Source organism: Oerskovia sp. Root22, assembly GCF_001429135.1.
In the GTDB taxonomy this organism is placed as follows: Bacteria; Actinomycetota; Actinomycetes; order Actinomycetales; family Cellulomonadaceae; genus Oerskovia; species Oerskovia enterophila.
Genome location: NZ_LMIL01000003.1, coordinates 1 through 57671 on the forward strand (window position 1 = coordinate 1; position 57671 = coordinate 57671).

The 57671-nt window shown below is 70.6% G+C and carries 49 protein-coding genes and 1 riboswitch (1 of these 50 running past the window's edge); of the genes, 23 read left to right on the forward strand and 26 right to left on the reverse strand.

Annotated features, from left to right (window positions below; all coding sequences use genetic code 11):
* Positions 1-505: 505 nt before the first annotated feature.
* From ASE15_RS03965 to ASE15_RS03990, 6 genes are all read right to left on the reverse strand, one after another.
* Positions 506-1849, reverse strand: a complete 1344-nt coding sequence (locus ASE15_RS03965; protein ID WP_056761706.1) for a hypothetical protein — start codon at positions 1847-1849, stop codon at positions 506-508.
* Between the two features lie 184 nt (positions 1850-2033).
* Positions 2034-3302 (reverse strand): hypothetical protein, encoded by a 1269-nt coding sequence (locus tag ASE15_RS03970; protein ID WP_056647993.1) that lies wholly within the window; start codon positions 3300-3302, stop codon positions 2034-2036.
* A gap of 26 nt (positions 3303-3328) precedes the next feature.
* A complete protein-coding gene (locus ASE15_RS03975; protein WP_068626708.1) occupies positions 3329-4333 on the reverse strand; it encodes a TIM barrel protein in 1005 nt (334 codons plus the stop codon).
* A 59-nt stretch (positions 4334-4392) separates the two neighbouring features.
* Complete coding sequence (locus ASE15_RS03980) at positions 4393-7797, reverse strand: PQQ-dependent sugar dehydrogenase (protein WP_235534151.1); 3405 nt, start codon at positions 7795-7797, stop codon at positions 4393-4395.
* Between the two features lie 458 nt (positions 7798-8255).
* Entirely contained in the window at positions 8256-8921 is a 666-nt protein-coding gene (locus tag ASE15_RS03985; protein ID WP_056761709.1) for a response regulator transcription factor, read from the reverse strand.
* Positions 8918-10243, reverse strand: a complete 1326-nt coding sequence (locus ASE15_RS03990; RefSeq protein ID WP_056761712.1) for a sensor histidine kinase — start codon at positions 10241-10243, stop codon at positions 8918-8920. The genes ASE15_RS03985 and ASE15_RS03990 overlap by 4 nt, the downstream gene beginning before the upstream one ends.
* Before the next feature lie 231 nt (positions 10244-10474).
* On the opposite strand from ASE15_RS03990, the gene ASE15_RS03995 reads away from it, so the two are divergent.
* Both ASE15_RS03995 and ASE15_RS04000 read left to right on the forward strand, forming a co-directional pair.
* On the forward strand, positions 10475-11623 hold the full coding sequence (locus tag ASE15_RS03995) for a PrsW family glutamic-type intramembrane protease (protein WP_231907576.1): 1149 nt from the start codon (positions 10475-10477) through the stop codon (positions 11621-11623).
* 30 nt (positions 11624-11653) lie between these two features.
* Positions 11654-12238, forward strand: coding sequence for an AAA family ATPase (locus tag ASE15_RS04000; RefSeq protein WP_235534152.1), 585 nt, complete (start codon positions 11654-11656; stop codon positions 12236-12238).
* Here ASE15_RS04000 and ASE15_RS04005 read toward each other — a convergent pair.
* The 7 genes from ASE15_RS04005 to ASE15_RS04035 all read right to left on the reverse strand — a co-directional run bounded on the left by ASE15_RS04005 (position 12207) and on the right by ASE15_RS04035 (position 22082).
* Complete coding sequence (locus ASE15_RS04005; RefSeq protein ID WP_056648005.1) at positions 12207-12635, reverse strand: (deoxy)nucleoside triphosphate pyrophosphohydrolase; 429 nt, start codon at positions 12633-12635, stop codon at positions 12207-12209. The genes ASE15_RS04000 and ASE15_RS04005 overlap by 32 nt on opposite strands.
* Positions 12636-12786: 151 nt before the next feature.
* On the reverse strand, positions 12787-13029 hold the full coding sequence (locus ASE15_RS04010) for a helix-turn-helix transcriptional regulator (RefSeq protein ID WP_056648008.1): 243 nt from the start codon (positions 13027-13029) through the stop codon (positions 12787-12789).
* A gap of 456 nt (positions 13030-13485) precedes the next feature.
* On the reverse strand, positions 13486-13857 hold the full coding sequence (gcvH, locus tag ASE15_RS04015) for a glycine cleavage system protein GcvH (protein ID WP_056648015.1): 372 nt from the start codon (positions 13855-13857) through the stop codon (positions 13486-13488).
* Between the two features lie 92 nt (positions 13858-13949).
* Positions 13950-15122, reverse strand: a complete 1173-nt coding sequence (gcvT, locus tag ASE15_RS04020; RefSeq protein WP_056761717.1) for a glycine cleavage system aminomethyltransferase GcvT — start codon at positions 15120-15122, stop codon at positions 13950-13952.
* 132 nt (positions 15123-15254) lie between these two features.
* Complete coding sequence (gene gcvP, locus ASE15_RS04025) at positions 15255-18155, reverse strand: aminomethyl-transferring glycine dehydrogenase (RefSeq protein ID WP_082618202.1); 2901 nt, start codon at positions 18153-18155, stop codon at positions 15255-15257.
* 205 nt (positions 18156-18360) lie between these two features.
* Positions 18361-18461, reverse strand: a riboswitch (glycine riboswitch).
* Positions 18462-18498: 37 nt separating this feature from the next.
* Entirely contained in the window at positions 18499-20001 is a 1503-nt protein-coding gene (locus ASE15_RS04030) for a lactate dehydrogenase (RefSeq protein ID WP_056761720.1), read from the reverse strand.
* 59 nt (positions 20002-20060) lie between these two features.
* Positions 20061-22082: a collagen binding domain-containing protein gene (locus ASE15_RS04035; protein ID WP_056648023.1), complete on the reverse strand. Its 2022-nt coding sequence runs from the start codon at positions 22080-22082 to the stop codon at positions 20061-20063.
* 202 nt (positions 22083-22284) lie between these two features.
* Here ASE15_RS04035 and ASE15_RS04040 point away from each other — a divergent pair, with 202 nt between their 5' ends.
* Positions 22285-22488, forward strand: coding sequence for a hypothetical protein (locus ASE15_RS04040; RefSeq protein WP_157277136.1), 204 nt, complete (start codon positions 22285-22287; stop codon positions 22486-22488).
* 29 nt (positions 22489-22517) lie between these two features.
* Here ASE15_RS04040 and ASE15_RS04045 read toward each other — a convergent pair whose 3' ends face one another.
* A complete protein-coding gene (locus ASE15_RS04045) occupies positions 22518-23423 on the reverse strand; it encodes a LysR family transcriptional regulator (RefSeq protein ID WP_056648030.1) in 906 nt (301 codons plus the stop codon).
* Between the two features lie 195 nt (positions 23424-23618).
* Between ASE15_RS04045 and ASE15_RS04050 the strand changes: the two genes are divergently transcribed.
* Positions 23619-23960: a hypothetical protein gene (locus ASE15_RS04050; protein ID WP_068706873.1), complete on the forward strand. Its 342-nt coding sequence runs from the start codon at positions 23619-23621 to the stop codon at positions 23958-23960.
* 113 nt (positions 23961-24073) lie between these two features.
* Here ASE15_RS04050 and ASE15_RS04055 read toward each other — a convergent pair whose 3' ends face one another.
* Positions 24074-25267 (reverse strand): aminotransferase class I/II-fold pyridoxal phosphate-dependent enzyme, encoded by a 1194-nt coding sequence (locus tag ASE15_RS04055; RefSeq protein ID WP_056761726.1) that lies wholly within the window; start codon positions 25265-25267, stop codon positions 24074-24076.
* 172 nt (positions 25268-25439) lie between these two features.
* Here ASE15_RS04055 and ASE15_RS04060 point away from each other — a divergent pair, with 172 nt between their 5' ends.
* Together ASE15_RS04060 and ASE15_RS04065 are read left to right on the forward strand one after the other, a co-directional pair.
* The gene (locus tag ASE15_RS04060) at positions 25440-25751 is read left to right on the forward strand and encodes an STAS domain-containing protein (RefSeq protein ID WP_231907579.1); all 312 of its coding nucleotides are present in this window, start codon (positions 25440-25442) and stop codon (positions 25749-25751) included.
* A gap of 112 nt (positions 25752-25863) precedes the next feature.
* Positions 25864-26334 carry an ATP-binding protein gene (locus ASE15_RS04065; protein ID WP_082618203.1) on the forward strand — a complete coding sequence of 157 codons (471 nt, stop codon included), beginning with the start codon at positions 25864-25866 and terminating at the stop codon, positions 26332-26334.
* A gap of 78 nt (positions 26335-26412) precedes the next feature.
* On the opposite strand, the gene ASE15_RS04070 is transcribed toward ASE15_RS04065, so the two are convergent.
* The gene (locus ASE15_RS04070; protein ID WP_056761729.1) at positions 26413-28698 is read right to left on the reverse strand and encodes a SpoIIE family protein phosphatase; all 2286 of its coding nucleotides are present in this window, start codon (positions 28696-28698) and stop codon (positions 26413-26415) included.
* A gap of 255 nt (positions 28699-28953) precedes the next feature.
* On the opposite strand from ASE15_RS04070, the gene ASE15_RS04075 reads away from it, so the two are divergent.
* Both ASE15_RS04075 and ASE15_RS04080 read left to right on the forward strand, forming a co-directional pair.
* Complete coding sequence (locus tag ASE15_RS04075) at positions 28954-29607, forward strand: DUF1992 domain-containing protein (RefSeq protein WP_056761734.1); 654 nt, start codon at positions 28954-28956, stop codon at positions 29605-29607.
* 50 nt (positions 29608-29657) lie between these two features.
* A complete protein-coding gene (locus tag ASE15_RS04080) occupies positions 29658-30833 on the forward strand; it encodes an alpha/beta hydrolase (protein ID WP_082618204.1) in 1176 nt (391 codons plus the stop codon).
* On the opposite strand, the gene ASE15_RS04085 is transcribed toward ASE15_RS04080, so the two are convergent.
* A complete protein-coding gene (locus ASE15_RS04085; protein ID WP_056761818.1) occupies positions 30824-31327 on the reverse strand; it encodes a low molecular weight protein-tyrosine-phosphatase in 504 nt (167 codons plus the stop codon). The genes ASE15_RS04080 and ASE15_RS04085 overlap by 10 nt on opposite strands.
* Before the next feature lie 170 nt (positions 31328-31497).
* Here ASE15_RS04085 and ASE15_RS04090 point away from each other — a divergent pair, with 170 nt between their 5' ends.
* Positions 31498-32409, forward strand: a complete 912-nt coding sequence (locus ASE15_RS04090) for an SDR family oxidoreductase (RefSeq protein ID WP_056761737.1) — start codon at positions 31498-31500, stop codon at positions 32407-32409.
* 48 nt (positions 32410-32457) lie between these two features.
* Positions 32458-34197 carry a DHA2 family efflux MFS transporter permease subunit gene (locus ASE15_RS04095; RefSeq protein WP_082618205.1) on the forward strand — a complete coding sequence of 580 codons (1740 nt, stop codon included), beginning with the start codon at positions 32458-32460 and terminating at the stop codon, positions 34195-34197.
* Between the two features lie 380 nt (positions 34198-34577).
* Here ASE15_RS04095 and ASE15_RS04100 read toward each other — a convergent pair whose 3' ends face one another.
* Positions 34578-35399: a methyltransferase domain-containing protein gene (locus ASE15_RS04100; RefSeq protein WP_056648045.1), complete on the reverse strand. Its 822-nt coding sequence runs from the start codon at positions 35397-35399 to the stop codon at positions 34578-34580.
* A gap of 139 nt (positions 35400-35538) precedes the next feature.
* On the opposite strand from ASE15_RS04100, the gene ASE15_RS04105 reads away from it, so the two are divergent.
* Positions 35539-36294, forward strand: coding sequence for a hypothetical protein (locus tag ASE15_RS04105; protein ID WP_056761740.1), 756 nt, complete (start codon positions 35539-35541; stop codon positions 36292-36294).
* A gap of 69 nt (positions 36295-36363) precedes the next feature.
* On the opposite strand, the gene idi is transcribed toward ASE15_RS04105, so the two are convergent.
* From idi to ASE15_RS04125, 4 genes are all read right to left on the reverse strand, one after another.
* Positions 36364-36963, reverse strand: coding sequence for an isopentenyl-diphosphate Delta-isomerase (idi, locus tag ASE15_RS04110; RefSeq protein ID WP_056761743.1), 600 nt, complete (start codon positions 36961-36963; stop codon positions 36364-36366).
* 161 nt (positions 36964-37124) lie between these two features.
* The gene (locus tag ASE15_RS04115) at positions 37125-38099 is read right to left on the reverse strand and encodes a hypothetical protein (RefSeq protein WP_056761746.1); all 975 of its coding nucleotides are present in this window, start codon (positions 38097-38099) and stop codon (positions 37125-37127) included.
* 103 nt (positions 38100-38202) lie between these two features.
* Positions 38203-39555, reverse strand: a complete 1353-nt coding sequence (locus tag ASE15_RS04120; protein ID WP_056761824.1) for a permease prefix domain 1-containing protein — start codon at positions 39553-39555, stop codon at positions 38203-38205.
* Positions 39555-39926, reverse strand: coding sequence for a PadR family transcriptional regulator (locus tag ASE15_RS04125; RefSeq protein WP_056761750.1), 372 nt, complete (start codon positions 39924-39926; stop codon positions 39555-39557). The genes ASE15_RS04120 and ASE15_RS04125 overlap by 1 nt, the downstream gene beginning before the upstream one ends.
* Before the next feature lie 91 nt (positions 39927-40017).
* Here ASE15_RS04125 and ASE15_RS04130 point away from each other — a divergent pair, with 91 nt between their 5' ends.
* The gene (locus ASE15_RS04130) at positions 40018-40656 is read left to right on the forward strand and encodes a hypothetical protein (RefSeq protein ID WP_157277137.1); all 639 of its coding nucleotides are present in this window, start codon (positions 40018-40020) and stop codon (positions 40654-40656) included.
* 543 nt (positions 40657-41199) lie between these two features.
* Here ASE15_RS04130 and ASE15_RS20740 read toward each other — a convergent pair.
* The 3 genes from ASE15_RS20740 to ASE15_RS20235 are packed head-to-tail and all read right to left on the reverse strand — an operon-like array spanning position 41200 to position 44274.
* On the reverse strand, positions 41200-42912 hold the full coding sequence (locus tag ASE15_RS20740; RefSeq protein ID WP_157277138.1) for a hypothetical protein: 1713 nt from the start codon (positions 42910-42912) through the stop codon (positions 41200-41202).
* Entirely contained in the window at positions 42909-44000 is a 1092-nt protein-coding gene (locus tag ASE15_RS04135) for a protein kinase family protein (protein WP_056761756.1), read from the reverse strand. The genes ASE15_RS20740 and ASE15_RS04135 overlap by 4 nt, the downstream gene beginning before the upstream one ends.
* On the reverse strand, positions 43987-44274 hold the full coding sequence (locus tag ASE15_RS20235) for a helix-turn-helix domain-containing protein (RefSeq protein ID WP_082618206.1): 288 nt from the start codon (positions 44272-44274) through the stop codon (positions 43987-43989). The genes ASE15_RS04135 and ASE15_RS20235 overlap by 14 nt, the downstream gene beginning before the upstream one ends.
* A 601-nt stretch (positions 44275-44875) precedes the next feature.
* Here ASE15_RS20235 and ASE15_RS04140 point away from each other — a divergent pair.
* From ASE15_RS04140 to ASE15_RS04165, 8 genes are all read left to right on the forward strand, one after another.
* Positions 44876-45445, forward strand: coding sequence for a recombinase family protein (locus tag ASE15_RS04140; protein ID WP_056761758.1), 570 nt, complete (start codon positions 44876-44878; stop codon positions 45443-45445).
* Positions 45446-45559: 114 nt separating this feature from the next.
* A complete protein-coding gene (locus ASE15_RS04145) occupies positions 45560-46384 on the forward strand; it encodes a nucleotide-binding protein (protein ID WP_162259118.1) in 825 nt (274 codons plus the stop codon).
* 624 nt (positions 46385-47008) lie between these two features.
* Positions 47009-47320, forward strand: a complete 312-nt coding sequence (locus tag ASE15_RS04150; protein WP_056761763.1) for a hypothetical protein — start codon at positions 47009-47011, stop codon at positions 47318-47320.
* Between the two features lie 386 nt (positions 47321-47706).
* Positions 47707-48060, forward strand: a complete 354-nt coding sequence (locus ASE15_RS20745) for a hypothetical protein (RefSeq protein WP_157277139.1) — start codon at positions 47707-47709, stop codon at positions 48058-48060.
* Positions 48061-48082: 22 nt separating this feature from the next.
* Complete coding sequence (locus ASE15_RS04155) at positions 48083-48955, forward strand: hypothetical protein (protein ID WP_056761766.1); 873 nt, start codon at positions 48083-48085, stop codon at positions 48953-48955.
* Positions 48956-48972: 17 nt separating this feature from the next.
* Entirely contained in the window at positions 48973-49998 is a 1026-nt protein-coding gene (locus ASE15_RS20240; RefSeq protein ID WP_162259119.1) for an ImmA/IrrE family metallo-endopeptidase, read from the forward strand.
* A gap of 679 nt (positions 49999-50677) precedes the next feature.
* Entirely contained in the window at positions 50678-52711 is a 2034-nt protein-coding gene (locus ASE15_RS04160; RefSeq protein WP_157277140.1) for a hypothetical protein, read from the forward strand.
* 32 nt (positions 52712-52743) lie between these two features.
* Complete coding sequence (locus ASE15_RS04165; RefSeq protein WP_157277141.1) at positions 52744-53106, forward strand: hypothetical protein; 363 nt, start codon at positions 52744-52746, stop codon at positions 53104-53106.
* A gap of 182 nt (positions 53107-53288) precedes the next feature.
* On the opposite strand, the gene ASE15_RS04170 is transcribed toward ASE15_RS04165, so the two are convergent.
* Complete coding sequence (locus ASE15_RS04170; RefSeq protein ID WP_157277142.1) at positions 53289-54671, reverse strand: hypothetical protein; 1383 nt, start codon at positions 54669-54671, stop codon at positions 53289-53291.
* A 355-nt stretch (positions 54672-55026) separates the two neighbouring features.
* Here ASE15_RS04170 and ASE15_RS20750 point away from each other — a divergent pair, with 355 nt between their 5' ends.
* From ASE15_RS20750 to ASE15_RS04185, 3 genes are all read left to right on the forward strand, one after another.
* Positions 55027-55263, forward strand: a complete 237-nt coding sequence (locus ASE15_RS20750; protein WP_157277143.1) for a mechanosensitive ion channel protein MscS — start codon at positions 55027-55029, stop codon at positions 55261-55263.
* 132 nt (positions 55264-55395) lie between these two features.
* Positions 55396-56370 carry a hypothetical protein gene (locus tag ASE15_RS04175; RefSeq protein WP_056761777.1) on the forward strand — a complete coding sequence of 325 codons (975 nt, stop codon included), beginning with the start codon at positions 55396-55398 and terminating at the stop codon, positions 56368-56370.
* A protein-coding gene (locus ASE15_RS04185) for a hypothetical protein (RefSeq protein WP_157277144.1) crosses the window boundary here: on the forward strand, positions 56367-57671 show its 5' portion. Its footprint extends 390 nt past the window's final position; 1305 of the gene's 1695 nt are visible here — the first part of the coding sequence; it begins with the start codon at positions 56367-56369; its stop codon lies off the right edge, out of view. The genes ASE15_RS04175 and ASE15_RS04185 overlap by 4 nt, the downstream gene beginning before the upstream one ends.

Below are 57671 nucleotides of genomic sequence, written 5' to 3' on the forward strand. Positions count from 1 at the left end.
ACCGTCACACCATTGCTCAACACGAAGAACACCACGAACTGAGCCAACCCCGGCCGACGCTCCGCGAACGACGACCACCCCACCCGCAACCGACCGAACGGGGACCGAGGGCTCGTCGTCGGCGATGGTGCCGTGGGGGGAGTGCTCACTGCGTTGTGCTCCTTGCTGACAGGACGCCGAGGACGACTCGTCCGTGCGCCTGATCCGGACACGAGGGCCGCGACTGCTGCGGTCGACCCCTCGTCGTGGGGACTGCGGCGACACCCGTCCGCGGGGACAGGGCGTCGTCGGCAGTCAAGCACCGGATCACCAAGCGCTCACGGCCCTGTGCACAACCTGTCGCTCGGGGCGCATGATCTGTCGTCGGACGCCCCCGTCCGGCACGCGTGACGACCCCACGTGCTCGGAGCGAGGCACGACTGTCGACACGAAGGGGCCGACCGGTCGGCTCCCCGAGGGGGGCCGACGGGCCGGCCCGTCGTCGTCCTGACCGCTACCGTTCGTCTCAGACGACGGGCTGCTCGTCGCGTTCCTTGAGCGCCTGGGCCACGGCCTCGGCGACCTTGCGCTCGTCGCTCGCGCGCCGCCGTCGGGCACCCCGCCGCTGCAGGACGACGCCCCCGACCACCAGGACGAGCAGCGCGAGCGCGGACCACGGCACGGCGAAGGTGGACGCCGAGCCCGTGGCGGGCGCGACCGGCAGGGGCGCGGCGTCGGCCGCGCCGATCGCTGTCACGACCTCCGCGGAGACCGTGACCGAGCCCTTGACCCGGCCCAGGGGCCAGACGCCGTCGACCGTCACGGTCCGCGTCAGCGACGTGCCGGGGAGCATCTCGGGGAGGTCGACGCGCGGTGCGCTCTGCGCGCCCGCACCCCACGGCCCGGCGACGCGCACGGACTGGCCGGGGGCCAGACGCGTGTTGCCGTCGTTCGTGACCGTGAACGTGACGACCGCGCTGCCCGCGGCGAAGGGGTTGAGGGTGCCGTCGTAGGTGACCGACACGTCGTCGACCACGACGGCCGGGACCAGGTCGCCCGCGACGCGCAGGTGCATGCGCGAGCCGAGGCGGCGGTCGACGCTCACGCCCTCGGCGTTCTCGACGAGCAGCGAGGACACGACGCCCGCCGCGTAGTCGCCCGGCGTCGCGTCGGCGGGGACGGTCACGGTGAAGGGCACGACCGCGGTGCCACCGCCCTCGATCGTGACGTCCTCGGCCTCGAACGTGACCCACGAGCCGAGCGCCTGCGACTCCTCGCCCGCGGGCAGCAGGTCGAGCTCGCCGGCCTCGGTCATGTACCCGTCGGCCGCGTAGACGCGGAACGTCAACGGCCCCTCGGTGTAGTTGGAGACGATGATCGCGTCGTCGAGGCTCGTCCCGGGGTCGAGGCCGTAGGCGTAGTTGGGGCGGTCGGTGCCGTGCACGGTGTCGGCGGGGCGCACGCCCCAGGTGACCGGGGTGGTCACCGCGGGAGCCTCGGGCTCGGCGGGGGCGTCCGGCGCGGGCGCGGCGGGATCCACCTGCCCGACGGCGGCGCTCACCGCGTGCGGGAGCGCGGCGGTCCGCGCGGGGGCGGACGAGGCGACGGCCGAGGCGGTCGGGGCGACCAGCGAGACGAGCAGGCCCACGACCAGGGTCACGGCCAGCACGGCGAGGAGCCACAGCGCGTGGCTGGAGGCAACTTCCCGCTGCGCGTGGCTGGAGGCAACTTCCCGCTGCGCGTGGCTGTGGCCGTTCTCCCGCTGATGCGCACGCACGTTGCGCTGCGCCGAGCGCGGGTCCTGCGTCGCCTGCGCGGCCGGGCTCGCGCCGTCGCGCGCGGCCGGGAGGGAGAGGTGCTGGGTCGCCATGGTCGTGCCTGCTTTCGTGGGTTCCGACCGAGAGTAGCCGGGCGGTCCGTCGCGTCGGGACGGCCGTCCGTGGCCCCTCAGGAGAGCTGCCCGTCAGGAGGGCGGCCGGTCAGGAGAGCTGTCGAACGGTGGTGCCGGCCGGCCCGCGGAGAAACGGGCCGGCCGGCACCACGATCACTCGCGACTAGCTGAGCGCCGTGAGCGTCAGCGTCGCGTTGTACGTCCCCTCGTTCACCGTGAGCGGGAGCTTCAGGTCGAGCTCCGCCCCGATGACCGCGGAGCCGCGGGCGTGCCCGGCCTCCGCGCTGCCCAGGGTGCGGGCGACGGACAGGCCGTCACCCTCGACGAAGCCCGAGGCGACGGCCGCACCCGCGACCGCTCCGCCGTCGTTCTCCTGGAGCGCGGGCGTCCAGCCGAGGTACTTGCCGGACACCGTCTCGCCGCCCGCGACGAAGTCGCCGACCTGTGCGGACACCGACCACGCCGGGGCGTTGATGCGGGTGTCCGTGACGCGGACCGGGACGAGGTCGCCCGAGGCCGCGAAGTGGTCGCCCTGCTCCTCGGCCACGCCCAGGTCGACGAGGCCCGAGGAACCCTCGAGGCTCCACGTGAGCTCGCCCGGACGGGGCTCGGGGATCACGACGGCGACCGACTGGTCGCTCGCCGCGAGCGCGCCGGGGGCCGTGCCGGTGAGGTCGCCCTCGACCGAGCCCGCGGTGTTGCCCGGACCGAAGTTCGCGGCAGGTGCGTTGTCCGCGAGGCGCACGGCCCCGTGGACCGTGGTGCCCGCGACCTGGAGGTTCGCGGTGTTGCCGGTCAGGACGAGGTCCCCACCCACCGTGTTGCCCCACTGGTCCGCCGACCCGTCGCTCGTCGCGCCGATCAGCGCGTCGCGCGACGTACCCGTCACGGACAGGCTGCCGCCGACGACCGCGCCGCCGACGCTCACGCCGAAGTCGCTGTCCCCGAGCGTCACGTCGCCGCCCACGCTCGTGCGCAGCAGGTCGACGTACGTCGCGGCCTGCGTCGAGAGGTTGCCCGAGATCTTCGAGTCCGAGATCTCGACGTCGACCCCGCCCGCCGCGACGCTGCCGGCCACGCGCAGGTCGTACAGGTAGAGGAACCCGACGCGCGAACCGGCGGTGTACGAGCTGATGTCGCCACCCACGCTCGCCCCGTCGATCAGGACGCCGTACGCGTCGGTCGCGACGACGTCACCCTCGATGACGGCCTCGGTCGCGTCGAGCCACGCGTCGTCGCCGACCGTGATCGAGCCCTGGACCGTGGTCCCTCCGAGGACGCAGGTCGCTCCCGCGGGGACGACCAGGTCGCCCGCGACGACCTGGTCGTCGAGCTCGGTCGTGCAGCTCGTGACGGCGGCGTGCGCCGCTGGTGCACCGACCGCGATCAGCGCGAACGCTGCGGCAGCGGCTGCTGAAACCTTCCACTTCATGGCGAATCTCCTGTTTTCTCGGTGGTTCAGCCGCGAAGGCCGTAGATGGAGGTGTAGCTGCGCCGTGCGTTGCCCAGGGAGTTCAGGGGGTTCGGCGGCGCGGCGACCGAGCTGGCGTTGTCCTGCTCGAACAGGCCGAAGTGCTGGCCACGCGTGCGCAGCTGCGACAGGAAGGCCTGGTAGTCGATGTTGCCCTCGCCGAACTCGATGATGTCGTAGCCGTTGGCGCTGCCCGTGTTGGTCTTGCCGTCCTTGAGGTGGAGCATCGGGAAGCGGCGCGGGTCGCGCTTGATGTAGTCGATGGGCTCGAACCCGGGGTACTTGTGCTTGCCGACGTGCGCCCAGAAGACGTCCATCTCGAAGAAGACGAGCTCGGGGTCGAACTCGTCCCACAGCAGGTCGTACACGCGGCGCGTCGGGTCGTCCGTGGTGAAGCGGAACTCGCCGTCGTGGTTGTGCGCGTAGAGCTTGAGGCCTGCGGCCTTGGTCTTGACGCCCATCTGGTTCCACGTGTTCGCCGCGGCGGTCCACGCAGCCACGGTCGGGGTGTTGTTGATGGGGCCGCCCTGACCGATGTGCGGCATCCCGAGGATGAGCGCCTTCTCGATCTCGGCGTCGATGTTGCCCGGGTTGAGGGTCGCGTGCGTCCCGACGGCCCGCAGGCCGTTGTCGTCGAGCAGCTGGCGGATCTCCGGGATGGTGATCGGGCCGACGTTGCCCTGCGTGTAGCCCGCGAACTCGACCTCGGAGTAGCCGATGTCGGCGAGCTCCTCGAACACGGCCCGGAAGCCGAGCGAGCTGACCTTGTCGCGCACCGTGTAGAGCTGGATGCCGATGCGGTTGACGGGGACGAGGCGGTTGCGGCCGCTGCTCGGTGCTGCGGCGACGCCGCCCAGGGCGGACGCCGCGGTCGGGCCGATCGCCGCGCCCACACCGACGGCGACCGTCGAGGCCGCGAGGGCCTTGAGCAGGTTCCGCCGGCTCATCGGGCGAGCCGGGATGGACTCGTGGTGGTGCTCGTGTGAACTCATGTCTCTCCTTCGAGGTGAGGTTCGGTGGCCCGGGGCGCGAGCCCCGGGCCACCACGTGCCTAGTTGCGGACGGTGAGGTTGAGCGACGTCGCGCTCTTGGTGACGCCGGTCGAGCCCTGGTAGGCGATCTCGACCTTGTAGGTGCCGACCTCGGGGAGCTTCGGGAGCGTCACGACGACGTTGCCCTCGGCGTCGAGCGTCCCGGTGCGGGTAGCGACCGTGGCGTTGTTGCGCTTGACCGTGACCGTGACGTCGCCCGTGGCGACGACACCGGTCGAGCTCTCGACCGAGATGGTCGCCTTGGCGGCGATCGACGGCTTGACCGGGTTGGGCGAGACCGAGCCCGAGACGGTCGAGGACGCCGCGGCGACCGTGAGGCGCACGGTCGACGAGGACTTCTTGAAGACCTGGTCGGCCTGGTAGCTCGCCTTGAGGGTGTGCGTCCCGACGGCGAGCGACGGGTCGAGCGCGACCGCGGCCACGCCGTCGACGAGGGTCCCGCGACCGACCTCGGTGTCGCCCGAGGTGAGGACGACGTCGCCGGACGGCGTGCCACCCTCGCCCGTGACGGTGACCGTGGCCTCGCCCGGTGCCCCGTACGAGACGCGGGCTGCCGGCACGGCGACCTTGGTGACCGACGAGACCGTGGGCTCGTTCGGCGCCGCGAGGTCGATCGTGAAGGAGACCGACCCGACCGTGGAGACGTTGCCGCCCGTGTCGGTCGCGCGGTACTGCAGGTTCCGCACGCCGTTGGTCGTGAAGTTGACGCTGTACGCACCGCTGGCCGCGGCCACGTTCGTCCAGGACTGGCCGTTGTTGGTCGAGTACTGGACGCTCGCGAGAGCGCCGTCGTCCTTGACGTCGAGGTTCATGCGCACGGCCTTGTTGTAGACGCCGCCGACGCCCGTGGGCGCTGCCGGGTCGAGCGTGTGCTTGATCGTCGGCGCCTTGACGTCACCGACGCCCACGCCCTGGAAGTCGAACGAGTCGACGGCCAGCTCGTTGGCCGAGGTCACGAACAGCGTGCCCGAACCCTGCGGGGCGTTCGTGAACGGCACCGTGACCTCCTTCCAGCCTGCGCCGGCGGGGATCTGGGCCGTGGCGAACGGCGCGGCGTCGGCCGCACCCCAGCGGAGCTGGAGCTGTCCGCCACCGTTGGCGACGACCTTGACGCCCGTGATCCCGGCGAAGTTCACCGGGCTGTAGGACAGGTGGTCGCCGTTGCCGAGGCCGCGGATCGCCTGACCGGCACCCGCCGTCTCGTCCTCGTACGCCACGACGCCCTTGCTCTTGGCGTGCTCGGCCTGCTGGACGAACGGGTTCAGCTGGACGGTCGCCTCGCCGGGAGCGGCGGGCAGGCCGTTGTGGCCGTTGTCGGTGTAGGAGACGACGACCGCGCCGTAGATGTGCGCGCCCTCACCGTGCTGCGGCGAGTCGGGCGACGTCTTCCAGGCGCCCGTGCAGCCCGTGCCCGAGACCTCGGGGTGGGCGTGCTCGTCGTGGCCCAGACCGTAGGTCCACGCCACGCGGTTGCAGGCCGTCGCGGTGCCGTCCTCGGCGTCCTGCGTGGAGACCTTGAAGGGAACTGCCTGGCCCCAGCTGAAGAACGAGCCGTCACCGGGGTAGTCGACCGTGACCACGGGGGCCTGGTTGCCGACCGAGATGACCTTGGAGGTCAGCGTGAACTTGCCCTTGGCGTCGGTGACGCGCAGGCGGGCGTTGTACTGACCGAGGGTCGTGTAGGTGTGGCTCGCGGTGATCCCCGTGGCGTCGAACGTGCCGTTGCCGTCGAAGTCCCACTGGTAGGTGAGGGCGTCGCCGTCGGGGTCGCTCGAGCTGCTCGCGTCGAAGGCCGCGGTGAGCGGGGCCTCGGACGACGAGGTGGGGGTCGCGGTGAAGCGGGCCTGGGGCGCCTTGTTGCCCTCGGCGTAGGACACCTTGTAGAGGCCGGCGTCCGGGTTGGCGCGGAAGAAGCCGTCGCCGTAGTCGAGCACGTAGAGCGAGCCGTCGGGCCCGAACTCCATGTCGATCATGTTGTCGTTGAGCGGCTGCGCGTTCTTGGCGAGCTCGGCGTTGGGCGTGAAGTCCTCGATGTGCGTGACCTCGTAGGTCTCCCAGTCGACCGTGAAGGCCGCGAGGTAGTCCTGCGAGAACTCGCCGAAGAACGCCTTGTTGTCCCAGTACTCGGGGAGCTTGGACGTCGAGGGGTTCTCGGCGTCGTAGTGGTAGACGGGGGCTCCCATGGGGGCCTGGCCGCTGCCGGTGCCGAAGTTCACGAGCTCGTCCCACGGCTGGTCGCCGGGGCGGTCACCGTAGTAGAGCGTCGCGGCGCGGGCCGGGGGCAGGTCGACGAGGCCCGTGTTCCAGCGCGAGTTGTTCTTGAGCGCGGCCGGGTCGAAGAACGCCCCGGGGGTGCTCGTCGCGAAGTTCCACTCGTTGTAGGGCGCGTTGGGGCCGTGCACGTAGGGCCAGCCGGCGTTGTGCGGGTCGTCGAGGCTCACGGTGTTCCACTCGACGTAGCCCATGGGGCCACGGTTCGGGTCGGCGTTGGCCGCGTCGGGGCCGTAGTCGCCCCACGAGAGGCTGTTCGTCTCGGGGTCCACGTCGATGCGGAAGGGGTTGCGGACGCCCATCACGAAGATCTCGGGGCGGGTCTTCTCGGTACCGACCGGGAAGAGGTTGCCCTCGGGGATCGTGTACGTGCCGTCGTCCTGGACCTTGATCCGGAGGATCTTGCCGCGCAGGTCGTTGGTGTTGCCCGCACCGCGACGCGAGTCCAGGCCGGGGTTCATCCCGGGGGCGTCGTTGTTGGGCGCGAAGCCGTTGGCCCCGGGCGCGCTCGCGGGGGTGTTGTCACCGCTCGACAGGTAGAGGTTGCCGTCGGCGTCCCAGTCCATGTCCGCGCCGACGTGGCAGCACTGACCGCGCTGGACCTCGATGTCGATGATCTTCTGCTCGGAGGCCAGGTCGAGACCCGTGCCCGTCCACTTGAACCGGGAGAGCCGGTTGACGCCCTTCCACTGGTCCCAGTAGCTCTCGTCGGCGCCTGCCGGGAGGGTGTTGGGGGCCGAGCCGGTCGGGGTCCCGCTGAGCGGTGCGTAGGAGAGGTAGACCCAGCCGTTCTCCGCGAAGTTCGGGTCGATCCCGATGCCCTGGAGACCGTCCTCCGAGTTCGCGTACACGGGGATCTTGTTGGTGATGGAGGTGATGCCGGTCTCGGGGTCGGTGAGCCGGACGTCGCCGTTGCGGGCGGTGTGCAGGATCTTGCCGTCGGGCAGGATCGCCAGGTCGATGGGCTCGCCGACGTCCTTGGTCAGCAGGATCTTCTCGTAGTTGGACCAGTCGAGCGCGGCCTCCGCGCCGGGCTCTGCGCCGTGGTCGACGCCGTCGTGGGCCGTCGCCGGGCCGGTTGCGGCCGCGAGCCCCGTCAGGGCCAGGACGCCCGCGAGAGACGCGGCGACCACCCTTGATCTCGCGGTCCTTCGTGCAGGAATAGACTTCACAGTGATGCAGCTCCTCATGGGGGTTCATCGCCGGACCGGGCCACCGCTCGCTGCTGAGACAGCGGGATCACGGGTGGTCCGGTCTTTTTGTGTCTCGTGGCGGTGGCTCCCTGGGCACTCCCGCCCTCGCCACCGTCGTCGTCCTCCCCTCGCCGTCGAGTGGTGGTGTTCTCCGTCATCGCTGACAGGTGGCACCGACTGGTCACCGGTCGCCCGGCAGGATGAGCGCTCACACTGCTCGAGCGATCCGGAAGATCCTGGAATGCGATGTATCTACCTGCTACTACGGCGGTCTTCCTCGACCACCTGGTAGGAATCTAGGCCGACTTCTATCGCCTGTCAATCAAAAGTTGAAACCTACCGCTCAGTAGTAGTGCACAGTTCCCCCCGGCATGCACGCCGAGAAGGCCCGTTCGCGCTCAGGCCTCGCCCGTGACGAGCCCCGACCGGTACGCGAGGACCACGAGCTGGGCCCGGTCACGGGCCCCGAGCTTCGACATCGCACGGTTCACGTGCGTCTTGGCCGTGAGCGGCGTGACGTGCAGCCTCACCGAGATGTCGTCGTTGCTCATCCCCTCCGCGACCAGCAGGACGACCTCGCGCTCACGGTCGGTGAGCGACCGGAACACCTCACCGTCGACGCTGGGACGCGGCTCGGTCGTGACCGCCCGCGCGATCAGGCTCCGGGTGGCCTGCGGGGACAGGAGCGAGTCACCCGCCGCGACGGTGCGCACCGCGTCCACGAGGGCCTGCGGGCGCACGCCCTTGCCCAGGAACCCGGCAGCCCCGGCACGCAGGGCACCGATCACGTGCTCGTCGTCCTCGAACGTCGTCAGGACGAGCACGTGCACGTCGGCGAGCGCGGGGTCGCCGACGATCTGCGCGGTCGCGGAGATCCCGTCCGTCCCCGGCATCCGGAGGTCCATCACGACGACGTCCGGTCGCAGGTCTCGCGCCAGCTCGACCGCCCGGGCCCCGTCGGCCGCCTCCCCCACGACCTCGATACCCTCGCTCACCCCGAGCAGCGCGGCGAAGCCCGCCCGGATGAGCTCCTGGTCATCGACGACGAGCACACGGACGGTCACGGGGCCTCCTGGGTGGCGGGTCGCACGGCATCGGTGGTGCCTGCCCGGGCGGACCGGTCGGCGGTCGCCGCGGGCACAGGCACGGGCAGCGAGACCCGGACGATCCAGGAACCCTCGCGCGAGCCCGTCTCGACCGTGCCGCCGACCGCGGCGACCCGCTCGCGGAGCCCCACGAGCCCCAACCCGCTCCCGTGCGCGGCGAAAGGACCGGACACGCCGACCGCACGCTTCTGGCCGGCCGCGCCGTCGGAGCCGACCGCCGTCCGCGACGGCAGGGGGTTGACCACCTCGACGACGACCGAGTCCGCACCGTGCACCACGCTCAGCTCCGCCCGCCCGGTGCCGTACCGGTGCGCGTTGGTCAACGCCTCCTGGACCACCCGGAAGACCGTGAGGTCCAGCACCGGTGACAGACTGCGCGGGACACCGACGGTCCGCTCGACGACCTCGAGGCCCGTGGACCGCGCCTCGTCGAGGAGGCCCGGAAGGTCGGCCAGCCCGGGCGCGGAGGCGGAGGCACCTGGTTCGTCGGCGTCGCGCAGGAGGTGCAGGAGCGACGACATCTCGGACAGGACCCGCTCCCCCGCGTCGCGCGCGTGCCCGATCGCCTCCCGGGCCAGGTCGGGACGCTTGTCGAAGAGCGCCTCGGCCGCACCCGCCTGCACGCTGATGACGGCCGCGTGGTGCGCGACGACGTCGTGCAGCTCGCGGGCGATGCGCAGCCGTTCCTGGGTGACCCGCCGAGCGGCCTCGGCCTCCCGGGACTCCTCGGCGCGCACGGCACGGTCGCGCGCCGCCGCGACGACGGCGCGCTGCGCGCCGACCGCCGCGCCCAGCGCCGCCGCGAGGACGATCAGGACCACGACGAGCACGACGTAGGACCCGAACGGGTCCTTGCCGCCCACGAGGACGAGCACGGCCGGGTAGGCCACGATCATGGCCAGCGTCGCGCAGGCCGCCTCGCGCCGCCCTGCGTACGCGGCGACCGAGTAGGTCGCGACGAGCCCGGGGGCGAACGCGAGCGACGAGTCGGCGTCGATCGCCGCCGATCCGACCATCGCGGCCAGGGCCACGCCGACCGCGAGCGACGGGTGCGCCCGACGCCACACGAGCCCCGTGCACGCGACCACGAGCGCGACGGCCGAGGCCACGGTGCTCGCGTACCTCTCGGGGGCGACGACCTGGGGCACCGCGAGCACCAGGAGCAGGACCAGTGCCCCGACGGCGTCGCGCGCCGTCACGGGTAGGCCGCCCCAGCGCGCGGCCGGGCGGGCGAGCCGCGCACGGCGCGTGCCGGTCGGTCGCGCGCGGTCGGGTTCCACCGTCCGACGATACCTGCGGACCTGATCCGCACGGCGCATCGACGCAGGTCGGGGCGGCTGCTGCGGACGCAGTACGTGCCTCCCCAGGGATCGTCAGTGCGACCGACGTCCGACGCGCTCGTCCGGGAGAGACTCGGTTCATGGGGACGCGCGAACCGTCTCGGCCACCGGTCGACGGCGTGTCGCGCCCCACCAGCTCTTCTCGACGATTCCCAGTGATTGGCTGAAGCCATGATGGTGCTTCTTCTCAACGTTCTCGGCGCGGTCCTGCTCGCCGCAGGCTTCTACGCCGCCTGGCGGCTGGCTCCGCGGCGCCCCGACGCTCCCCCGGCCCGGTGGTACCCCGACCCGGCCTCGAAGGCCGCGCGCCGTCGCTTCTGGGACGGCCAGGCCTGGACGGCCCGCGTCACCGCGGGCACCGAGGCGGCGAACCGCGGCCACCACTTCCGCGGCCGCTTCTGGGGACAGTGGGTCTGGCCGCTCGTCGGCGCGGGCGTCGTGCTCCTCGCGGGAACCACGCTCTACCGGTCCACCGAGAACGTGCACGTCATCGCCGTCACGAGCTTCCTGGCCATGGCCCTGGTCTGCTGGGCCTTCTACGGGTTCGTGGCCCGACAGCTCGCGCTGCCCGAGGTGATCGGGCTCGGGCAGATCGTGGCGGTCGCGGTCGCCTCGGCCGGGGCGACGTTCCTCGTCGGCCTGAACCTCAACGACCTGACCGGCTCGATCGGTGGGATCTCGCTCGCGACGGCCCTGGTCGGCCTGACCGAGGAGACCTCCAAGCTCCTCGTCCCGATCGCCCTGTTCCTGCTCGGTACCTACCGCAACCCGCGGGCGGGCGTCGCGATCGGCCTGGCCTCCGGGTTCGGGTTCGCGATCGCCGAGACCACGCTCTACGCCTACCAGACCGCTGCGGCGTCCGGGCCGGCCTTCTGCGGAGGAGAGACTCCTGCCGCGACCACCGCGTCGGTCATCGCGGCACAGGTCGCTCGGATCTTCGGGGTCTCGCCGTTCCACTGGCTCTTCACGGGCATCGCGGTCGCCATCGCGTGGCGGGCCTGGCACCTGTACGGCCGCAAGGGGACACCCGCCGCGCTCGGCGGGATCCTGCTGGTCATGGTGGTCCACTCGCTCAACGACACCTCGGCCACGCTCGGGTGCGGCGAGCCCACGGTCCAGTCGCTGCTCGCCATGCTGCGCTACGTCCTGGTGATCGTCATGTACCTCGTGTTCAAGGCGTGGGCCCGCAAGCACACTCCTCCGCAGATGATCGGGGCCGTCAGCACGGGATGGACCCCCCAGCACCTGGGCGAGCAGAGCGTCCCGGCCGACGAGGCGCCGGCCGAGGACTCCCCCGCCCGCGAGCCGGCCGACGGCTGAGCCGCACGCGACGTCCGGTAGTGTCCCGGGGTGCACACGACCCTCGGACCCCTGGACGACGTCGTCGCGCACCTCGGGCACGTCCCTCGCCGCGTCCTCGTGGCCGGCGTGTCCGGCTCGGGCAAGACGACGCTCGCGCGACGGCTCGCCGCGCGCCTCGACCTGCCGTGCACCGAGATCGACGCGCTCTTCCACGGCCCCGCCTGGACTCCCCGGGCGACGTTCGTCGAGGACGTGCGTGCCGTCGTCGGGCAGGAGGCGTTCGTCACGGAGTGGCAGTACCGCGCCGTGCGCCCGCTCCTGCTGGACGAGGCCGAGCTCGTCGTGTGGCTCGACCTGCCCACCGCGACCACCCTGCGTCAGGTCGTGGCACGCACCGTGCGCCGGGCCGTGCACCGGGAGGTGCTGTGGAACGGGAATGTCGAACCGCCGCTCTGGACGATCTTCACGGACCGTGACCACATCGTCCGGTGGGCGTGGTCGACGCGCCGCTCGTTGCGCGACCTCCCGGCGGTCGTGGCCCAGCAGGACCCGCCCGTCGCGCTCGTGCGGCTGCGGAGCCGGCAGCAGGTCGAGACCTGGGTCAGACGGCTTCCTGCTCCACCCAGTCGCTGAGCGCCTCGACGATCCGGACGTCCCCGTCCAACCAGTCGACGCTCCCCCACTCGCCCGCGGGAAGCCAGCGCAGGGCGTCGTGCTCGACCAGGGGCTCGGGCTCTCCGTCGACGATGCGCGCGAGCCACAGGCGCATCACGTGGCGGTCCGTGATGTTCCAGCCGCCGTCGTCGGGGCCGAGGAGCTCTGCACCCAGCTCGACCTGCACGCCCAGCTCCTCACGGAGCTCACGGTGCAGCCCGTCGACGGGGGTCTCCCCCGGGTCCACCTTGCCGCCGGGGAACTCCCAGCGACCGGCCAGCTCCACAGGCCGCGAACGGCGTGCGGCGAGCAGGAGGCGGGGCGTGGCGAGGTCGTCGACGACGGCCGCAGCGACCACGAGTCGGCGGAGAGTCATACGCGGAGTGTTTCACGCCCGGTGTGACGGCACGTGACCCTGCACGTGTCCGGCTGGTCACACGGCGCGACGACGCGCCTCACGACCCTGCTGGACCCCGCTGCCCCGCCGACACGTGTCGGCGGGCTTCGATGCTGATCCTCGTCGAGGCTCAGCGGATCCCGGCGGCCTTGGCCCACTCGACCGCTTCGGCCCGGGTCGAGACGCCGAGCTTGCGGTAGAGGCTGCGCACCTGCGACTTGACGGTGTTGCGCGTGACGAAGAGCTTGGTGGCGATCTGCTCCAGGGTGATGTCCTCGGAGAGGTTCGACAGCACCACGTGCTCACGACGGGTGAGCGTGGCGGGGAGCTGGGGTGCGGGCGACTCGGTCCGGGCCAGTTCGATGATGCTCATGCTTCCTCCAGATGCTGACCAGTCTCTCCATCGCGTCATGGATCGATCCGGTGCCTTGCTGCTACTGGGAGAGATGGCCCAGCGGGCGATTCATGACGCGGTTTTTCACCCTCAATCTCGGACGCCTTGCTGAGCGGCACCTTCTCACTCTCGCTAGGGTGCATTCCCGCAGGTCAGCGCGATATCTTCCCGAGACTGCCCGTCGCAGGTGATATCTCCTATGTGCCCTAGATCACCCTCCCCGTGTTGCGACAAGAAATGTGACCCGTCTCACAGTGTGTGCCGACCAGGGCCGCCTCACAAGCCGAGCGAGCCCAGGACAGCACGGAGGGCCGGTCCCGCGACGAGGTCGCAGACCGGCCCTCCGGGGCGCGTCCGAGGATGCGAGGAACGAGCACGGCGACACGTCGGGCGGGGAGTCGCCCGCCGGTCACCGCGTCGTCCGACGGCGGTGAGTCAGCCGCCGACGAGCGCGCTGTACTCCTCGGCGGTGAGCACGGGGCCCGTCTCGGTCACGTCGACCTTGATGAGCCAGCCCCCCGCGAAGGGCTCCGCGTTGACGAGCGACGGGTCGTCGATCGCTGCCTGGTTGACCTCGGCCACGGTGCCGGTGACCGGGGAGTAGAGCTCGGAGACCGACTTGGTCGACTCGACCTCGCCGATCACCGAACCGGCCGTGACGGTCGCCCCGACCTCGGGGAGCTCGAGGTAGACGATGTCGCCGAGGGCCTCGGCCGCGGTGCTCGTGATGCCGATGACGGCCGGGGTCGAGGCGTCGAGCCACTCGTGCTCGGCGGTGTACTGCAGGTTGCCGGGGAAGTCGGCCATGGGAGCTCCTGGTGTGCTGGTGCTGGTGCGGGTGCGGAAGAGGCGGGCCCGGGGGCCCGTCGAACGAGGTCGGTGCGCTGCGCGGGATCCGGTCAGGACGCCTGGGGACGACGGTAGAACGGCATGGGCACGATCACCACCGGCTCCTCGCGCCCACGGACGTCGACCGCGAGCTCGGTGCCCTCGGCACTGAACTCGGGGGTCACGTAGGCCATCGCGATCGGGTACCCGAGCGTGGGCGAGGGGGCCCCGGAGGTCACGAACCCGATCTGCACGTCGGGGTCCTTGCCCGGGATCACGACGGCGTACCCCGCGCGGGCGGGGCGCTTGCTGAGCCCGCGCAGGCCCACGAGCACGCGCGCGGGCTGAGCGCCCTTGCGCGACGCGAGAGCGGCGCGGCCGACGAAGTCGAGCGGGTTGCCCTCGGCGTCGACCTTGTCGAGCTTGACGACGCGCCCGAGCCCCGCCTCGTAGGGCGTGGTCGTGGTGTCGAGCTCGTGGCCGTAGAGGGGCATGCCTGCCTCGAGCCGCAGCGAGTCGCGGGCCGAGAGGCCTGCCGGGACCAGCCCCAGGGGCGCCCCCGCCGCGAGAACTGCCCGCCACAGCTCACGCGCGCGCTCGGCCGGGACGAACAGCTCGAAGCCGTCCTCCCCCGTGTAGCCGGTGCGTGCCACGAGCGCGTCGATCCCGGCGACCTGGGCGGTGAGCGACGCGTAGTACTTCAGGTCCTTGACCACCTGTACATCCTCCGCCCCCACGAGCGAGGTCACGATCTCCTCGGCGCGCGGGCCCTGTACCGCGATGAGCGCGGTCTCGGCGGCCTGGTCGGTGACGGTCGCGTCGAGGCCCGCGCAGCGACGGACCAGCTCCTGGGTCACCAACGGCGCGTTCCCGGCGTTGGCGACGACGAGGAACGTCTCCTCGGCCAGGCGGTAGACGACCAGGTCGTCCAGGACCGAGCCGTCCTCGGCGCAGATCATGGTGTAGCGCGCACGGCCCACGGCCACGGCCGAGAGGTTGCCGACGAGCGCCCGGTCCAGGGCTGCAGCAGCCTGCGGCCCGCTGACCTCGATCTCCCCCATGTGGGACAGGTCGAACAGCCCGGCGGCCTCGCGCACCGCGCGGTGCTCGGCCAGGTCGCTCGTGTAGCGCAGCGGCATCTGCCAGCCGCCGAAGCTCGTGAGCGAGGCGCCCAGGGCGACGTGCTCGTCGTGGAGCGGGCTGAGGCGGTCAGCGACCGGGGTGTGCTGCTCGGACTCCGTCATGGTGATCCTCTCGGGGGAGCCGGAGCCTGCGTGACCTCTGCGTCACGCTCTCCGACGGGGCGGGGAAGGGCGGGGTGGGCCCGGGGTCGTCCGGAGCGGCGCGACCCTGGGGTCGCGCCGGTCCGGTCGGCCTCAGGAGTACGACTCGATCGGGGGGCAGGAGCACACGAGGTTGCGGTCACCCCGGGCACCGTCGATACGGCGCACGGGGGGCCAGTACTTGCCGGTGCGCAGCGAGGCCAGCGGGTAGGCGGCGACCTCACGCGAGTACGGCTTGTCCCACGCGTCCGAGACGACCGCGGCGGCCGTGTGGGGCGCCCCGCGCAGCGGGGACTCCTCGATGCCCCAGGCGCCCGCGGCGACCTGGTCGATCTCGGCCTTGATCGCGACCATCGCGTCGACGAACCGGTCGAGCTCGGCGAGGTCCTCGCTCTCGGTCGGCTCGACCATGAGAGTGCCCGCGACGGGGAATGACAACGTCGGGGCGTGGAAGCCGTAGTCCATGAGGCGCTTGGCCACGTCCTCGGCCGTGACTCCGGTCTGCGCCGTGATGCCGCGCAGGTCGAGGATGCACTCGTGCGCGACCAGGCCCGTCTCGCCCGTGTAGAGCACGGGGAAGTGCTCGGTCAGGCGGCTGGCCAGGTAGTTCGCGGCGAGCACGGCCGTCTTGGTCGCGGCCTCGAGCCCGTCGGGGCCCATGAGGGCGACGTACGCGTAGGAGATCGGCAGGATGCCCGCCGAGCCGAACGGAGCGGCCGAGACGGGCGAGGCCCCCTCGCCCGTGAGCGGGTCCCCCGGCAGGAACGGCACCAGGTGCTCGGCCACCGCGACGGGCCCGACGCCGGGGCCGCCTCCGCCGTGCGGGATGCAGAAGGTCTTGTGCAGGTTCAGGTGCGAGACGTCGCCGCCGAACTCGCCCGGGCGGGCGAGCCCGACGAGCGCGTTGAGGTTCGCCCCGTCGATGTACACCTGTCCACCGGCAGAATGTACGAGGTCGCAGACCTCGCGCACGTGCTCCTCGTAGACGCCGTGCGTCGAGGGGTAGGTGATCATGATCGCCGCGACCTGGGGGCCGTGCTGATCGAGCTTCGCGCGCAGGTCGTCGAGCTGGACCTCGCCCTTCTCGGACGTCGCCACGACCACGACGCGCATGCCCGCAAGGGCCGCCGAGGCCGCGTTCGTGCCGTGCGCCGACGCGGGGATGAGGCACACGTCGCGCCCGTCCTCGCCGCGCGAGCGGTGGTAGTCGCGGATCGCGAGAAGGCCCGCGAACTCGCCCTGCGACCCGGCGTTGGGCTGGACCGAGACGCCGGCGTAGCCCGTGATCTCCGCGAGCTGCGCCTGGAGCCCGTCGATCAGCTCGGCGTACCCGAGAGCCTGCTCAGCCGGGACGAACGGGTGCATGTCCGCGAACTCGGGCCACGAGATGGCCTCCATCTCGGCGGTCGCGTTGAGCTTCATGGTGCACGAGCCGAGCGGGATCATGGTCCGGTCGAGCGCGAGGTCCTTGTCCGAGAGCGAGCGCAGGTAGCGCAGCATCGCGGTCTCGGAGCGGTGCCGGTGGAAGACCGGGTGCGTCAGGTAGCCGGTCGTGCGCAGCACGTCGGCCGGCAGCACGCTGCCGCCGCCCTCGAACTCGAGGTCCTGACCCGTGGCGAACACCTCGACCAGCGCGAGGACGTCGTCGGGCGTCGTCGTCTCGTCGCACGCGATCTGTACATGATCTGCGTCCGGGTTGTACACGTTGATGCCGGCGTCGGCGGCAGCGGCGACGAGAGCCGCCGCGCGGCCCGGGACCACGGCCGAGACCGTGTCGAAGAAGACGTCGTGCCGGACCTCGACGTCCGCGGCGCGCAGGCCGTTGGCGAGCGCCACGGCGCGCGAGTGGACGCGCTCCGCGATCTCCCGGAGCCCCGCGGGCCCGTGGTACACCGCGTACATCGACGCGACGATCGCGAGCAGAGCCTGCGCGGTGCAGATGTTGCTCGTGGCCTTCTCGCGGCGGATGTGCTGCTCACGGGTCTGCAGCGCGAGCCGGTAGGCCTGGTCGCCGTCGGCGTCGACCGAGACGCCGACCAGACGACCCGGGAGCGAGCGCTCGAGCCCCTTGCGGACCGCCATGAACGCCGCGTGCGGGCCGCCGTAGAAGAGCGGGACGCCGAAGCGCTGGGCCGAGCCCACCGAGACGTCGGCGCCGAGCTCGCCCGGCGAGACGAGCAGCGTGAGGGCGAGCAGGTCGGCGGCGATCGTCACCAGACCGCCCCGGTCCTTGGTCTCGGCGACGAGCGGCCGCAGGTCCCGGACCACGCCCGAGGCCCCGCTCTGCTGGAGCACCACGCCGATGAGCTTTTCGTCCGCGGCACCGGCCGCCGCGAGGCCGGCCGCGAGCCCCTGGGACAGGTCCACGACGACCACGGGCAGACCGACCGACTCGGCCCGTGCACGCGTCACCGCGACGGTCTGGGGGAACAGCTCGGCGTCGAGCGCCACGACGCCGGCCCCGCCCTTGGCCGCGCGCCACATGAGCGCGACGGCCTCGGCGACCGCGGTGGCCTCGTCGAGCAGCGACGCGTTCGCGACCTCGAGGCCCGTGAGGTCCAGGACCACGGTCTGGAAGTTGAGGAGGGCTTCGAGGCGCCCCTGCGAGATCTCGGGCTGGTACGGCGTGTAGGCCGTGTACCAGGCGGGGGACTCGAGCACGTTGCGGCGGATCACCGGGGGAGTGATGGTCCCGTAGTAGCCGAGCCCGATCATCTGCGTCTTGACGACGTTCTTCGCGGCGATGGCCCGCAGGTCCGCGAGGACCTCGGACTCGGTGCGCGCGGCCGGCAGGTCGAGCGGGCGGTCGGTGCGGATGGAGTCCGGGACCGCGGCGTCGACCAGCGCGTCGAGCGAGTCGTAGCCGAGCTCTGCGAGCATCACCGCGACCTCGCCCGTGGGGACGTCGCTCGAGCCAGCAGCGACCGGTCGGGGGCCGATGTGGCGGAACGGGAAGTGCGCGCGGTCGAACGCGTCGCTGGACTGCTGGGTCACGGAGGTCTCCGGGGGTCGGCGAGGAAGACGGCGGCGGGCTCGGGAGCCCACCCGTTCCTCCCCGCTCTGTCATCGGACGCGCAGCGTCGACCTGAGAGTTTTGCCGGTCCGCCATGGTCCTCGCGGACCCGGGGCGCGCCGGCTTGCACCGTCGGTAGGGGACTCTCCCACCCGAGAGGGGGGAGTCACCGCTTTCCAGAGTTGCCTCGCCACCGCGGTACGTCGGCCTGAGAGTTTCTCGGGGAGGAGTTGCTCCTTCGGCGCCGACCTCACCCTGAGGTGGCCGGGCTCTCCCGCAGTGGTTCGAGCAGCAGTATGTGGTTGTGGTCGTACGGGTCCCAGCCTAGCGGTCGGCGTGGGCGTGCGGCGAGGCCGGTCGGTCGGTGGTCTCCTGCACGACGACGGAGCGCACCGTCGCGAGCCGGGTCACCGCGCGCTCGAGCGCCCTCGCCCGTCGCGGGGTCGCCCGGAAGGTCACGTGGATGGTCCCGGCGTCACCGTCGCCGTCGACGGCTCCCGTCGTGAGCGAGTCGAAGCTCACGCCACGCGTCGAGAACACGCCGGCGAGAGCCGTGAGCGTCCCCGGCCGGTGCAGTCCTCGGACCTGGGCGGCCCACGAGGGCTCGGTCGCGGGGGAGCCGTCCAGGGTGCCGGTGTCCTCCCGGTCGCCTCCGACACCCGCAGCGTCCTCCGTGTTCCCGGCACCCTCAGGGTCCGCGGCGCCGCCCGCGCGACCAGCGCGCCCGGCCTCCCCGGGCTCCCCGCCCCGTGACGCGTCCTCGATCCCCGCCGACCGCAAGGACGCCCCCACGGCCGCCGCCGCTCCCTGCAGGCGGCGCGACTCGTCGTCGGGCAGGGGGTCCAGGAGGACGCGCGTCCAGCCCTCGGGGCCCAGCACGAGCGGTACCCCCAGGACGCCCCGCACGGGCTCGCCCGCGAGCGACACCTCGCCGTCGAGGGCGACCTGGCCCGCGACGACGGTCTCGCGCCCGTCGAGCACGACCTCGACCAGGTCGGCCGTCGCGGCAGCCGTCGCGGTCGCGGTCTTGGCACCGCTCTGGTGCGTCATCCACGGGCGGGCGACGAGCCGCAGGTCCGCGGGCCAGGTGTCGACGAGCCGGTAGGCCGCCCCGACGTCGACCGCCGCGACCTCGACGAGCTCGGCCTGGGCCGCGGCGACCTCGCGCGGGAAGCCGTCGAGCGTCCGGCCGCGGCGCAGGTGGCGCAGGGTGCGTTCGCGCTCGGCCGGGTCCTGCCCGCTGATGCGGACGGTCGACCACAGCGGGACGGCGTCCTCGCCGTGCTGCCCCGCGACGAAGCCGCCCACGCGGTGCCGCCGCACGCCCAGCTCGGCGGCGATCTCGCGCCGGAAGCGCAGCGTGTCGAGCCACGCGCCCATCCCGACCACACGGTGCGCGCCGAGGGTCCGGGCCATGACCGCGACGCCCACCTCGACGGGGTTCGACACGACGATCACGACCTCGTGCCCCGAGCCGTGCCGGGCGATCGCGTCGGCGTACCCGGCGAAGACCTCGCGGTTGCCGAGCGCGAGGCGGGTCCGGTCGAGCGAGGCTCCCGCCCGTGCGGGGGACGTGGCGCCCGCGGCGACGACGATCACGTCGGCCACGACGTCGTCGGGGGAGTGGGCCACGTCGATCAGGGGTGCGTGCTCGTCGTAGGCGTCCACGAGGTCCGCCCGCAGGCCGTGGACAGCGCGGCCCGACGCCCCGTCGGGGCGTCCGACGAGCTGGAGGCGGGAGGTCGTGGGCAGGATGCGCCGCTCGACGAGCTGCGTGCACACCTGCCGCCCGACGTCCCCGGTCGCGCCGAGCACTGCAACGTCCATCCGAGCAGGCTACGTCGCAGGCGTTTTGTCCGCAGTGCGGCACCGGGAGGGCGCGGCCCTCACGCCCGACGGCGCAGCGTCCGCCCGCCCGCCGCCACCAGGACTCCGGTGGCCGTCAGGGCGAGCCCGACCGCGAGCAGGGCGCCCACGTCGAGGCCCGTGGCCGCGAGGTGCGCAGGTGCCGGACGCGGGGTGGAGGGTCCGTCGTCGGGCACGGTGCCCCCGCCGGGCGGACCGCCCGGGTCGACGGGCGGTGTGACGGGCGGGTCGACGGGTGCGTCGACCGGGGTGACCGCGAAGTCCTGGTCGAGCCGGGACTCGCCCGCGCTCGTGAGCGTCACGGCGCTCTCGACCGGCCCGCCGGCCGTGTAGCCCTCGGGCACGGTCAGCGCGATCGTGTAGTCCCCCGGCGGCAGGCCGTCGACGAAGTAGGTCCCGGCGTCGTCGGTCGTCAGCGGGACGTCGCCGTCGGGACCGCTCACGAGCACCTCGGCACCGGGGACGGGCGCCCCCTGGTCGTCGGTGACCGTGCCACCGATCGCACCGGGGCGCGCGAGCGCGAAGTCGACGCCGGTCACGTCGTCGGACCCGACGGTCACGGCGCGAGCGCCCGTCCCGTCGACCGTGAACCCCGCCGGGGGAGCGACCGAGACCGTGTAGGGGCCCGTGGGGAGCTGATCGAACCGGTAGGTGCCGTCCGCGCCCGTGACGGCGCTGCCCGTCGCGCCGCCCGGACCCGTGAAGGTCACGACGGCCCCCGGCACACCGGTGCCGCCCGCTGTCACGGTCCCGGTGAGGGACGGGAAGGTGGGAACGACGAAGTCCTGGTCCGTGATCGGCACCTCCGAGCCCGGGGGGACGTCGATCGTGAGGGGCGGGGGAGTCACGGGGAAACCCTCGGGGAGCGCGAGCGTGATCGTGTGCGGCCCGGCGGGCACGTCGTCGATCAGGTAGGCGCCCTGCGAGTCCGTCGTGGTCGTGAGCGGCGAACCGCCCGGGACGTCGATCGTGACGGTCGCGCCAGGCACCGGGATCCCCTCCTCGGTGCGGACCGTGCCGCTCACGGGGACGGGCACGATCTCTCGGACGAGGAAGTCCACGCCCGTCGCGTCCGTGTCGGCGAGGTCCGCGGGGAGCCGGAAGGGTCCCTCGACGATCAGCCCCGGCCCGTCCGGGTCAGGCGGCGGGGTCGCCTCGACGGTGTAGCCGTCGGCCGCGGTGAAGCCGAGGAACGAATAGGTCCCGTCGTCGCCCGAGGTCGTCGTCGCGAGCCGGGCACCGTCGGGGGAGAGGAGCGTGAGCGTGGCACCGGTCAGCGGGCCGACGCCCTCCAGGGTGACCGTCCCCGACACGTCGCGAGCCAGCGACGCGAACCAGGTCTGGTAGACCGGGAAGCCGGACCTCCGCAGGAACTCGAACGTGAGCGACGTGACGGGCACGGTCGGCTCGAACCAGGCCGACGCGCCGGACGTGTCGCTCGCCGTCGCGTTCCCGACGAGCACCCCTGTGGCGGGGTCCCACGTGGGCACGTCGGTGCCCGTGCACGACGGGCTCGGCGTCACGGCGCAGTAGTTGAAGCTGCTCCGGAAGCCCAGCTCGGCACCCGTGAGGAGCCGGCCCCCCGTGCCTCGAGCCGTGATCGTGACCTGGTCGGCGTCGATGTCGCCCAGCACGAACGTCCACCCGCTCGCCGGGGTCGGGCGCTCGAACGTGTACGTCGTGGTCGACGGCGCGGTCGGCGAGTCGGCACGCGGCCGGAGGTTCAGGTACGGCTGACCCTGGCTCGAGCCGTACTTCGCCCCCACGGGCGTCGTCGCGCTGAGCCACGAGCTCGCACCCGACTGGACACCCACCTGACCGGCCCGCGAGTCGCTCGTGACGGCTGCGGCGGGGAACCCTCCGGCAGGCAGGCGCATCGTGCTCGTGAAGCTCCCCCCGCTGCCCGTGAGCGGGTCCCAGGCGGCCCAGCCGGCCGTGGTCGCGGCTCCCGCCGGGGCAGCAGCGAGCAGAGCGAGGGGGAGCCCGAGCAGCACGGCCAGAGCCGCAGCGAGGAGGGCGGACGTGCTTCGCGAGAGGCGCACAGGAGAACGGTAGGAGACGAAGCCCGACCGCGCGCGCCGACCGTTTCCCACACGATCTCCACGACTCTCCCCACTGACCCGCGCACGGCCACGGGGCGCGCCTCCTCGGCCGCGCAGGTCCGCCGGGAAGGATGAGGTGCTCACCTCGTCGTGCGCGTGCGACGGGGATCGTCGCGAGCGCCCCGAGGGGGAATCACCCGGTATGGACAGCAGTACTCAGGCCCAGCAGTCGACCAGAACCTACGTCCCGCGGCACCTCGCCGAGCCCGACGCCGTCCCGGCCGGGGCGGACACCCCCGTCGACCCGCGGTCGAGCAGGTGGGACCGGTCGGTCAGCACCCTCACGCGCCTGCTCGACGAGCTCACAGTCCTGGACGACGGAGAGCTCGCGGTGGCTGTGCGGTGAGGTGATGTGCGGTGCGGTAGCGCCGTGCCTCAGCCCAGCTCGATCGCCGAGGCGCACGCGACCATCTCGTCGATGACCGCGTTCACGACGGGGCGCGGCTCGTGCCGGGTCGCCCGGTGGCGCGCGACGAGCCGCCGCGAACCCAGCCCCGGCAGCGGGACGACCGTGACGCCGTCGGGCATCTCTCCCTGGACCGCGAGCGCCGGGAGCATCGCGACGCCCTGCCCGGCCGCGACGAGCGCGAGAGCCACGTCGAAGTCGTAGTACGAGTGGCGCGTGCGCAGCGTCGTGCCGAGCGTGCGCGACAGGCGCCGCAGGGCGCGGGCCGCGGCCGTCGTGGGCTCAGGCCCCAGCCAGACGGCGTCGCGCACGTCGTCGAGCCGCGCGGGCGTGGGGAACGTCGCGGGGACCACGACGCGCCACGGCTCGTCGAGCAGCGGGACCTCGCGCATACCGCGCGGCGCAGGGGAATCGGCATCCTCGTCACGTTCGAGCAGGACCACGTCCAGGTCGCCCGTGCGCAGCAGCCGGAGCGCGTCGGCGGGCTCGACCTCCTGGACGTCGAGCTCGACTCCCGGGTAGCGCGACTCGAGCGACGCGAAGGTCGGGCCGACGACCGCGCGGATGGCCGTCTGGAACGAGCCGACCGTCACCGTGCCCGTCATCTCCTCGCTCATCGCGACGATGGCCTTGCGGGCTTCGACCATCTCCGCCTCGATGCGCTCGGCCGCGTCCGCGAGGATGCGACCCGCGGGCGTGAGGGTTACGCCGCGGGGCCCGCGGTCGAGGACCTGGATGCCTTCCTCGGCCTCCAGACGTGCTATTTGCTGAGACACGGCAGAGGGCGTCACGTGGAGCAGGTCGGCCGCCGCCAGGACGCCTCCGGCCCGGTGCACGGCAAGCAGGAAACCAAGTCTTCGTGGGTCCGTGGCCATGTAGAGATACTAAACGGCCACGTCAGAGTTCTTCAATTGTGCTGAATGATTTTGGGGGTCACACTTGTGACGTGGCGCCGGCCGGTCCTCCTCAAAAGGGGCTGGCGCCCACGATCCCCCTGGTCGCTGCAGCGTCGCAGCTCCCACCAGGTCCCCCCTCACCGATCCCTTCGTGACCCCTGCCCGGAGACCGCCATGTCCGCTTCCCCCTCCCTCGTCGACATGGTCGTGACCCCGCTCGGATGGGTCGGTGCGATCGCCGCGGTCACCGCGTACGCGATGGTCACGCGTGGCCGCTGGTCGGGGGACTCGCTGAGGTTCCAGCTCACGAACTTCGTCGGTGCCGGGCTCATGTGCCTGGTCGCCGCGGTCAACGGCGTGTGGCCGTCGGCGGTCGCGAACGTGGTGTGGATCGTGATCGGCGGCCAGGCCATCGTGGTGCTCGTCAAGGCCCGACGGCGTCGCGCGGCCCAGGCGGTCGTCGTGCCTCTCGAGGTGCCCGCGACCCAGGTGCGCGCGGTCGACCTGGCGGCCTGAGGGTTCCTCGGTTCCTCCCACGGCCTGGTTGTCAGAACGTGGCCGGTCCATACCCCGGGCCACCTCTGACAGCTCGGCGGTGACGGCTCAGACCGCTCTGCGGCGCACGGGAGTCACACCCGCCGGTACCCCGCCGCGCGCCACGCCACGATCCGGTCGACCGCCTCGGCCACGACCTCGGGCGCGGCCGCGAACGACAGCCGCACCCACTCGCCCCCGCGCACGCCGTCGAAGTCCGTGCCGGGCGTGAGCGCGACCCCCGTGTCGGCGAGCAGCCGCTCGCACCACGTGACCGAGTCGAGCCCCGACGCCGCGACGTTCGCGTACACGTAGAACGCACCGTCGGCAGGGGCGACCGGGTCCCAGCCCAGGTCGTCGAGCCGGTCCAGCACGAGCGCACGCGAGTCCGCGTACCGGGCGACGTTCTCCGCCGCGGCCGCGTAGCCCTCGGGCGAGAACGCCGCGACGCCCGCGTGCTGGGCGAGCGCGGGCGGGCTGAGCGCGATGTTGCCCGCGAGCGCGTCGACCGCGCCCACGAGGTCCTCCGGCAGCAGCAGCCACCCGAGCCGCCAGCCCGTCATGGCCCAGTACTTCGAGAAGGAGTTGACGACGACCGCACCGTCGTCGAGGTACTGCGCCGCGGTCGCGGTCTCCCCGGCCGGTGAGGCCGGGTCGGCGTAGACGATGCCGTGGTAGATCTCGTCGCTGACGAGACGGACGTCGTGGTCGGTGCACCACGCCGAGAGCGCCGCCAGCTCGGTCGGCGGGATCATGGTCCCCGTCGGGTTGGCCGGGCTCGCGATCACGAGCCCGTCGAGCCCGCCCTCGTAGTAGGCCTCCATGAGCTGGGAGACCGTGGGCTGGTAGCGGGTCTCGGGGCCGCAGTCGAGCTCGACGACCTCGCACCCGAGGGCCGCGAGGATGTTCCGGTAGGCGGGGTACCCCGGCCGGGCGAGCGCGACGCGGTCCCCGGCGTCGAACGCCGCGAGGAACGCGAGCATGAAACCGCCCGACGACCCGGTCGTCACCGCGACCCGCGCCGGGTCGACGACCACGCCGTACGTCCGCTCGTAGTGGTCGGCGATGGCCTGGCGCAGCGCGGGCACGCCCATGGCCTCGGTGTAGCCCAGGTCTCCCGACTCGAGGAGGTCGATCGCGCGGCGTCGCACCACGTCCGAGGCCCCCGTCGCGGGCTCCCCGGCGCACAGGTTGAGGACGGACTCGCCCGCGTCGCGGCGCGCGTTGGCCGCGGCGAGCACCTCCATGACGGCGAACGGTGGGACGTGCGACCTGCGCGAGACCTTCATGAGGCCATCATGCCCGGGATCACGCGCCTGACGGCGCCTCCCGCGGTGTGCAGGTCCCGTGACGAGACGTGTCCCGGGAGGAACCTCGGCCCGGAGTTCCGTAACCTGGCACGGGTCCCCGTCCGTCGCGCGGCGGGTGACACGGCCGCACGAGACGAGCGAGAGGCGATCAGTGCCCGATCAGACGATGCAAGGCGGTGTCCGTATCGACGACTCCGGTCCTCGGTGGACCATGTGGGGAGAGGTCGACGCCGCGGTCCAGGACCGCTCCGAGGGCGACCTCGCCCGCTCGGTCCAGCGCGCGGAGGGTCCCGTCACGATCGACCTGACCGAGGTCACCTTCATGGACTCGGGGGGTCTGCGCCTGCTGTACCTCTCAGTGCTCGGAGGTGGCGAACCTCCCGTCCTGGTCGGCGTACCGGATCGCATCCGGGACCTGCTGGAGATCAGCGGCGTCATCTCGCAGTTCACTCTCGTCGACTGACCGTCCCGACGCCACGGGCCACCACCCCCGGCCACGGCGTCGCACCCGCACACCACGCACCACGCACGAACGCACGCACGCACGCACGCTGTGAACCCACGGAGGAACGCCCATGGACATCACGATCCCCTCGTCCCGTCCGCCCGAGACCTTCCACGTGGTCCGCGTCTGGCAGCTCGACTCGCTCGACGAGCTCTCGATCCTGCGCACGTCGCTGCACCAGGAGCTGACAGGGCGTCCGCTGGCCCCCGACGGTGCGATGGCCGAGGTCTCGGAGAAGATCGTCCTGGTCGCGAGCGAGCTCGCCACGAACGCGCTGCGCCACGGACGTCCGCCGACGACCGTCCAGCTCCTCACCGACGGCGAGGAGTACATCGTCGACGTGATCGACCAGGACACGAGCCGGGCCCCCATGGTGGCCGCCCCGCGGCTCCCGGGCGACGGCGGATTCGGGCTCGTCCTGGCGCAGCGGCTCGCGCTCGACGTGGGCTGGTTCGTCGCCGAGGGCAAGCACGTCTGGGCGCGCCTCGGCGCAGCACGGGACGCCGCGTCGCCGGCCGTGCCGGCAGGGGCGGCGCCCTGACCGGCGGAGCGACCGTGCCCTCGGGGGCACGGTCGGCGCAGCCGGCACGCTAGGCGCAGCCGGCGCGCGAGGCGTGCGTCAGCCGCGCGCGTCCCCGGCCCGACGGCGGAGCACCAGCAGGGTCGCGTCGTCCTCGGACTCGGGGTCCCGGGTCGAGCGCAGCACCGCGTCGACGTCGCCCACGTGCTCGGCGAACGTCCCCGCGAGCCGCCGCAGCCCGGCCTTGAGGGACTCGTCGCGACGTTCGAAGAGCCCGTCGCTGTAGAGCACGAGCGCACCTCCGGGTCCGATCGTGGTGGTCCCGGCGACGACGCCCTGGCTCGGCAGCCCGAGCGGCGGGCTGCCCAGCAGCCGCCCCCAGACGACGCCCTCGCCCGGGACCAGGAAGAAGGGCGGCGGGTGCCCGGCCGTGACGTACTCGACCGTGCCGGTCTCGAGGTCCACGACCGCGACCACGAGCGTCGCGATCTGCCCGGGCATGGTCCACTGCACCGTCTCGGCGAGCTGCTCGACGGCCCCTTGCGCGGTCCCTGCGCGCACGAGCGCTGCGCGCAGCGTGTTGCGGATCTGCCCCATCGAGGCGGCGGCCTGGAGCCCGTGGCCCGTGACGTCGCCGACGACGAGCGCGAGCGCCCCCGAGGGCAGCAGCAACGCGTCGTACCAGTCCCCGCCGACGAACCCGCCGCCGGCCGGCTCGTAGCGCGCGGTCACGTCCCAGCCCGGCACGTCGGGCAGCGTCGCGGGGAGCAGGCTGCGCTGGAGCGCCTCCGCGGCCCGCACGTCCCGTCGTCCACGGAGGTAGAGCGCCTCGACCAGGTGGCTGCGCAGGGCGCCCGCCCTCTCGACGGCGTCCTCGGCCCACGGTTCGCTGTGGCCGCTGACGACCTCGCGCCACCGGTCGAACGACCTGCGGGGGCTGAGGCGGACCGTGTCGCCCTCGCTCAGCGCGATGGCCTTGTTGTGGGGGTCGCCGCCCCAGTCGACGCTGCGCAGCACCTCGTCCCGGAGCCAGACCACGGCCTGCCCGTCGCTCAGGAGCACGCCCAGGACGCCCGCGACGTCGGGCAGCAGGTCGGCGATCTCGGGGGCCGCGACGCGCAGCGAGTCGACCGCCACCACCTCGTCGGCGATCTCGGCGAGCCGGCCCGTGAGCCACCCGACGAGCAGCGCGACGCCCTCCTCGTCGGGTACCCGTCCGAGCGACGCCGAACGCCCCTCGGCGAGCACGACGACGCCGTCGGCGTCCACGAGGTCGAGGAGACGCCCGTCGGCCGTCATGGCCTCGACGAGCGAGGTGTCCTCGTCGCGGCTGTCGGCGACGAGCCCGGCGAGCAACCGTGACGAGGCCCGCGACGCGACGAGCCGGTCCTCCTCGCTCTGCGCCACGAGCAGCACCGAGAGCGCCGACCCCAGGAACTCCGCCGCGGCCCGCACGGCGTAGGACGGATGGTGCGGGCCGGAGTAGTGGTGGCACGCGATGAGGCCCCACAGCCTCCCGTCGCGCAGCAGCGAGATCGACATCGAGGCGCCCACGCCCATGTTCCGCAGGTACTCGAGATGGATGGGCGAGACGCTGCGCAGGGTCGAGTACGTGAGGTCGAGCGGCTCGCCCGTCGTCGGGAGGTCCGTGGGGACGACGTCGCTCGGGACGTAGTCCACGTCGTCGATCAGCCGGATCCAGTTCTTCTCGTACAGCGCCCGGGCCTGGCGGGGGATGTCGGTCGCGGGGTAGTGCAGCCCGTAGAACGAGTTGAGGTCCTCGCGCTTGGCCTCGGCGACGACCTCGCCGTTGTGGTCGGCGTCGAACCGGTAGATCATCACGCGGTCGAAGCCCGTCAGGCGGCGCACGTGCTCGGCCGCCGTCGTGAACAGCGCGTCGAGCGTCGACGCCCGGTCGAGGTCCGCGAGCGCCGTGCGCACGGCCTGGTAGGTGTTGGGGAAGCTCAGTGGCCGCACGACGGCCTGCTCGAGCTCGATCACGACGACGGGCTCGGCGCCGTCCGGGAGCGGCGGGCGGTGCAGGATCGCGTCGGTCTCGACCGTGCGCCCGTGCCCCGTGCGGATCTCGACCGGGTTGTGGGGGGCCAGGTCCTGGTGCCGCGCGGCATGGTCGAGCAGCCTGGTGCCGTCCTGGGGGCCGAGGACCTCGCCCAGCCCGGCACCGATCACGTCCAGCGGCGCGAGCCCGACGACGTCGCTCACGTTCGTGGAGCACTGCACCACCCGGCCGTCGCTCTCGCGGACCACCAGCAGGACCCCGCGCGGTTGGATCCGGCCCGGGATGTGGATGGGTTCCCGGGCGCAGTTCTCGAGGTCGATCGCCTCGGCCGGTCCGAGCAGTCCTTCGTCAGTGCTCTGTGTCATTGCAGCTCCACCTCCCGCAGATGCGGGCCGTTCACGGCAGCACGCTGCCGGGCCTGTCCCGGCGGCTTCATCACCGGGCACGAGCACACCGCCTGTCCGAGCGCGGCGGCCCAGCGTACAACCTCGATCGCACGGGGCGCCCCCGTGCCGGTCTCGTCGGGTGCCAGTCTCCGTGGTCGAGCCTCTTCTCCGCGAGCGGGAGGACCAGGAAGGATGGGACCAGCACGCTCGCGAGACGGCCGCAGGGAGGCACCCATGAGCGAGGACGACCCGGTGCGCCGGGCAGCGCAGTACCGCGTCGACCGCGAGGCGGCGCGCGAGGCGGCGGAGGTCACCCAGGAGGACGGTTCCGAGGACGAGGCGACGGAGCCCCCGCGGACCGCGGGACCCCGGCTGCCGCTCGAGAACCGCGGCCAGTGGGTCGACGAGCTCGTGCGCCAGGCCATGGCCCGCGGCGAGTTCGACGACCTGCCGCTCGCGGGCAAGCCCATCCCCGGGCTGGGTTCGCACCACGACCCCGACTGGTGGCTCAAGAACCTCGTCGAGCGCGAGCAGATCACGGGCGTCCTGCCGCCGGCCCAGCTCCGGGCCGACGACGCCCGCCTGCGGGACCAGCTCGACCGCCAGTTCTCCGAGGACTCGGTGCGCGAGGTCGTCGAGGAGTTCAACGCCCGCGTCGTCGACGCACGACGCCAGCTCCTGGGCGGGCCTCCGGTGGTCACTCCGCTGCGCGACGTCGAGGAGGAGGTGGAGCTGTGGCGCGAGCGTCGCGCGCCCGGCGTCGCGCCCGGCCCGACGGCGTCCCGCACCACCAGGGACCGCTCGCCCCGCGCGAGCCGCCCCCAGGGCGCGACGGGGACCCGACGGTGGTGGCGCCGTCGGGCACGGCGGGACGACGACGGGGCCTGACTCACCCCTCCCACCGCGCGCCCCCGCACCCCGGCTCCTACTCTCGGGACATGCCCGAACCCACCGCCCGACCCGCCGAGACCCCGAGGTGGCAGCCGGACGTGCTCGACGGGTTCGAGCAGCTGACCCTGCCCCTCACGCCCGACGACGAGGGCGAGGTGGTCGCGACGCTCGTGCGACGCCGTCGGGCGGGCGGCGGCTCCGCGGCCGACGCCCGGGAGTCCCGCGACCCGCTGGTCGCCGACCGCGGGATCGACGTCCTGTACGTGCACGGGTGGTCCGACTACTTCTTCCAGACCGAGCTCGCGGACTTCTGGGAGGCGCGCGGCGCACGCTTCTTCGCGCTCGACCTGCGCAAGTACGGGCGGAGCCTCCGCCCGGGGCAGACCCCCGGCTTCGTGACCGACCTCGCGACGTACGACGAGGACATCGAGGCCGCGCTCACCACCATGGGCCACGGCATCCTGACCGCGGACCGCCCCAAGCACGAGCGCAGCCTGGTCCTCATGGCGCACTCGACGGGAGGCCTGACCATGAGCCTGTGGACCGCGCGCCACCAGGACCGCGTCGCCGCGCTCGTGCTCAACAGCCCGTGGCTCGAGTTCCAGGCCCGGGGGATCGGGCGCAAGGTCCTCGCGCCCGCGCTCGAGCTCCAGGCGCGCCTCGACCCGCGAGCGCCGCTGCCCCAGGTCGACCTCGGCTTCTACACGCGCTCGGTGTCCCGCACGCTCGACGGCGAGTGGGACTACGACCTCGCGTGGCGCCCCGTGCGCGGGTTCCCGACGCACCCGGCCTGGCTGACCGCGATCCTGCGCGGGCAGGGGACGGTCGAGCGCGGCCTCGGGATCACGGTCCCCGTGCTCGTGCTGCTCTCGGCGCGCAGCACCCTGCTGCCCACGTGGTCGCCCGAGATGATGCGCAGCGACACCGCGCTCGACGTCGTCGGGATCGCGCGCCGCTCGACCGACCTGGGCAGCCAGGTCACGCTCGTGCGGATCGACGGGGCGCTGCACGACGTCGTCCTCTCGGCCCCGCCGGTGCGGGCCGTGGCGTACGACGACATCGCGACGTGGGTGCGGGGCTACGTGCCCGAGCGTCCCCCCACGCCCGAGGAGGACCCGACGGCGGACGGCCGGACGGGCGGGTGGGTCGGACGCACCGCCGGGGCGGTGCGCGACACCGTGCGCGGGTGGTTCGGCAGGTCGGGCGCGCGCGCTCAGGCCTGACGCCTGGCCAGCTCATGACGCACGTGCTCGACGATCCCGTCGGCCGCGGCCTCGACCTGCGCCAGGCAGTCCTCGAAGTCCTGCATGCCGCCGTACCAGGGGTCGTCGATGTCGAGCAGGTGCTCGTCGCGCTCGACCCGCTCGGGTGCGACGACGGGCGCCGTCGGGTCGAACGACCGGTACATGCGCACGTTCCCGTCGCCGTGCAGGCGCCGCAGCGCGCGGGCGTGCTGCGACGTCATGGGGAGCACGAGGTCGCGCGAGACCACGTCGCTCGGGCGGACCTGCCGGGCGTGGTGGCCCTCGCCCGTGTCGTACCCGTGCTCGGCCAGGACGCGCCGGGCGCGACGGTCCACGGGGTTGCCGTGCTCCTCCGAGCTGATGCCCGTCGAGTCCACCACGACCCTCCCGCCGAGGCCCGCAGCCTCGAAGCGGTCGCGCAGCACGATCTCGGCCATGGGGGAGCGACAGATGTTGCCCGTGCAGACCGTCATCACGCGGTAGGGCCGCTGCGAGGGGTCGGGGGTCGCGGTGCGGGGGGCGTCGTCGGGGGTCGGTGTCGTCACGCCTCCAGTGTGCCGGAGCAGCCGTTCCCGCAGGCCGCGGCCGGGCGGACACGGACCGCCCCCAGGCGGTTCCCCTCCGCCCGGCCTACCGTGGACGCATGACCATCAGGACCGACTCGGGGCTCGTCGCCGTGACCGGGGCGAGCGGACGGCTGGGCTCCAAGCTCGCGCTGCGGCTGGCCGCCGAGGGCGCGCGGCAGCGCCTCGTCGTGCGCGACACGACGCGCGCACCCCGCCTGCTCGACGGCGAGCCGCTGCCCGAGTCCGAGGTCGCCGTCGCGGCCGGCTACACCGACACCCCGAACATGGTCCGTGCCTTCCAGGGCGCGAGCTCGGTCTTCCTGGTCTCGGCCCGTGAGGCCCCGAACCGGGTCGAGGAGCACCGGGCGGCCGTCGACGCGGCCGTGGCCGCCGGGGTCGAGCGCATCGTCTACGTGTCGTTCCTCGGCGCGGCCCCGGAGGCCACGTTCACGTTCGCGCGCGACCACTGGCACACCGAGGAGTACATCAAGGGCACGGGCCTCAAGCACACGTTCCTGCGCGACAACCTGTACCACCAGGGTCTGGTCCACATGGTCGGGGACGACGGCGTGATCCGCGGCCCCGGGGGCGACGGGCGCCTGTCCTCGGTCTCGCACGACGACATCGCCGACGTCGCGACCGCGATCCTCCTCGACGAGCGCCCCGCGCAGCACGACGGCAAGGCCTTCGACCTCACGGGTCCCGAGGCGCTGACGCTCACCGAGGTCGCCGCGCTGCTGTCCCAGGTCACGGGCCGGAGCATCACCTACCACCCGGAGACCGTCGAGGAGGCGTACGCGTCCCGGGCCGTCTACGCCGCGCCGCCGTTCGCGGTCGACGGCTGGGTCTCGTCCTACACCGCGATCGCCGCGGGCGACCTGGCCGTGGTGAGCGACGTCGTCGAGCGCTTCGCCGGGCGGCCCGCCCAGTCCCTCGCGTCGTGGCTCGACGACTACCCCGAGGAGTGGGACCACCTCCTCCCGGCCTGACCCCACCCCCCAGGGGCACCGCATCGCCCCCTACTCGAAGGAGCGTCCATGAGCGCGCAGTCGGACGAGTCGGGCACGGCGCCCGCCGCACCGGGAGGGCCGCCGGCAACGGCGGCGAAGAGCGACCACCGCTGGGCGGGGCTGTTCGTCCTGGCGACCGCGCTGTCGATGATCGTGCTCGACGGGACGATCGTGGGCGTCGCGCTCCCGACGATCATCGAGGACCTGCACCTCGACCTCAACGACGCGCAGTGGGTCAACGCGTCCTACTCGGTCGTGTTCGCGGCGCTGCTGCTGACCGCGGGCCGCCTGGGCGACCGGCTCGGGCGACGCAACCTGCTCCTCGTGGGCGTCGTGGTCTTCCTCGGCGGCAGCATCCTGGCCTCCCAGGCCGACGACGCCGGGACCCTCATCGTCGCGCGCCTGATCCAGGGGGTCGGCGGCGCGTTCGTCCTCCCCGCGACCCTGTCGACCGTCAACGCGACGTTCCGCGGCAAGGACCGGGCGGTCGCGTTCGGCATCTGGGGTGCGGTGATCTCGGGCATGGCCGCGGTCGGGCCGCTCCTCGGTGGTTGGCTCACGACGTCGTTCACGTGGCCGTGGATCTTCCTCGTCAACATCCCGATCGGGATCGCGGTCATCATCGGGGCGATCCTCGTGGTCCCCGAGACCCGGGCGCACATCACGGTGCCGGGGCTCGACGTCGTCGGCCTGCTGACGAGCGCGCTCGGGTTCGGTGCGGTCGTGTTCGCGCTCATCGAGGGGCAGTCCCTCGGCTGGTGGACGCCCAAGGCGGAGCTCAAGCTCTTCGGGGCGGTCTGGGGGACCGACGCCCCCGTCTCGCCCGTGCCCGTGATCGGGGCGATCGGCGTGCTCTTCCTCGTCCTGTTCGCGTTCTGGGAGCGGCACCGCGCGCGGATCGCGCGCTCGGCCCTGCTCGACCTCACGCTCTTCCGCGTCGCGACGTTCCGCTGGGGCAACCTCACCGCGATGCTCGTCGCGATCGGCGAGTTCGGCCTGATCTTCGTGCTGCCGCTCTACCTCGTGAACATCCTGGGGCTGACGAGCCTGGGCGCGGGCGTGGTCCTCGCGACCATGGCCGCCGGGGCGTTCGTCTCGGGGGCCATGGCGCGGCACCTCGCGGCCGCGATCGGGTCGCCGCGCACGATCGTCCTGGGCCTCGTGCTCGAGGTCGTCGGGGTGCTCGCGGTCGCGCTCGTCGTGACGCCGACCGTGTCGTCGTGGCTCATCGCGGCCCTGCTCGTGATCTACGGCCTGGGCCTGGGGCTCGCGTCCGCGCAGCTCACGGGCACGACGCTCGTCGACGTCCCCGAGGAGGAGTCCGGCCAGGCGTCCGCGACGCAGTCCACGGCACGCCAGCTCGGCTCGGCGCTGGGCACGGCGTTCATCGGTGCCGCGCTCGCGATCGGCCTCTCGACCGCGGTCCCGCCCGCGCTCGAGAAGGTCGACGGCGTCCCGCCGACGGTCGCGACGCAGGTCGCCGACGCGACCCAGCAGTCCGCGGGCGGGACCATCCCGCAGCTGCGCGCCGAGGGCACCACGAGCCAGTTCGGCGAGAAGACGCCCGAGGTCGTCGACGCGCTGTCCGACGGTTTCAGCGACGGCACCCGCATCTCGCTGTACGTCGCGGGGGGCTTCCTGCTCCTGGGCCTGCTGTGCTCGTTGCGGGTCGTCGCGGCCTCCCGGCGCGAGGGCGTCGACCAGGGTGGACCGAGGCCGGGCACGTCCGCGGCGCCGGCTCCCGAGCCCGACGCGACGGCCCGCTGAGCCCTGGGAGAAATACCCTTGGCAGCCGTCGTGGGCCAGGCGTAGCGTCGTCGGCACATGGGAAAGGAGGTGGTCCACGAAGTGAAGAATCTTCGGACACATGAGGTGGTTGCACGCTAGTCGTGCCATCGAGCGACGGACCTTGCGAGGAACCCGCGGCCGACCGGTGACCGTCAGGTCACCCACGACCAGCGAGAACCGAGCAACCACCGGAGCCCGCGGGTGTCGCGCCCTCGTCCAGCGCGACGGGTGGAGAGATCCACCAGCCCGCGGGCCTCTTCATGCCCAGCGAGCCCGACGGCGGAGCCCGGGTCGAGCGCGTCCGTCACCGCGGGCGCCGCGCGCCTCCACCGCCGGCGCGGCGCGCCGTCGCCCCCGGCTCAGAACGGCTTGCGCGCCACCACGAGAAAGCGGGGAGCCTCGTCGACGAACTCGTTGCCCGCCGCGAAGTGCATGTGCAGCGCCCTCAGCGGCGCCTCGAACCTCGCGACCGCCTCGGGGGACAGGCTCGCGATCTCCGGGACCTGCCACGCGATGACCTTGAGGTACCAGAGCAGCGAGCTCAGGTCGTGGAAGTGCCGCGTCCCCACGTGCTCGCGCGCCACGTCGATCACGAACCCGGCCTCGGCCAGCTCGGCCGTCACGCCCTCGATCGTCACGTCGTCCGGGTCCCACGGCAGGTCCGCACCGAGCGCGGTGTTGACCCGGATCCCGTCGCGGCTGTCGACCTGCTGCGTGATGAACACGCCCCCGGGTTCGAGGACGCGCAGCACCTCCGTGGCCTCGAACTCCTCGTGCCGGTCCAGGACGACCGCGAACCGGCCGTCGAGGAACGGGAGCATGAGGCCCTCGCCCTTGCTGCTCCCCACCTGCCGGACGTCCACGCCCAGGGGTTCGAGGCGCCGTCGGGCCACGGGGACGTTCGGGGGCCAGCCCTCCGTCGCGGCCGACCCCTCGGGCAGGGGCGCGAGCGACGAGAACGCCTCCCCGCCGCCCGTGCCCAGGTCCAGGACCGGTCCCCGGCCGCTCCCGACGAGCTCGCGCGCGAGCACCAGGTAGTCCCAGGGCAACGGGTCCTCGACGCAGCGGTCGTCGATCGGCGTCAGGTCGAACCCCTCGACCGGCGTCGCCCGCGCCCACTCGACGTGCGCCTCGAACGACGCTGCGGGGTCGGGGACGGGAAGGGATCCGGCTGCTGACATGCGTCGATTGTCACCCGCTGGCGCGGGCACAGTCGAAACGGCACGCCCGGTAGGGAATCCTCCCTCTCGGATAGCATCGGCGCGGCTGCGGGACCGCAGCACGACCCCGCCCCGCACGAGCCCTCGGAGAGCCCCGCCGATGCCCCACCTCTCGCCGTCGAGCCACCGCGCGACCCGCAAGGTCCGCGACGTCGCCGAACGGCACCACGCCACTCTCGGCGAGCTGCGCCACGTCGAGTCGTGCACCCTGTCGGCACGCGCGATCGGGATCGTGGCCGGGGTCTTCGCCCTCGTCGTCGCCGTCATGGCGTTCAACGGGAGCGTCCTGCAGGTCGCGATCTTCGCGCTGGGCATGGGGCTCGTCCTGGCCGTGATCCTGCGGTTCGTCGCGAGCGAGAAGCTCCTCGTGCTCGAGCGAGGGCTCGTGGTCGGCGCGTTCGGTCCGTTCCTGAGCCCGTACGCCGTGCCCTACGCGGACGTCGTGGCGCCGAGCGTGGCCGCGATCGTCGGGACCCAGCGACCCGTGTCGCTGCTCAAGGCCGACCAGGGGGCGTCCGCGACCAACCGCACGGCGCTGTGGTCGCTGCGCTCGGTCACGTTCGTCGGGCCCACGGCCGAGGTCTCGCGCACCTTCACGCGGACCGGGACCTGGCAGCCGCAGCCCGACCGGCAGGACCTGTGGGTGTTCTCGGTGCGCGACGCCCACCGTCAGGAGGTCCTGGTGCACGAGCTCGCCGCCGCGCTGCGCCTGTCGGGCCAGCCAGGAGCCGACCTCGTCCTGCCGCACGCGCTGCCCGCCCGGCGGTTGCGCGTGAGCGTCACGGACGCCGACCACCTGCACCTGCCCGAGCGCCTGCGCTCCACGAGCCTGCAGGTCCGGGCTGGAGCGCGCTGAGCTCCCTCGCACGGCGGGCCGGACTGCCGGGCGGGCCGGGCGCCCGACGCGCCCGGCCCTTCAGTCTGCTCAGCCCAGGGCCGAGGCGACCTCTGCCAGCAGGGGTGAGACGGCGCCGTCGGGCCCGCTCGCCGCGTCGCGCAGCGCCGCGACCTGCAGGACCATCCACGGGCTGAACGCCCACGGCGTGGCGTCGACCGCGCGCCCCAGCGCGCCGGGCTCGGCCCACGCGAGCTCGGCGACCTCGTCCGGGTTGGCCGTGAGGTCGCTCGCGGCGCGCGCGACGTACACGGGGCAGATCTCGTTCTCGACGACGCCCGACGCGTCCACGGCCCGGTAGCGGAAGCCGGGCACGGCGACCTCGAGCCCCGTGATCTCGAGGCCCAGCTCGTGCGCGGCGTGGCGCACGATCGACTGCTCGGTCGTCTCGGTCCAGCGCGGGTGCCCGCAGAACGAGTTGGTCCACACCCCGGGCCACGTGCGCTTGGACAGCGCCCGGCGGGACACCAGGAGGCGACCGGCGCCGTCGACCACGTAGCAGGAGAAAGCGAGGTGCAGCGGCGTCTCGGTGGTGTGGACGGCGCTGCGCGCGAAGGTCCCGGTGCGGGTCCCCTCGTCGTCGACGGTCACGACATGGTCGGCGGCGACGGGCACGTGCACGTCGGTCATGGTTCCTCCAGGGGTCCTGCGGTGCGATCGGGGGGTGTGCACCGGAGCATCCGGCCCACTGTCACACACCGGGGGAGAGGAAGGAAGTCCGTCCGTGGGACGAGCGGCCGGGCGTCTCGGCTGCCCGGCGGGCACGGCGGGCCCGACGACGGAGCGCGGCGCTAGCGTCCGTCCCACCAGGCGAGCACGAGGGTCGCGTCGAGGGTCAGCCACCGCGAGGCCTCACCTGCCGGCGCGTCGACCTCGAACCACACCGTGCCCGGGTGCCGCGGCGACTGGAGCCAGGTCCCGTCCGGCTGCCGAGCTGCCCGGATCATCCCGATCGCCTCGGCCATGCGAGGGTCCGGGGGCGTACCGTCGAGCAGCGACGCCTCGCGGAAGTGGACGGCCGCGTTGAGCACGCTGTAGAACGCGCGGTACGGGTAGGTGAAGTACCGCACCCAGGGCGCGACGGGCTCTCCCGTCGACTCGCGGCGGAACAGGTCCCGACGCAGGAGGTACTCCTCGGCCGAGCGCCGTGCCTCGCGCGTCTCGTCGGTACCGCCCGTCGCGGCCTGGTGCGCCAGGAGTCCCTTGACGACGTTGAGGGTCGAGTGGAACGAGGACCGGACCGAGCCCTCGACCCACTCGCAGTTCCAGCCGCCGTCGGCCATGCGCACCGCGAGCATCGCGTCGAGGAGGGGCGCGACGTCGGCACCGAGCCACGCGCCGTTCGCCAGGGTCCACGCGTTGATGCAGCAGTCGACCTCCCCGCCCCAGTAGGGCAGGTCGTCGTACTCCCAGCGGCTGTTCTGCGCCAGGAGCTCGGCGGTCCGGCGCTCGCGCAGGACCGCCGGGTCGAGCCCCCACTCCCGCAGCGCGTTCAACGACCAGGTCGTCGCAGTCCACGGCTGACCGGCGCCGGACCGGGCTTCGGGGCCGTCCATGTCGAAGTCGGCGGGGAAGAACGCACCACCCGCCCACTGCCCGTCCGGGTCCTGCAGCGAGAGCAGACGAGCACCGAAGCCCTCGGTCGCGACGCGGGACCGTGTCTGCTGCCAGACCTCGTCGGGGGCTCGGACGAGGTCGCGCTCGACCCGCCACCGCAGTGCGGGGTCCGCGTCGAGGAGCCAGTCGACCAGAGCGTCGTCGGTCATCCTCCGAGACTACGACGGCGGGCCGGAGGGGGCCGGAGCGGGGCCGCCGCCGGGCCGCTGCCGAGGCGACGGCGACGGCGACGGCGACGGCGACGGCGACGGGTCAGACGAACCCGAACACGGGCGGGAAGACCACGACGACGACCGCTGCCCACACCGCGTAGACCGGCAGGAACTGCGTCTGCCACCGGCCGAGGGCCGCGAACGGGCGCCGCCCCCGCAGGAACCCGGTCAGCAGGAGGGCCGAGCCCACGAGGTGCACGAGCAGCAGCACGTTGAGGCCCAGGGCCACGACCTTGTTGGGGCTGAACCCGAACTCGGCGATGCGGGTCAGCATCGCGGTGAGCGCGACGGCGTCGACCGCGAGCGCCGCGACGACCAGGACGAGCAGCAGCCCGTCGAACAGGTGCGGCGGGTCGAGGGGGTCGCGGGCCGAGACCGAGTAGAGCAGCAGGCACAGGACGAGGACCAGGATCGCGTCCATGAGGATGAGGAGGCCGCGGTCGGTGTCGAGCAGGGAGCCGGCGGTCGCGAGCACGACGAAGAGCACGAGCAGCATGACGACGGTCAGCGGGGTGAAGACGCGCGTGAGGACGGGGGCGATGTTCTCGACGACGTTCTGCTTGGCCTCGACGAGCCAGGCAGCGACGACGAGCGCGCCCGGGACGGCGAACGGCAGGACCCACCCCTCGAAGAACGGCTCGGGGTCGATCCCCACCAGGTTCAGCGTCCCGAACGTGAGGCCGAGCAGCACGCCGCCGCCCAGGGCGAGGAGCGTGAAGTAGATCGCGAGCTCGCCCGTGAACCGGGCGAAGTCCATGCGACCACTGTCCGAGCGCCAGCGCCCGCCGACGTACGCGACCCCGACGAGGGCCCACAGGACGACCGGCGCGTGCAGGGCCGCGAGCAGCAGGGTCGAGCCCTCGGGCGCGAACGGGTAGACGTTGAGGACGACCGCGAGCACCGCGAACGGGATCGCGAGCATGGCGCCCACACCCCAGGTGAGGCGGCGCTTCCACGCGAAGTACCCGGCGAGGAAGGGGAAGACGAGCAGGCTGACGTTGCGCAGCAGGACCGTCTCGTCGCTGACGGTCTCCGCGGCGACCTTGACCGCGAGCCCCGCGCCGACGGCGAGCGCGAGCACGACCGCGAGCTCGCGCCACCGCGGTGAGCCGCCACCGGCCGCGGCCGCGTCGGGGACCAGGACGAGCTGCTTCCACAGGCGGTCGGAGTGCTCGCGGGCGAACTCGCGCGAGACCTCGTCGAGGTTGCCCATGCGCTTGACCGCGACGAGGAACGCCTCGTCGTCGTCGAGGCCGGTCGCGGCCAGGTCGGCGACCTGCTCGCGCAGGTGGTCCTCCATCTCGTCGACGTCAGCCGTGGAGATCGCCTGGCGGCGCTGGACGTAGCCGCGCCACTGGTCGATCTGCGCCTCGAGCTCGGGGTGCGTGCTCATCAGGCCCACCCCTCGGCGACAGTCCGCGGGGCCCGTGTGTCGCGGGCGTCGCTCCACACCTTCTGGAGCGCGTCGGCGACGACGCTCCACTGCGCCTGCCGCTCGGCGAGGGCCTCGCGCCCGGCGGGGGTGATCGCGTAGTGCTTCCTCCTGCGCCCGACGTCGGACACTCCCCACGACGCCTCGACGTGCCCGAGGCGCTCGAGCCGGTGGAGCAGGGGGTAGAGCATCCCGTCGGTCCACTGCATGCGGCCGTCCGAGATCTCGTTGACGCGCTTGACGATCGCGTAGCCGTACGACTCGCCGTCGGCGAGGATGCCGAGGACGAGCGGTGTGGCCGAGGCCGCGACCAGGTCCTTGTCGATGTGCATGACACTCCTATGCCTAGTGCTGCTAGGTGTTCTAACCTAGCAGGTCTAGGTATGGTCGCCGAGCGGAGCCTTGCTTTGGCAGACTCCCCGGATGAGACCAGGCCGAACCCGTACCGAGCGGCAGGACCTCGAGGTGAACGCCTGGCACGTCGTCCACGGCATCGCGACCCTCGAGACGACCGCACTCCGGATGCGCCACGCGACCCTCGTCACCCTTCTCCTCGCACTCGGCGTCGTCGTGACCGGGGCGACCTTCGCCGTGCTGGCCGGCCTGGGGATCGACCTGGACGACGTCATGGCCTCGATCAACGGGCGCGGCGCGCCCTGGTGGCTGCTCGCCCCGCTCGCGATCGTGTCGGTGACCGTGGCGCTGGGCGTGGGGTCACGGTCTCGCCCCTACCGGATCGGCATCACCGCACAGCACCTCTCGATCACCGACGGCAGATCGTTCGTGCACGAGCAGCCGCTCGCCACCCTCCGGAGCGTCGTCTACCGGCCCGGACCCGCGAGCGCCACGTTCGTCGTCACGGGCGACGCGGGCACCGTGAGCCTGCTGCCGCGCACGGCGGGCTCGCCGCGACCGACCGTGCTCGCAGACCTGCCGCCCCAGGTCGTGGAGCACCTGCGCAACGCGGGGCTCGTCCAGCGTCTGCGCGGGAAGCGCGCACGGTGGACCCGTCGGGCGACACCTCGAGCCGACCCCGGGAACGACGAAAGGCCCCGGATCTGAGATCCGGGGCCTTCGTACATCACGTGAGTGGTTTCGGGAAGTGGCTGACCTGCACGTATGCACGGAGGAGCGGGAGCTCAGGCACACCCGATCTGGTCTCCAGGCACACCCGTTCGCGCTCGCTCATCGTTGGGCGCCGGTGGTCGACTTCGGTCCCGGCGAGACTAGCTGCAGGGCCGCTCCTCGTCGGCCAGGTCTACTTCAGCGCAGATGGGCGATGAGCTTCTTGCCATGCGTCTTGAGCTCCTCCTGTTCTACGCGGCGGATCGTGGCACCGGCGAGCCGTCCCAAGATCTCATGGTGCGCTTAGCCGTCGGGGAACTTCGAGGCTCACCGTCCGCCTGTCGCTGCCTTGGAGTGCCCGTCTCCCATCGAGAGTAGAAGTTGCTTGAGGTCGCCGAGGTCAAGCACCTTGCCCGCCTGTGCAGCGAGGTTGAAGATCTCGCTCTCGTCGCCGCCAGCAGCCCGGAGCGCCTCGAGGATGGTGTACTCAAGCTCCCATCGTTCCTGATGGGAACTACAGTGTCCCGTGGGCTCGAACTATCACGAGAAGTTACTGAGCCCCGTCCGCTCTGCCACACAGAGTAGGACTGAGACGCGTGGGTCACCGATATCCCTAGGCCACACCTTTGCCAACTCTTCCACGCTCGCGCGTGGGTGGTCTACACCTAGCTCGCGTAGTGCCAGACCAGCGCGTGTTGCCACACAGTCCGCCGTAACCGTGTCCCCGCTATCCCTCAACTTCCGCTCCGCCTCGGAGTAAATCTGAAGTCCGTGGTCAGTTTCCCCTGCACAGAGCAAACTCAATCCGAGCGTTGCACCGTGGAACGGCAGATCCTCAAATGGGTATTCACGTAGCAGGGCCAACGCCTTCTCGTGAGCCCCGGACAGTGCGAGATTGAACGCCAGGTTGTTAACTAGGTCTACGCCGGGGTTCTCTTCGTAGGCCGGTCCGGTGATTTGGGCTGCGCGTTCGTATTCCCCGTGGACTTCACCGACAAGGTAGGCCGCAATCACGGCCGTTCCGTGCTCGTTTTCAGGGTCGTCGCCGGCGGCCCGTCCTGCGAGTTCCGTGGCGACACTTGGGTCCCCCTTTAGATATGCAATCTTCGACTGGACCAGCAACCAGAGAGGGCCCGGAACGATATTCTTGGTCTCATCTGCCAAACGCTCAGCATCGGCGATCTGTCGACGGTGATTTAACGACCCGAGCAACATGCGAATGATCTCTTCCGACTTATAGCCCGAGTCGCGCAGAGCCGCCCACAGTTCATCAAGCATTCGGGCTGGACTAAGTTGCCCCGTTGAGTGTTTGAGGTAGGCGAGTGACGCGCTTATATCGGGCAGGAACGAAGAGCCCGATCTTGCTGCCAGGATCTTTGCATCCTGGAGGATCTTCACCGCCCGCTTGTTCCCGGACGCACTGCCGGCGTAGACCCAGGCGCGCGCCAAGGCAACCTGCGGGTCCCAGGGCCGTTCGTGGGCGATCCGATCGAACTCGGTGAGCATGAGACCGTGCTCCCGCTCGTGGGACAAGTACCGAATCAGATTGAACGAGGCAACCTTGTTCTTCGGCGCAACATGTGTCGCAAGCGATGTTGCAGTGATTGCTTTGCGAAAGGCTCCGAGGCTTGCGAGAGCGTAGCCGAGGTTGATCAGTACCTCGACGGACTCTACACCGCTTTTCCGTGCAGCCCTGTACGACGCAACCGCGTTAGCGTGCTTGTCGGACTTCACATAGCAGTAGCCGCGGAGCGCATAGGCGGCAGGAGAGGCCAACGCTCCCAGTCGTTTGAGGGCTACATCGAACTGTCCTGATCGTGCCGCGTCACTGGCCCAACCGATGCGCGCGACTGGGTCCTCGATCGCGTTCCATGTTTCTTCGTCTAGTTCCTGTCCGACTCGTGACAGCACGCTGACTGCGGCAGATCGGGCAGCAGCAAAGTATGGGTTCTCTTGATCGCGTTCCAGCGCCTGGAGAGCCGCGGCGCGGGCCTCGTCGATGTTCCCGGCCGACATCTCTGCCTGTGCGAGCCTTGCTAAGGCGATCACTGAATCCGGGTGACGGACGGTGAGCTGACGTGCTTGAACCAACCCGGAGGGCGTCTCATCACCGGTAAGTCCGAGGGCCTCGTGCAGAGGTGTGACCTTGTCGGAGGATGCAGTCTCGAGAATCTGATCCAGAGATATAGGCGGGGCAACCTGTGCCAACGGGAGTTGGCGTGCCTCAGACTCAGCCGCTAGAGCCGTAGTCATGCCATCGTCTTCTTTCTCTCACGCCGCTTCGCTTCAATCTCCGCTCGCCGCAGCTGAAGGGCGATCACATCAATGCGGTTGATGAGCCAGGAGAGGGAATCGGAGCAGTCGGGCCTGCCTCTCACACGCCGGAAGCGACGCATCGGGTCGACGTCCGTCAGTTGGCGTAGCAGTGCGGTGAGTGGGGTGCGGATCGTACGTGGGACATTCTCGGCGAACTGCTCGTACACAAGCTCAAAGCGGTTCCGCAGGTCTGGCATTACGAGCTCGTATTGTGCGGTGCGCTGGTCGGGTTGGAGTTGCCACGTACTTGCTGCGATCTGAGCAGAGGTCGGTAAGACGACCGAGGTCAGCCCCAAACCGGTGACAAGTTCGAAGAGCACACTGCCAGTATGATAGAGATCGGTGGCCCGGAGCAAAAGAGGGTCATCGGATCCGACGCACCAGATGTGTTCAGGTGCGGCAAATCTCCAGTCACCTCGCGGTATTGCGTACCGCTCGATGGTGGACCGTCTGGCTTCGCGAGTACTCTTTGCGCGGCCCATGTCCGAGACCTTCGCGACCAACTCGTTGTGAGGCGCCGAGAAGACAAGCACATTCTCGGCTTTCAGGTCGCGGTTGACGATCGAGCGTTGGTGCATCTGCTGTACACCTTGAACAACGTCGCGCAGGATGCCGAGCCGTTCGGGCCAGGTAAAGACCTCGGTGTTCTCAACGAGAAGATCTGTAAGTGAGCAATCGGCTGCTTCCATCGCGATGTAGTGCGCATTGACTGGCGCAGAGAAGCCACCTGCTGTTGATGTCATTACATGGGGGTACCGGCCACTTCCGAACATTTCGACCACGTTGTCGCACTTCGCAAGCACTGTAAGAAAGCGTGCTTCGTCAAGAAAGTCCTGCACATGCTCTGGCTCCCCGGAGTGCTTGACCTTTAGGATCTTGATCACGGCGGGCTCGTTTGTGTCCGCGTCGTGTGCCAAATAGACGATCCCGAAGTGTCCACTGGCGAGTGGTTCGATGATTTTCCAACGGGAGTCCAGGACGACGCCGACGTAGGCGCTTGCCTCTTGGTTCTCACTGGCGTCCATAGCGGTCCCTGATCTCGTCGATGAGTTCGGGGTGCTCTTCGATGATGGCGATCACGTCCTTCGGGACTGGTGACTCGACGAGAAGGTCGGGGTCGAGTCCGTAGTGACGCGCTGCGCGCTGAAGTAGCTCATCGGACGCCCCCTTCTGTCCTCTCTCGAGGCGTGACAGGTGAGACGGTGCGACGTCGATCGTCGCTGCCGCGTCGCGCAGTGACTCGCGCCGCTCCTTGCGTGCTTGCCGGAGCCGCTCTCCAGCAGTGACAGATCCAGTCATCCACGTAGGGTATGCGCGTGTTGCCCGCCTGGGCAACACCAGCTGCGCCAGCCACCGGGTGAAGTCGGGAGGCTCCGAAGGCACCCCGGGGCTCTCTGTGGGGGTGGGGGCCGTATGGGTTCGTGGGGTGGGGGTTGCTTACGTATCGCCCGCCCTCCGGCAGCAACGACCCGAACACCACCGGCGCACGCCTCCTTCTCTGGACACAACAACCAAGTGGGCGATCGCCGATCGGGCAACCGCCCCGGGGTCATCGACCCGGTGCAGTGGTCTGTGGTCGCGCCCGCAGGGCAACCAGACGACGATCGGCTAGTGCCGTGAGGTGTCTCGCAAGCCGATCGGCGAGTGCCCTGCTTCGGACTGCTCGATTTCCGGGCGCCGTGTCCGTGGCGACCTTGATCGCCAGTGAGAAGGCGAGCCATAGTCTGGTCATTCCGATGCCTTGACCATGCGTGCCAGGTTGCCGGACACCGCTGAACCGACGGCGGTCTCAACCCACCACCGCGGCCGCGACACGTCGAAAGATAATGTCGCAGAACTAGTGTCCGAAAACCCCCGACGTCGCACAACGCGAACCGGGGGTTTTCGCTACCGTCAGCGCATGGCTCACACCTACGGCTACGCCCGCGTCTCGACGACCGCGCAGAACCTCGACGCCCAGATCGACGCCCTCACCGGACCCGGCGGCGTCGACGAGCGCGACGTCGTCGTGGCGAAGGCATCCGGCACCCGCGAGGACCGCCCCGAGCTCGCACGACTGCTCGCGGGACTGCGCGAGGGAGACACCCTCGTCGTCACCAAGCTCGACCGCCTCGGCCGCTCAGCCGCACACGTCGCCCGCCTGGTGCGCGACCTCGACGAGCGCGCCGTCACCCTGCGATCGCTCTCCGAGACCCTCGATACCTCGAGCGCCACCGGACGCCTCATGGTCCACGTGCTCGCGGCCGTCGCACAGATGGAAGCCGACCTCGCCCGCGAACGCACCCTCGACGGCCTCGCCGCCGCACGCGCACGCGGCCGCGTCGGCGGCCGCCCCACAGTCATGACCCCCGACCGCATCGCGGCTGCACGCGTCGCCCTCGCCGGCGGCCAGTCCCGAGCAGCCGTCGCGCGCGCTCTTGGTATCTCGCGTGACACCCTCTACCGACATTTAGTCGCGATCGGGACATAGGCTGGCTCGGGCCCGGAAGGGCCATCGCCCTTGCCCAGCGCTGCGGTGCCGCGATGGACGGGGCGCCCGAGTAGTTCGCATAGTCGCGCCCCGGAGGTGCTCAGGTTGGGTAAGTTGCACGTCTTCATCGGGTCGTCGTCTGAGGCGCTCACTGTTGCCCGCCACTTCCAGGCAGGTCTAGACCAAGAGCGCGGGGCGAACATCGAGGCCACAGTGTGGAACCAGGGGACCTTTGGTGCATCGCAGATCACTTTGCCCGCACTCGTCGAAGAGGCGCAGAGGTCTGACTTCGCCGTCCTGGTGTTGTCCGCGGACGACATGGTTGAGTCTCGCGAGGTCGTTGGTAAGGCCCCGCGGGACAACGTCATCTTTGAGTTGGGCCTGTTCATGGGTGTGATCGGGCTAGAGCGGGTCTTCATCCTGCCCGCCAAGGAGGGTGTCAAACTACCCTCGGACCTCGGAGGTTTCACACTGCTCTCGGCGTACGCGGAGCGCGAGGACGAGAACGTCGAAGCCTCACTGACCTCGGCGCTACTCGGCGCCTTGAAGCAGATCAAGAAGCTCGGGCCGCGACAAGCGACCGAGAGCGAGCCCATCTCGACGACGCAGAGGGTGGCTGGCCAGAGCGCTGCGCAGCGGAAGTCGGCGGAGAAGGCTGTGCGCGGCGGTGCCGGTAAGCTCACGGCCACCGCGCCCGGCCTTGATAAGAAGCGCCTCGAGGACGAGATCGAGTACATCTGTCGCGCGGCGGAGGCCCAGGGGTGGCAGGTCAGGACTCGGACCCCCGAGACCCTTCGTCTGCTGGATCGCCGCAAGAGGAAGCACAGCTTTCCCATTCCAGAGGGCGCGAGGGTTGCCAGGCGCGAGTTGCGGCCGTTCGCTCGCACGCTACGCGCCAACGGGCTACGCGTGAGCAATCGCGTGCGGAGGGATGTCTGACCGGAGCGGCTCGCCCGCTCTGACTCTCCCGCAGGCCCGTGGCGGGTTGTTCCTGCGGGAGAGCGACGACTCCAACTCAGCTTCAACCCTGCTGAGAGCCCCCACCCGCCTAGGAGTGGAGATGCCGCGTCGGGAGGTCCGGCTCCCTTCGGCGCACGAACTTAAGAGATACGGCGCCTGGCCGTCCTCTGGGGCCATCGCGGCCCCATCCGTGCGTAGTCGATCACCGGTGCGACGAGGATATCCGATAGCCGCACCCACGCCACTCAGCGGTCCTGGACCAGATCCGCGTGAGGCGGCCCGGTGCGCTCGGCGGGCGGCCCAGGACGCGCCCGGACCGAGTGCGCGCGGACAAGGGTTACGCCTCCACAGCGAACCGCAAACGTCTGCGGGACCGGACATCCCCGTGACGATCCCGGACAAGATGGACCACCGCGCAAACCGCCTGGCGAAGGGCTCCAGGGGTGGGCGCCCACCGAAGGTGGACGACGAGGACTACAAGGCCCGTCACGCGGTGGAATGCATGTTCAACCGCCTCAAGCGGCACCGGGCCGTCGCTCGGTCCCGGACGCAGACCACGAGAGGGACCGCCAGCCCCTGCCTTGGCAGTCGACCTCGTGGGCCTTGTCCTACAACCGACGCACCCTCATCGAGGCGCTCAACGCCCAGATCCGCTTCAGCACAGCCAACGTGAACCGCGGGTTCATCCAGGTCCTCAGCCGCCACGGCACCAACCTGCTGCTCGCGTGCTTCATCGCCGCACACAACGCCATCCAGCTCCACAAGTGGCACACCAAGAAGGGCCTGCCCGAACCCTGGGCCCTCCTCACAGGCGAGGCCCCCGACGACCGGCCCCTCGGCCGCACCACCCGATCCGCCCGCGGTCACCGACGGGCTCCACCAGGCACACGCCGCACCCGCACGACCACCACCTGAGCACCCCGCCCACCCGGCCCCGCACCACCCGGACGCACCGTCGCGCCACGAAACAGCCGCACACCCCCAGGTCAGCGCACATCCGGCCAGCGCACCGCGTAGCCGACCCACCCCAACGGCCAACGACCACCCCCAGGCCCGCGCCCGGACGCAAAAAATCCCGGCCAGGAGAACCTGACCGGGACTTTCCCGAAGGCGAACCGGCTCGAAAGCCGAAACCCTTCTCACGTGGGGGTTTCGGAATCTGGCTGACCTGCACAGACGTGCGACCCCAGCGACGCCCAGGCACACCCGAACCTGCCCTCCAGGCACACCCGCTCGTCGAAGCAGGGTGAAATGAGCTGGACCCCTAGGCGCCCCCCGCCTCTGACAGTACGGTGGCCTCCATGCCAGGGAACGTCGCAGAGAACGGGGATGTCTACCGAGTTCACCGGGAGGCAACAGTCGACAAACAGGACACCCGCCAAGCCCATCCGATCGCGTGCGTGTCCTTTTCTCCGCATGACCCAGTAGCCTGGAGGGGACTTCCTCGAACCACAACGGCAGCGCTACCGACGGACCTGGAAAGCCCCGCGCGCTCCGACCTGCCGTTCACACAGGACGGGCACTGGACCCTCCGCTTCATCAGGACCGTCCGCAAGGACATCACCGGCCACACAGACCAGTGTCCGTTCATGATCACGCTTCCAGAGCCCGACCGCACCGCGGTCCTCGAGTTCTACAGAAACCGCAACAAGTAGCCGACAGCAGCCGCAAAGGACCATGAGCACGCTCTCCCTTAGCTCCCCACCGCCGGGCATCACAGAGGATGTCTGGGCAACCCACGAGGCTGCCGAACCCGAGGCCGGAGACCTCTGGCTGTTGTCATGGGATGGGCGCGCGCTCGGACTGTGCGTCATCTATGCGCGGCTGGACGACTTCGTTCTCGTTTGGCCTGTCAGCCTGCCGAGCGACCCTGTCGCGCCGCCGGCCGTCACAGTCACCAATACACCGCTCGAGGTGCCGCTGTATCCTTGGCCGTCGCGCGAGACCGGCGTGAGCGACATGCTCCTCCACCGACGCCTGGGCCGCCTAATCGACACCCGGACGCTTGAGGCAACGGCCGAAGCCTTCGATGACGGCGATCCACCCCCCCTTCCGTTCGCCCCTGTCGCCGCAACAGCGGATCGGGTAGCCGCCGAGGGTTACTCGCTGGAGTTGATTGACATCTGGGCAAGCATTTGTCTGTTGGAGTGGCCAGGACCCGCCCCCGACAGGAGGCTCGACCCGGATGCACTCCGAAAGGCTCACGTGAGCCCTTCTGCCCTCGCCGAGATCCTCAATTCCGACACGCCGACCGCTGTCCAGGTCTTCCGCGGCGAAGCCTCGGTAACGCCCAGCCAGTTCGAAGCGATCGAGTCCGCAACGGGCGTATCGCCAGGTCAACTAGTGGGAGGCAATGCCCGCAAGGTTCAGCGTCTTCTGATCGACCCGAGTCGCAAGCCTCGGATCCTCGAGCTCAGCGAGCACCTCGGGATCGGCGAAGCCGACGCACGCGACCTAGTTGCCTCCGAGTATGCGCTCGCGGCACGCAGCACCGGCGGTGTGGAAGAGCGTCTCGAAGGTGTGTTCTCGCGACTTCTGGCAGACCGGTAGCGGCGACGATGGGCGAGGTGAACTTCCAAACCCTTGCAGAACTACATGACTACCGCGCGATCGGCGTCGCTCTTGTCGAGGCCGAGCGCGCTCGCGGGGTCCACGACATCGAAGTTCTCCGCCTCACGCCAGAAGAGGAGATCTCGTCACGTGGCGAGGTCCAGATCCGGTTGGAGGTCTTACCTGACGAAAGTTGTCCGGTCGCGGGCTACTACGACCATAGAGAACGAGCAATCGTGCTGCATCCGTCGCGGACCGCCACACGAGATCGATTCACCGTGCTCCACGAACTCGGGCACCACGTTCAACGCCTCAACCAGCTGTGGGCTGACGTCTGGTGCATGCTCCCTGCGGCGATAGGCGAGCAACTCAACGAGCGTGTCGCCGACGCGTTCGCAGCAGAGATCTTGATTCCATCGACCGCAACCGAACTCAAGGCCTCCGACGTCACCGCCCGGGACCTCCTTGCCTCGCACCAACGCTTCTCGACGGCCTCCCGTTCGGCCCTAGCGCACCACGCGCTGCGGGATGCGTCGCCTTCAGACGACGTGATCGTCGTGGTATGCGACCGGTACGGGGAAGTCCGTTTCGCTCGTTCGGTCGGCCGCTTGTGGGCTCCGCGCAGCGGCGCGGTGCAGCCCGGGTTTCTAACCCTCATAGCCGACGCCCTGCGGGGGTCAGGTCACGCTTCCGGGCGTCTTGTGCCAGGGCTGATTGCGGCCTCCGGGAATGTGCAAGACGATCTAGTTGCCGATCTGGCCTTCGACGAGGCGGGCGAATGGGCGTTCGTTGTCATAAGACTCGCTTTTCGCTTTGCCCCTCCATCGTGGGTCGACCGGACGATGGAGTGCCCCAGTGCCGCCTGCGGTGAAGCCTTCGCTCCCGACTCTTCGATGAGCTGTTGCCCCAAGTGCGACACCATTCGATGCCCACACTGTGGTTCGTGTGCCTGCGTGAACAACTCCGAGCAACCATGCCCAAGTTGTCACATGGCGTACAGCGCCGCAGAGCTCGCCCACCCAGAAAGGCACGAGTGTTGGTAGGTCCGACTCGCGCCACTAGACATCAACGGTGTACCAGTCGCACCGCAGAAACACCCCGACCCGCCAGCCCACGAGTGTGGAACGGGTCCACGCGACATTCGCTATGTGATCGTGTCCAACCGTCCACCTGCACCCTGGGGGTTGGGCCGCCAGCCTGCGCAGTCCTGGCGCCGAATAAAGTCCGGTTCAGGTGACGTGTGTGAGACACCCATCTCGGCGGCCACGTGAGCCGCCGGCCGACCTCCGTTGGTCGAGACGGGTTCATTGAGCAGTTCCTACTCGACCCGGAGGTCTCTCGCTACGTCAACAACCTTCGTGGTCAGTACAGCCAGGCGGGCCGCTCGTGCACCCAGGCATCTCGGCGACGCATCCGTCCGGGTCTTCCCAGGAACCGGACTGATCGCTATGATCGAGGCGCTGATCGTTCGGACCTCTGGTTGCGGCCTAGCGCCGCATGAACCTCTTGGGCTCCAGCGTTCTCGGTCTTCCACCCTCGGGTGAACGGCCTTGGGCGAGGGGTGGGGATCGTAGTGAAGCGCGCTCGAAGCCGTAGACGCGTCGCACCCCGATGGAGCGACACAGGAGCTTCCCGCCGTCAGGCGAGTCCACTACGGCCCTTCCTCTGGAGGGGCCTCTGTCATGCAGAGCCCACTTCGTGACCCCGAAGGGCTTCACACCCATGACGACCAACACTTCTTTCACGATCGCCGGCGAGATTGACGACGAGCCAGTCGACGCGGAACGCCCAGCGCTGACCGTAGGCGAGCTCATCGCCGAGCTCGCGTCGTTGAAGATCACCGCTCGGCTGCGGCCCAGGCCGACTATCGGGAAGGTTCGCTCCCGTCCCGGCCAGCTCATTACCAAGGCGCTGTCAGCGGCGACGGCCGACGTCGCGTTCGACGCCCCCGCGGAGGCCGGGCGTGCCATTGCTCGCACCACCGACGACCCCGAGATGGCCGCGGCGCAGATCACCGGCGCCTTCCGCGTTGCTACGCCCGAGGGGGACCTTCTCGCCGCGCACTACGAGGCGTCGACGCCAATGCTCCTGCCGGGGCCACAGCCGCGCGGCATGTCCGCCACCCGAGCGGGCGACCCGCTGTGGCCCGCGCCCACGATCCGCGACGGCGTGCCGTGCTACGCGTTCGACTCCCCGGCCGCTCACCGCAGGACGACCGCTGGAGATATCACCCGCACCGTCCACGACCTGCGCGAGCGAGGGCGACCCGCGGAGATCCTCGCGACCGGTGTGCGACAGGAGCTCGCGACCCACGTCGCGATCCTGACCTTCCGGGACGGGACACCCGATCAGTGGGTCGTTCTGATCAGGGACGGCATCACCCGGTGGACGGCGTGCATGATGCTCGGCCTCGGCATCGCCGACCGTGAAAACCTCAGCGCCAAGCAGGTCGGCGAGCGCATCGTCGACGCGGTCCTGCCGGCAGGCCGCGTGACCAAGACCGACAACTCGGACGCGTACCAGAACGCGCAGCACGCGCTGCGCACCTCCTGGCTGCGCGAGTACGAAGCTGGCACCCTCCCCGCGCGCGGCGACCTCGGCCCGACCTACGGCCAGCGTGCAATCCACCTCAACCAGATGATCGTCGTCCCGACGCGCCTGTACCTGCCCACCGAGGTGAACGGCGAGATGATCGGCGCGATCGACCGGATGGTCGCCGACATCCACACCGGCCAGGAGAAGTGGCACGACGACGACCAGAACTTCAAGTTGATCCTCGACATCCTGTACGCCATGCACCGTCAGGGTGACCTCACCGACGACGAGCTCGACCTGCTCCTCGAGGTGGATGACTCCCTGCACCCTCTCGACCGCGCGGCACGTATCGCCAAGCTCCTCCTGCACGACAAGTACTCGCGTTTCAAGGCGCAGATCCGCCGACAGGGCGCCTACGGAGCCGTGCGGCTCAACCACGCCGTGGACCTGCTCGCGGCGGTCATCTCTCGCCCTTGGGCCGGGGTGAAGCCGCTCGGCTCCGCTTGGACCTACAAGGGCGTCCTGGACCCGGATTTCCCGGATTTCCAGCACTTCACCTTGCGCTCGCCGAAGTCCTACCTTGACCTCGTCCCGCTCGCGGTGGACGGCGACACCGACGCGGTGCGCGAGCTCCGGCTCGTGGGTGCGATCGCCCTCGTCGCCAACGGCAAGGTGAGCACCTCTCTGTTGGGTGGATCCGGCGGCGCGATCAAGCGTGTCCGCCGTATCCCGTTCGCCGAGCTGTTCCGCGGCCTGGTCGCCACCCCCAAGGGCCTGGCCCAGCTCGCGCTCGCCGCGGATTGGTTCCACGCCGCCTACGAGCCGGGCAGCGACCCCTTGCCGAGCGTGGACATGGACGCTGCCGGATTCGCCTCGCTGGATTCCAACGGTCAGGTCCGCGGCGCCGGAGTCGGGGGCATCCAGACCCAGCAGCTCGTCGACCTCGCACTCGAAGGTCTCTACCTCCCCGACGACGAGCCCGACAACCCCGAGGACGACCCGATCGAGCACGCCCGCACCCGGATGGAGAGCCACCTGAAGCAGCTCGCGGCCGACGCCGAGAGCCTCAAGATCCTCGTCAACACCATCAGCGGCCTCCGCGGCCGCGCACAGATGATCGGCCAGGACATCACCGGTCTCGTCCCGTGGCAGGAGACGTTCGACAACCTCGTCGCCGCGCAGGCGGGCATGTATGCCTTCCGTCCGACGGGCGCTCCCTGATGACGGCGCCCACTCAAGCGTCTGCCCTGGACGTGGCCGCGCGTGACTGGAAGTCGTGGCTCCTCGCGCGCGGCCTGGACGACGCCGGCGCAATGACCGCCTACCCGGTAGCCGACCTCATTACCGCAGTCGCGACGGGCCTGGTGGGCACCCGGGTGTACTGCGCCATCACCGCCCAGGGCATCCCGGACTACGTTGGTCAGACGAGCCGGCCCCTCGCCCGTCGCATCGCCGAACACGTCAGGTCCGGCAACGGCCACGAGTGGACGTGGGTGGTGAGCGTGAGCATCGAGGGGCTGACCGGACCTCAGGTCGACTCCCTTGAACGGTCCGCTCACCTGTGGATGGTTCCGCTGAGCCGGCGGCGCTCACGCAAGACACCCGCAGCTTACTGAACCACGTGGGGTCCGAACGCGGTTCGCACCCACGTCCTAACTGTATTGACCGAGAGCCAGGAGGAGGAGTCCGTCGTGGTGATGCCGTACGCGGCAGCCCTAGTTCGCGCCGTTGAGCGGATCCCGGAGCCGGGTGTGCGCGAGGGCGGGTGCCAGTTCGAGCCGACATGGGAAGGCTTCGTTCACTGAACCCTAGGGGATGCCTCGCCGCTGGCAGATGGCCACGTCCATCGTGTACGCGCGTTGCGCAATGACTCGCGCACGTCCTCAGCCCTTGCGGTCGTTGTCATCACGTCATGCCAAGCCCGGAAGAGGTCACGGGTGTCGATCAGTGCCCCGGGCGCGTCGGTTAGTGCCTGAAGGTCAGCATCAGACGGCAGCGCGGTCGCACGGTTGGAGGGATCGACGCCTCGCTGAACGTTCACGACATGCCAGACCGTGCGCGGCGGGCGTCCGTGCTCGATTGCAAAATACGTCGTTGGAGCCTGGGTAACTTGATGGACGTCGTTTGCCTTCGCACCCTTCGCGTAGCCCTTGACTTCAACCAGAGACTCCCAGTCGGTGACGGCGGGGTCGGTGGCGCGCAAATCCTCGAGGCGGCGGCCGTGTTTCGTGTGATGCTCCTCGTCTAGTTCCTCGACGTCGAACCCAAGCGTGGTCAGCGCGTCTTGAACTGCGTGCACGAGCTCATCACCGTCTTCCGTGAGCATCCTCCACACACCGGAAGACGCTGCAGCGCGGCTGGTCTGGATCTCTTCCTCAGCGAGCGCGATCTTCTGGTCGGCCGTTGCGACCATGCGGTCCCGCTCGGCGATCCGGTCCTGCTTCACCTCGTGTGCACGCGCAAGGTCGGGCGTCGCCCACATCGCGCCTGCCTGCCAATCGGGTTCGCCGGGAAAGCGTGATGGGTCCGTCTTGTGCAACACCTGCAGGACGTGAAGCAGCCAGTCGCGATTGCCAGTGGTCTCGGGTGGTAGCGCCCACGCGAGCTGACCACTGGGACTCTCGGTGACGTGCGCATAGACCGCCTTTTCCTGGCCGAGATGCACCAGAGGCATAGCCCTCCCGCCCAAGTCCCCGTCTACCGAAACCTGGTACGCGCCAGCGGTAAATTCGGACCACGCCATGGCTGCCCAAGTTGCACGGGGCCCCTCCGGGAGGCCCTCGAGAATCGTCTGCTGGACTAGCTGACGGAGGTCGTTCGCGACGGCATTGTCCGCGACGTAGGCGGCGCGGGCAAAGTTGTCGGGGGAGCGCCGCTCGAGATAGCCACCTTTGATCCCGATTCTTCCAAGTCCGAACCCGAGCACGTGCCACGACGGATCAGGCTCCGGGCGGCTCTCAAAGGTGACAAGGAGGTCGTGGTCTGACGCATGAACCTCCGAGCCCCCATCGATGAACGTGTGGGTTCCGGGCAGATCATCGAAGGCGCTGGCGAGGCCCTCAGGCACCGACTGGAACAGGATGCGTGGCCGTGGCTCGTTGTACACAGCAAGAGCGTAGAGGGCTTCAGATCCATCAAGCCTCCTCCCCGGTACCCAGGTAACTCCCAGTTCAGTCAACATGACGGGTCGAAACGGAGCGCGGCACCGACCTGAGGGTTGCGTTCTCGGAGATCACCGCGGCGGCAGCCGCGCAGCCTGAGGTGGGCGTTGTGCTCACGGCGAGCTGGTGGTCTGTCCGGACGGGCAGCTCGCCGTTCGCCACGCCGCGTGTCTATCACCGGCTGCATGTCGCTCTTCGCTACCTTGGAAACAGTTGCCCGTACCTAGTGCGGGGACCTGCCACACCGTCTGGGCGATCTGCCGCGTGGCGCTTGAGAACCACCAATTCTCTGATCGGACTGACCATCCGACGTGATCGGGTCTACGGACCCGCGTTTCGTCGAATGTGTGCGGTCTCGATCGGGAGGTGGAGCAGGTGGACGAGCGTCATGAGGGCCGGATCGTCATCCGATCCGCACGTACCGGTAGACCAGCGTCCCGCGAGCGCGCCTACAAGCCGGATGAACTGGTGCGTTTCGACGCCCGCATCCCCGCCACCATCGCCCAGCGCCTGTACGACACTGCCCACGAGTCCGGGCTTCCCGTGACCGTGGTGCTCGCCAACGTCCTCTCCCGCGCCCTCGACGACGGCAACGGGGCCGCCATGGACTGACGGGATCGGCGCAGGGCGCCGAACGCGCGAAAACGGGTCCAGGAGCGGGAACTCCTGAACCCAATCGCCTCGCTACAGCGGACTTCACCTCCGCTGCCAGAAACACCCGCAAGTCCTATTGGGGGTACTCCCATGTCTACAGCACCTTCAGAGTGCTCTTCTGGAACTGAGTCCGTCAACCGCCACGCCGAAGAACTCGCCCACGCTACCAACGTCGTGCGCGGCTACCGACCGAACGCGATCCGCCCCGAGCACTGGCAACCGGTTGCCCAGTTCACCCGTCAGGTCGGGCTCGACCTGGAACCCGTCGACCGGCGTCGGGCGACCGAAACCATGCGCACCCTGTCGCAGTTCGTCGTCTGGGCACATCGCCAGGGTATGCCGCTGGACCGGGAGGCGATCTTCACCCCGGACATGGTCGAGCGCTACATCACCGTCGCGTGCGGACACCTTGCCGAGTCATCACGCGCCACCCGGCGCTCGGACCTTCGCCGCTTCTCCGCGGCCGTGACGCGCAAGGCGCCGTGGCCCCCACGAGCTCAGCGCCTGCGCGGGGACTACGCGATCGTCCCCTACACACCAGCGGAAGTCGCCCGTCTGCTGGAGGTCGCAGCGCACCAGCGCACCGCCCTGCAACGGCGTCGCCTTACCGCGCTCCTTGCCCTCGGGCTTGGAGCAGGCGTATACCCGCGTGAAGCACGGTCAGCCACGACCGACGACCTCGTCGAACGACACGGGCGCCTCTGCTTGAACATCTCTGGTGAGCGCGCTCGTCTCGTTCCGATCAGTCCGCCCCACGACATCACCCTTGCGGAGATCTGCTTCGCCGATCCTGCAACGCCGATTCTCGGGTTCACTGCCAAGGAGTGGGACCGCGCCCCGCTGGGCCACCTCCTCGAGGACATCGAGCGCCCCCGGGACTGCCCTGATCTCAAGGCACACCGCCTTCGAGCCACCTGGCTGTTACGGCACCTGGACAACCGCGTCCACCTCAACGGCCTGGCCCAGATGGCCGGCGTCACGTCCTGGAAGACGTTCGGTCACCTCATGGCCTACCTGCCACCGATCGACGAAGCGGACCTATTCGACGAGCTCACCCGCCGATGAGCGCACCAGCGGTCACGACGACGTCCCGCCCGCCCCTGACTGCGTCGGGGCAGAGCGTCATCGTGTATCGCCCCGATCCGCTCACCGAGGCCCACCGCGTCGCACGCGCGATTGCGATGGCGGCAAACCCCCAGCTCAAAGCGATCGTCTCGGCCAGCACGAAGAAGTACGGGCGCCCGCGCAAAGTGAGCATCGAGTGCCTGACACGGATCCTGTTCCTGCATGCGATGACCGACACCGAGAAGATGACGCTTCGTGCGATCGAGCGGACTGTCGTTGCCCTCTCGCCGAAGGCCCGGCGCCAGTTGGGCATCCCCGAGTGGTGGTTCTGCAGCCCTGAGGAGCGAGGTCGCCTGTACAAGCGGATACGCGACACGTTCACCGCCTTGGTGGAGGCCACACGTCAGGGAATCCACGTCAGCCACGACCACGCCATGCGGGTCAACGGTGACACCGGCGAAGTCGACCCCTGTCCGCCGGGCTGCCCCGCTGTCGACATGACACCGGACGAGATCGCGACCGCAATAGTCCAGGCCAGCCTGCCCAGGACTCTTCGGCGCACCCGCGGCATCGCGATCGACGGTACCGACTTCGAGTCGTTCGCCACCTCGTACTCGCACGGGTACCGCGGCCCCGAAGGGCAGGTCTGCGCCGACCCTGACGCCGGCTGGGGCAAACGCACTCCTACCAGCCGCCGCCCGACCGAGCACTACGTCGGATACGAGCTGCACCTCGCGGCTCACAACCCCCGACCAGGGCAGGCCCCGATCCCCACTCTCTGCGCCGGGATGGTGCTCCGCCCGGGTGTGACCGACCGCGGCCCGGCCGCTCTCGCCCTCACGCGGGCCATCCAGAGCTTCTGCGAGATCGACGAAGCACTGTTCGACCGCGGCTACACCACCGCGAAACCTGAGAACTTCGCCCGGCCGCTTCGTCAGCTCGGCATCGATGTCACCATGGACCTGCACACCAGCCAACGCGGCGTCCGCCCAGGACCCGCGCCCGGGACGATCTGGCTCGATGGGCACCTCTACTCCGACGCGATCCCTGACGCTCTGCGTGACATCAGGCCTCCCGCGCCATACGCGCGCGCCGGAGACAAGGCGCGAATCCGCGAAGACTTCGACGCCCGCGAGCCATACCGCTTCATCGCCCACAGCCGACACGATGCGAACCGCGGAACACAGCGCCTCAAAGGCCCTGCTGTGGCGGGGCACGTGCGCTGCCCGAACAGCCCGGCCTCGATGCGTCGAGGTCCGGAGATCCCGACAACGCGATGCGTCCCCGGCCAACCGTGCGGA

Bases quoted from the DNA above. Each gene is read 5' to 3' on its own strand.
- ASE15_RS04115 (WP_056761746.1), bottom strand. From the start codon at position 38,099: ATGACCGACGACGCTCTGGTCGACTGGCTCCTCGACGCGGACCCCGCA.
- ASE15_RS04045 (WP_056648030.1), bottom strand. From the start codon at position 23,423: ATGGCCACGGACCCACGAAGACTTGGTTTCCTGCTTGCCGTGCACCGG.
- ASE15_RS04085 (WP_056761818.1), bottom strand. From the start codon at position 31,327: ATGACGGTCTGCACGGGCAACATCTGTCGCTCCCCCATGGCCGAGATC.
- ASE15_RS04175 (WP_056761777.1), top strand. From the start codon at position 55,396: ATGTCTACAGCACCTTCAGAGTGCTCTTCTGGAACTGAGTCCGTCAAC.
- ASE15_RS04080 (WP_082618204.1), top strand. From the start codon at position 29,658: ATGCCCGAACCCACCGCCCGACCCGCCGAGACCCCGAGGTGGCAGCCG.
- ASE15_RS04050 (WP_068706873.1), top strand. From the start codon at position 23,619: ATGTCCGCTTCCCCCTCCCTCGTCGACATGGTCGTGACCCCGCTCGGA.
- ASE15_RS04070 (WP_056761729.1), bottom strand. From the start codon at position 28,698: ATGACACAGAGCACTGACGAAGGACTGCTCGGACCGGCCGAGGCGATC.
- ASE15_RS03995 (WP_231907576.1), top strand. From the start codon at position 10,475: ATGATGGTGCTTCTTCTCAACGTTCTCGGCGCGGTCCTGCTCGCCGCA.
- ASE15_RS04125 (WP_056761750.1), bottom strand. From the start codon at position 39,926: ATGCACATCGACAAGGACCTGGTCGCGGCCTCGGCCACACCGCTCGTC.
- ASE15_RS20740 (WP_157277138.1), bottom strand. From the start codon at position 42,912: ATGACTACGGCTCTAGCGGCTGAGTCTGAGGCACGCCAACTCCCGTTG.
- gcvH (WP_056648015.1), bottom strand. From the start codon at position 13,857: ATGGCCGACTTCCCCGGCAACCTGCAGTACACCGCCGAGCACGAGTGG.
- ASE15_RS20745 (WP_157277139.1), top strand. From the start codon at position 47,707: ATGCCAGGGAACGTCGCAGAGAACGGGGATGTCTACCGAGTTCACCGG.
- ASE15_RS20235 (WP_082618206.1), bottom strand. From the start codon at position 44,274: ATGACTGGATCTGTCACTGCTGGAGAGCGGCTCCGGCAAGCACGCAAG.
- ASE15_RS04170 (WP_157277142.1), bottom strand. From the start codon at position 54,671: ATGTTGACTGAACTGGGAGTTACCTGGGTACCGGGGAGGAGGCTTGAT.
- ASE15_RS04140 (WP_056761758.1), top strand. From the start codon at position 44,876: ATGGCTCACACCTACGGCTACGCCCGCGTCTCGACGACCGCGCAGAAC.
- ASE15_RS03975 (WP_068626708.1), bottom strand. From the start codon at position 4,333: ATGAGTTCACACGAGCACCACCACGAGTCCATCCCGGCTCGCCCGATG.
- ASE15_RS03970 (WP_056647993.1), bottom strand. From the start codon at position 3,302: ATGAAGTGGAAGGTTTCAGCAGCCGCTGCCGCAGCGTTCGCGCTGATC.
- ASE15_RS04055 (WP_056761726.1), bottom strand. From the start codon at position 25,267: ATGAAGGTCTCGCGCAGGTCGCACGTCCCACCGTTCGCCGTCATGGAG.
- ASE15_RS04120 (WP_056761824.1), bottom strand. From the start codon at position 39,555: ATGAGCACGCACCCCGAGCTCGAGGCGCAGATCGACCAGTGGCGCGGC.
- ASE15_RS03965 (WP_056761706.1), bottom strand. From the start codon at position 1,849: ATGGCGACCCAGCACCTCTCCCTCCCGGCCGCGCGCGACGGCGCGAGC.
- ASE15_RS04100 (WP_056648045.1), bottom strand. From the start codon at position 35,399: ATGTCAGCAGCCGGATCCCTTCCCGTCCCCGACCCCGCAGCGTCGTTC.
- gcvT (WP_056761717.1), bottom strand. From the start codon at position 15,122: ATGACGGAGTCCGAGCAGCACACCCCGGTCGCTGACCGCCTCAGCCCG.
- ASE15_RS04040 (WP_157277136.1), top strand. From the start codon at position 22,285: ATGGACAGCAGTACTCAGGCCCAGCAGTCGACCAGAACCTACGTCCCG.
- ASE15_RS04155 (WP_056761766.1), top strand. From the start codon at position 48,083: ATGAGCACGCTCTCCCTTAGCTCCCCACCGCCGGGCATCACAGAGGAT.
- ASE15_RS04030 (WP_056761720.1), bottom strand. From the start codon at position 20,001: ATGGACGTTGCAGTGCTCGGCGCGACCGGGGACGTCGGGCGGCAGGTG.
- ASE15_RS04130 (WP_157277137.1), top strand. From the start codon at position 40,018: ATGAGACCAGGCCGAACCCGTACCGAGCGGCAGGACCTCGAGGTGAAC.
- ASE15_RS04075 (WP_056761734.1), top strand. From the start codon at position 28,954: ATGAGCGAGGACGACCCGGTGCGCCGGGCAGCGCAGTACCGCGTCGAC.
- ASE15_RS04065 (WP_082618203.1), top strand. From the start codon at position 25,864: ATGGACATCACGATCCCCTCGTCCCGTCCGCCCGAGACCTTCCACGTG.
- ASE15_RS04160 (WP_157277140.1), top strand. From the start codon at position 50,678: ATGACGACCAACACTTCTTTCACGATCGCCGGCGAGATTGACGACGAG.
- ASE15_RS04135 (WP_056761756.1), bottom strand. From the start codon at position 44,000: ATGGACGCCAGTGAGAACCAAGAGGCAAGCGCCTACGTCGGCGTCGTC.
- ASE15_RS04105 (WP_056761740.1), top strand. From the start codon at position 35,539: ATGCCCCACCTCTCGCCGTCGAGCCACCGCGCGACCCGCAAGGTCCGC.
- ASE15_RS04090 (WP_056761737.1), top strand. From the start codon at position 31,498: ATGACCATCAGGACCGACTCGGGGCTCGTCGCCGTGACCGGGGCGAGC.
- idi (WP_056761743.1), bottom strand. From the start codon at position 36,963: ATGACCGACGTGCACGTGCCCGTCGCCGCCGACCATGTCGTGACCGTC.
- ASE15_RS04095 (WP_082618205.1), top strand. From the start codon at position 32,458: ATGAGCGCGCAGTCGGACGAGTCGGGCACGGCGCCCGCCGCACCGGGA.
- ASE15_RS04010 (WP_056648008.1), bottom strand. From the start codon at position 13,029: ATGAGCATCATCGAACTGGCCCGGACCGAGTCGCCCGCACCCCAGCTC.
- ASE15_RS04005 (WP_056648005.1), bottom strand. From the start codon at position 12,635: ATGACTCTCCGCCGACTCGTGGTCGCTGCGGCCGTCGTCGACGACCTC.